This window comes from Arthrobacter sp. B0490 (assembly GCF_002929355.1).
GTDB lineage: Bacteria > Actinomycetota > Actinomycetes > Actinomycetales > Micrococcaceae > Arthrobacter_D.
In genome coordinates, this window is sequence record NZ_PJIR01000006.1 from 111550 (window position 1) to 167723 (window position 56174).

Here is a 56174-nt window from a genome sequence, read left to right on the forward strand (position 1 = left end):
TGCAGGTGACTGCGGCCGGCGGCGCCCTGGGCATCCCCGGCCTGTACGTCACGGGCGATCCGGGAGGTATCGATGAGGCCGCGAAGGTCGGCTCCCTGTCGCTCAGCCTCGGTACCGGCTGGGCGAAGTCGCTGTCCTTCACCACCGGCCAGTGCCCGGTGATGAAGTACAACCGCGGGCTGATGATGGCGATCCTGCATGATCGCGTCCACATCGCGAAGGCCGTGAACGCGAAGCCGATCGCCCTCGACGAGGCACCGCGCGGGTACGAGGAGTTCGACGCCGGAGCGGCCACGAAGTACGTGCTGGATCCCAACGGGTATCTCGCAAAGGCCGCCTGACATCAGCACCGGGGCTCCGCCCCGGAGAGGGCCCGGACGACGCCGTCCGGGCCCTCTCCGTGGGGGTCCCGGAGTGTCCGGCGCCTAGTGTGGCAGACGATTCTCAAATCGGCCACCTGTAATTCCCTGTTTTTCCTCAATGTCAAGCACGCCGCTGTACCAGTTTGGCAACGAATGAAATATGCCCTACGGTGGAGGCAGTTCCCCGTCCGGGGAAGCGAAAAGCTGCCGTTCTTCGAGCAGCGATGAATGCCCGGCACCGCTCTCCACCGCTCGTTGCTCAACAGGCGGCTGCCGAACCATGACCTCTAAACCGTCAAGGTGAGCAGCGGCGCGAAGAAGTCCGGGGACGGACCTAGTGCGGGTGGCCTCTCGGAGCATCGTAACCCCATGAATACACACACCTTCAGCATCAGCGCCCGTCGCGGACTTGCCGCAGTAGCACTCACCGGCCTCGGCCTCGGCGCAGCGGCCGGTGCGGCCAACGCAGCCCCCGCCAGCGAGTGGGATGCACTCGCACAGTGCGAGAGCGGCGGGAACTGGGGCATCAGCACCGGTAACGGCTTCTCCGGTGGCCTGCAGTTCACCCCCTCCACCTGGGCAGCCTTCGGCGGCCAGGGCGACGCGGCGAGTGCCAGCCGTGAGCAGCAGATCGCCGTCGCCGAGAACGTCCTCGCCGGCCAGGGCTGGGGCGCATGGCCCGCCTGCTCCGCCAAGCTCGGCCTGAACGGCGCGGCCAACCCCGGCGGCGTGCAGTTCCAGCAGGCTCCCGCGCCCGTCGCCGCAGCGCCCGTGTACCAGGCGCCCGTCCAGGCACCCGTGCAGTACGTCGCCCCGGTCGCCCAGGCTCCCGTCGCCGCCGCACCCGTGGCCCAGGCTCCCGTCGCCGTCGCACCCGTCGCCCAGGCCCCCGTCGCCGCGGCACCTGTCGCCGTCGCTCCTGTAGCACTGAGCGGCGAGACCTACACCATCCAGTCGGGCGACACCCTCAGCTCCATCGCCACGAAGCTCGGCGTCACCGGTGGCTGGCAGGCACTCTTCGCCGCCAACGCCGACACCGTCATCCACGCCGACCTGATCTTCACCGGTCACGTCCTGCAGCTCCCGGCCTAGTCAGCCCGCACGTACGGCGGTCCGGGGCCGGACCCCGGACCGTCGTCGAGCCGGACATCTGAACCGGATACCGGACCCCCGCCTCCTCGAGGCGGGGGTCCGGTGCTTTAAGGCGTGTCGTGCAGGTGCCGGTCAGGCGCAGGAGGTGGCGTCGACGTCGATCTTGAGGTCGTGGGCCACCGAGTAGTCCCGCTCGGGCGTGGAGAAGGCGACGAGGATGTTGTCGGCGCTCCCGTGGGTGGCGCCCTCGGCGAGTTCGACGGTGACGATGATGTTCACGTGGGCGTCGGGCAGGAAGTCGTAGCCGTCCGCCGGCACAGGCGGGCCGATGGGCTCGGGTGACGCGGTCGGCGTCGGCGTGGGCGTCGCCGTGTGCTCCCCGTGCGCACCCGTCTCGGCGCCGGGGTGGTGGTGCCCCTCACGGTTGGCCGTCTGGACCATCGACGAGAGGATGACCAGGCCCTGCGGATCGCCCAGGGCCATCTCCCCGAAGGTGAAGGTCTCCAGCGTCGGGTTGTGGAGCATCACGGTGTAGCGCAGGCGGCTGTCGTCGGGCTGCACCCCGCAGAGTTCGGCACCGTCGATGCCGACGTTCAGGGGATCGTCGCCGAGCTCGCCGAGGCCGTCCGTCAGGGAGGCCGCCTGGCTGCCGCTGTCGGGGGTGCCCGGCGCGGCAGCCTGGGCCTGCCCGTCCGCCGTGTTCACGCCGAGGGGGTTGTCCTCGACCGCGCCACATCCGCCGAGGGCGAGCGATGCCGCGAACGCGACGGCGAACAGGGTGGTGCGGCGCCCCGAGGGCGGTGCAGTCAGAGGGTTCACGATCAGCCTGTCCGTATCAGCCGGCCGCCGGACGGCGAACCTCCGGCGCTGGTAGCTGGGATTCGTCGCGTAGCGCCTCCCGGCTTGGTCCGGGGCCCGCCGATGCGTGCCCGGTCAGGCGAGGGGCTTGCCACCGGTGACGCCCAGGACCTCACCGGAGACGTATCGCGCGTCGTTCGAGGCGAGGAAGACGTACGCACCCGCCAGTTCGGCCGGCTGGCCCATCCGGCCGAGGGGCGTCCCCTCGCCGAAGGACTCCAGCTTCTCGCTGGTGGTGGTGGCGGGCTGCAGGGGCGTCCAGATGGGCCCCGGCGCGACGGCGTTCACCCGGATGCCGCGCTCCCCCAGCAGCTCGGCGAGGCTGAAGGTCAGGTTGTTGAGCGCGGCCTTCGTGGCGGCGTAGTCCATGAGGCTCGTGGACGGGTGGTAGCCCTGGATCGACGTGGTGTTGATGATCGAGGCTCCCTCGCTCAGGTGGGGCAGTGCCGCCTGCGTGAGCCAGATGGTGCCGTACACGTTCGTCTCGAACGTGCGGCGCAGCTGCCCGGCGTCGATGTCGGGCAGGCCCGCGGGCTGGGCGATATGGAAACCTGCGTTGTTCACGAGGATGTCCAGGCCGCCGAGTCCTTCCAGCACCTGCCGGACGGCCTCGGGCGCATAGGCCTCCTCCCGGAGGTCGCCCGGCACGGCGAGCGCGGCGCGACCCTCGGCCCGGATGAGCTCGAGGCAGCTGGCCCCGTCCTCCTCCTCCTCGGGCAGGTAGCCGATGGCGACGTCGGCTCCCTCGCGGGCGAACGCGAGCGCCACCGCCCGGCCGATGCCGGAGTCGCCGCCGGTGATGAAGGCCCTGCGGCCCGCCAGGCGTCCGTGCCCCGTGTAGCTGTCCTCGCCGTGGTCCGGACGCGGATCCATGCGCTCGGTGAAACCCGGGTACTCCTGCAGTTCTGTGGATACGTCGACGGCGGGACCGCGCGGATCCTCCTGGTCGAGGGTGCCTGACGGATCGGTGCCCATGGTGCTCCTGCCGGTGGTGGGGAGGGTCAACACTAAGCCTACTGTCATTGTGTTTGTCGCGTGAGTCATCTAGTAATGGACTTATGACAGTGATCCTGAGGTCCCTCGAGACAGCCGTGCCCGAGACGATCATGGTGCAGTCCGAGGTCCGCGATGTCTTCGCCGCACAGCCCGGCCTCACCCGGCTCGGCCGGCGGCTCGTCGGGGCGGCCTTCGACTCCTCAGGGATCGAGACCCGCTACACGGTGCTCGACGAACTCACGCTCGAGCGGTCCTTCGACGAGCCCGTCTTCTTCGACCGGGAGGAACTGCGGATCCTGTCGCCGAGCACCAAGACCCGCAACGAGGTGTACGCGGAAGAGGGCACCAAGCTGTTCGTCGAGGCCGCCCGGAAAGCCCTGGCCGCGGCGCCGGGCATCGAGGCCGCCGACGTCACGCACGTCGTCACGGCGTCCTGCACCGGGTTCTTCGCGCCCGGCCCGGACTACAAGGTCGTCCGCGCCCTCGACCTCGCCCCCTCGGTCCAGCGCTACCACCTGGGCTTCATGGGCTGCTACGCGGCCTTCCCGGCCCTCCGGTCGGCGAAGGCGTTCTGCGACGCCGATCCGGACGCCGTCGTCCTCGTCATCGCCGCCGAACTGTGCTCGCTCCACGTGCGCTCCTCCAACAACCCCGACACCATCGTGGGGTCCTCGCTGTTCGCCGACGGCGCCGCCGCTGCGGTCGTCTCCGGACGGGACATCCCCCTGGGCGGACCCGCGCTCAGCCTCGACCACTTCGAGACCGTGCTGACCCCGGTGGGCGAGGAGGCCATGGCCTGGAACATCGGCGACGAGGGCTTCGAGATGGTCCTCGGCACCTATGTCCCCCACATCATCGACGAGCACATCGTCGGCGCGCTCGAACCGCTGCTCGCCCGCGACCCCTCACTGCAGGGCCTCGACTACTCCGAGATCGAGCACTGGGCGATCCACCCGGGCGGCCGCAGCATCCTCGACAAGGTCGAGGCGAAGCTCGGGCTGACCACCCAGCAGCTCGTCCCGGCCCGGGAGACCCTCCGCGACTACGGGAACATGAGCAGCGCGACGGTCATGTTCGTGCTGAAGAACATCCTCGACCTGCCGGCGTCCGGGGGGAACGACCGCATCTGCTCCATGGCCTTCGGCCCCGGCCTGACGGTGGAGACCGCCCTGTTCACCCGGATCGGGGCGATGGCCGGCGATACCAGCGGCACAGGTGCCGCCGCCGCCGCCCCGCAGGTCGTCGAGGAGGTCGCCGTGCCCTCGGATCTGGAGCCCATCCTCACCGAAGCGGGCGCATGAGCCGACGGGGGTTCCTCGCCGCCCGGGATCCGGACGCCGTCGAGGAGATGGACCGGCCGGACTGCGATCCCCGGACGCTCGACCGCACGTACGCGCAGTTCGGCCTCGTCAATGCCGTGGTGTCCGGTTGGCGCCGCACGTACACCATGCTCCTCAGGCCGGCGTTCTCGCCGGACCGGACCAATACCCTGCTCGACATCGGATCGGGCGGTGGGGACGTGCCCCGGGCCCTGGCGCGGTGGGCGCAGCTCGACGGCCTGACGCTCGAGGTGACGGCGATCGATCCCGACGAGCGCGCTCATGCCTATGCGACGTCCCGCCCCGCCCTCCCCGGGCTGACCTTCCGCCGCGCCCTGAGCTCGGAGCTCGTGGCGCAGGGGGCGGTGTTCGACGCCGTCGTCTCCAACCACGTCCTGCACCACCTGGACGGCTCCGAGTTCGCAGGCCTCCTGGACGACTCCGAGCAACTGACCCGGCGGGTGGCCGTGCACAGCGACATCGCACGACACCCCGTCGGGTACGCCCTCTTCTCGGCGGGCACCCTTCCGCTGCCCGGGTCCTACATCCGCCGGGACGGACTCACCTCGATCCGCCGCAGCTACACTCCCGACGAACTGCGGGCCGCGATCGCCGGCCGGCGGAGCTGGCGTGTACGCACTGCGGCTCCGTTCATCAACCAGCTGGTGCTCGACGGCCCGGACGGGCACGGGACCGCCGGGCATGCATGACGTGATCGTCGTCGGCGGCGGACCCGTCGGGCTCTACACGGCGCTGCTCCTGCGCCAGGCCGGACTCGACGCCGTCGTCGTCGAACGCCGCACCGAGCGCAGCAGCCACTCACGTGCCATCGGTATCCATCCGCCCGCGCTGCGTGCCCTCGAGGCCGGCGGCATCGCCGACGAGCTGCGCGCCCGCGGGGTCCTCATCCGGGACGGTGTCGCACGCAGCGGCGGGCGCCATCTCGGCACCGTGTCCTTCTCCACGCTTCCCGGCGGCGAGAAGTACGTCCTCGCCGTACCGCAGGCCGTCACCGAGGAGATCCTCGAGCGCCGGCTTGCGGAGGAGTTCCCCGGCACCGTCCGGCGGGGGGTCGCCGTGCTCACCACGCGCGACGCCGGCGACCACGCGCTGGCCGTCGTCCGGACCCCCGACGGGGACGCCGCGCTCGAGGCGAGGCTCCTCGTCGCCGCCGACGGCGCCCGCAGCGCCGTCCGCGACGACGCCGGCATCCGCGCACCGGTCCGGCGGTACCCGGACTGCTACGTCATGGGCGACTTCCGGGATTCGACGGACGACGGCGACGACGCCGTCCTCTACCTCGAGACCGGCGGCATCGTCGAGTCGTTCCCCCTGCCCGGCGGCATCCGCCGGTGGGTGGTCCGCGTCGACCGCCTGCTCGAACGCCCGACGGCGGACGACCTCACGCGGCTCATCGGCGACCGTACGGGCGTCGCCGTCGACCCCCGCACCAACTCGATGCTGAGCGCGTTCGAGGTCCAGTCGCGGCTCGCCGAACGTTTCGTCGCCGGCCGCATCGTCCTCGTCGGCGACGCCGCCCACGAGGTCTCCCCGATCGGCGGGCAGGGCATGAACCTCGGCTGGCTCGACGCCGTGCGGCTCGTCCCCATCATCGGGGCGTCGCTGCGGAACGGGGACGACGTCGCCGCCCGGCTGGCGTCGTACGAGAAGGAACGCCGCGCCCAGGCGTCGCTAGCCCGCCGCAAGGCACACCTCAACATGGCGCTTGGACGCCCTCTGCCGGCGCCCCTCCTGCGATCGCGCAATGCGGTCCTGGCGGCGCTGATCAGGAACGGCACCGTGCACGGCGGTGTGGCCCGCGCGTTCACCATGCAGTAGGACTCCGACGGCTCAACGACAGAACCCCCGCGGACCGTCGCCGTCGACACCGGGGGTGTCGGTCGGTACGGACCCTGCGGGGGTCGCCTGGGGCCTGGGCCGGAAGGTCTACTTCCTGAGCAGGCCCTTCTTGACGTTCTCGGGACGCTGCATCTCGCCCTGCTTCGCACCCATCACCACGACGATGCCGCTGATGAGGGGCAGGAGCCACTGGGTGGCCTTGAGCTGCGACTGCGCCTTGGCCAGTTCGTCGCTGGCGCCGGGACGGGGCTCGGTCGCGCCGGCTCCACCCTGGTCGGCGAGCTCGCCGACCTTCTTGCCGAGGATGCCGGAGTACAGCGAAAGCGCCATGCCCAGGACCGTGACGACGGACTTCCAGACGGTGTTCGACCCGACGGAGTCCTGGGCCGCGACGCGACCCTTGTTGCCGAGGATCAGGCCGATCCCGCCGATCGCGTGCACGCCGAAGGCTGCGATCTGCACCGGGGTCCACTTGGCCCAGCCGAGCGACGAGAGGCGCGTACGCTCCTTGGGGTCCTTCGCCTTACCGGTTGCACCGTTGAGTCCGACAGCGCCCATCAGGGTACCGCCGAACCACGCTGCAGCGCCGAGATCGTGGGCTGATCGTGCCAAAAGGTTTCCTGCCATGATGTGAGCTCCTTAGACGTTGTTCCACCTACCCTCTACATTTATCAGCATGCTTAGGATTAAGCTATCGCCGGCTTCGGCTGACGACCGGATGGGATCCTGGGCCCGGAACTGCTACGAAAGGCCGACGGCACATGGCGAACGATACGAACGATCTCGACGAGGTATGGCCCCAGTGGAAGGAAGCGGTCAACATGACGCCCTCCCAGCTCGAGAAATGGCTTGACACCGAGGAATCGCAGGCGGTGGGCCAGAAGGAGTCGGGGTCCGGCGAATCCGTCGGCCACGAGTCCGGGAGGCGCATCATCGAGATCCTCGGCAAGAAGCGCGAGGACCTGGAGGACGACGACGTCAGCCACATGCACAAGGTGGTGGGCTACGTGCACCGCCACCTCGCGCAGCGGCCGTCCAAGGACATCGAGTCCTCGAAGTGGCGCTACTCGCTGATGAACTGGGGGCACGATCCGCTGAAGTAGCCGCTCCTCCCCAGGACGGCGGAGGGCGCCCCGCACGAGCGGGGCGCCCTCCGTGGACCGGGAACTACTTCTTCGACAGCGCGCTCTCCTTGTGCGCCGCCTGCTTGCCCGACTTCGCGCTCTCCACCGTGTAGTAGGGCTCGTCCTTCGACGCCTTGAACTTCTGGTCGTCGAAGGTGAACTCCTTGTCGTGCTTCTCCACGACCTTGCCGTCGGTGGTGCCCTGCGGCGTGTTCCAGGTGACCTTGTCGCCCTTGCTGAATGACATTGCGTTCCCTCCCGGGTGTACGTGGTCGAGCAGTTCCTCCGACCCTGTCATCCTGCGGGGGAAAAGGGAACCCTAGGAATCGAGGTGCGTCGGCGCGAACAGACGGACGAGCGTCTCCACCACGACGACGTTGGGGCCCTCCGCCGCGAGGCTCTCCCGCAGGGCCTGCCCGATGTCCTCGGGCGCCACCCGGCGGGCCGGGACGCCGAAGGATTCGGCGAGCGCCACGAAGTCCGGCCGGGCGAGTTCGGTCGCCGTCGCCTTGCCGAACGCGCCTTCCATGTATTCGCGGAGGATGCCGTAGCCGCCGTCGTCGACGATCAGCCAGGTGACGGGGATGTCGTGCTGGCGCGCCGTCGCGAGTTCCGCGATGGAGTACATGGCGGACCCGTCCCCGGAGACCGCGAGGACCCGTGCGGGCAGCCCCCGGGACTCGAGTCCGATCGACCCGCCGATGGCGCCGGGGAAGCCGAAGCCGAGGCCGCCGGCTCCCTGGGCCGAGTGGAACTGGCCCTTCCGGGCGTCCCAGCAGCTCCAGGCCCAGTAGGCGGAGATGGTCATGTCCCAGAACGTCTGCATCTCCGCCGGGACGGCGTCGCGGATGTCCTGCAGGAAGGCGCGCTCCTTCGCGAGGTCCTGCCCATCGAGTCGCGCGCCGACGCGTCCGAGGGTCTCCGCGACCAGCGCTGCCGCGTCGTAACCGGGCTCACGGTCCCGGGCGAGCGGTTCGAGGGCCCCGTCGAGCGCGGCGAGGGCCTGGCCCGCGTCGGCACGGATGCCGAGGGCGGGCCGGTTGGACTCGAGGACGCGGGGCTCGGCGTCGATCTGGATGATGCGCCCGCGCGGCTCCAGGGTGAAGTAGTTGGACGTGACCTCACCCAGGGACGAGCCGACCACGAGCAGCACGTCGGCGTCCTCGAGCACCTCGGTGACGTGGCGATCCTCCACCCACGACTGCAGGGACAGCTCGTGCGTCCAGGGGAAGGCACCGTTCCCGCCGGGCGAGCACACCACCGGGGCGCCGAGCTTCTCCGCGAGGGAGAGCAGCCACGTCTCGGCCCTGCCGCGCCGCGTTCCGCCGCCGGCCACGATCGCGGGGCGCTTCGAGTCCTGCAGCCAGGCCACGGCCTCGCGGACGAGCTCGATCCGGGGCGGGTTGTCGAAGGGCTCGGCGAGCGCGTCCTCGACCTCGGGCACCATCACGGGATCCAGCAGCACGTTCTGCGGCACCTCGATCCACACGGGCCCCTGCGGCGAGGACACGGCCTCGGTCCAGGCGTCCTGGATGGCGGACGGGATGCCCGAGGCGTGCTGGATCAGGCGCTGGCTCTTGGTGACGTTCGCGGCCGAGGCCTTCTGGTCGTCGAGCTGGTGCAGCATGCCCTTGCGCCGCGCGCCGAGTCCCTCGAGGGGGATCTGGCTCGCGACGACGACCATGGGGACGCCCGTCGCGTAGGCCTCCTGCAGTCCCGCGAGGGAGGTCAGCGCGCCGGGGCCGGTGGAGAGGAACAGGACGCCGACGTCGCCCGTCGCCCGGGAGAACCCGTCGGCGGCGAAGGCCGAGTTGTTCTCGACGCGCGAGGAGACGAAGCGCAGGTCGGAGCGGGACAGCGCGTCGAAGAGGCCGAGGGCGTGCTGTCCGGGGATGCCGAAGACGGTCGTCGCGCCGAGGGCGGAGAGGGTCTCCACCACGAGGTCGCCGCCGTTGCGCTGGCCGGTGAGGGGTGCGGGGGGCGCGGAGGCGGCCCCGTCGGTGATCTCCATCTACCGGGCCTCGCTCGTCGGAGCCGTCACGGATGCGGGGGTGAGGGTGTCGGCCATCAGGGTCACGAGGTCGTAGGCGACGTGGGACGCCGCGACGCCGGTGATCTCGGCGTGGTCGTAAGCGGGTGCCACCTCGACGACGTCGGCCCCGACGAGGTCGAGCCCGCGCAGTCCGCGGAGGATCTCGAGCAGTTCGCGGCTCGTGATGCCGCCGGCCTCGGGCGTGCCGGTACCCGGGGCGTGCGCGGGATCGAGGACGTCGATGTCCACCGAGACGTAGAGCGGGCGGTTCCCGATACGGGCCCTCAGCTTGTCGATCACCTCGTCGACGCCCTGGCGGTAGACGTCGGAGGAGGTCACGATGCCGAAACCGAAGCGGCGGTCGTCCTCGAGGTCGCGCACGCCGTAGAGCGGGCCGCGCGTGCCGACGTGGGAGATGGCCTCGGTGTCGAGGATCCCCTCCTCCACGGCGCGGCGGAAGGGGGTGCCGTGGGTGTACTCGGCGCCGAAGTAGGTGTCCCAGGTGTCCAGGTGGGCGTCGAAGTGCAGCATGGCGACGGGCGATCCGGCCCGCTCCGCCGCGGCCCGGAGGAGGGGCAGCGCGATGGTGTGGTCGCCGCCGAGCGTGACCAGGCGTGCGCCGTCGGCGGTGAGGTCCAGTGCGTTCTGCTGCACGGTCTCGATGGCCTCGTGGATGTTGAACGGGTTCACGGCCATGTCACCGGCGTCGGCCACCTGCATGCGCTCGAACGGCGAGACGTCGAGAGCCGGGTTGTACGGCCGGAGGAGGCGCGAGGCCTCGCGGATGTGGTTGCCGCCGAACCGCGCGCCGGGCCGGTAGGAGACGCCGGAGTCGAAGGGGACCCCGACGACGGCGACGTCGGCGCGGTCCACCTGGTCGAGCCGCGGCAGGCGGGCGAAGGTCGCAGCTCCCGCGTAGCGGGGGATGCGGGAGGAGTCGATGGGGCCCACGTGCCCGCCTCCCGTGACGCGCAGTTCTTCCACAGCTTCCATCCCGTCCGGGCCCGCGAAGTTGCCCAATATGCATCAAAGGTTTTGCCCAAGGCTATTCCGCGGGACGGGAGGGGTCAACCGTTGAACGTCAGGGTCGCGAACATGCCCTGCACGGCGGCGTACTCCTCGGACGCCATCCAGGCGCGCGCGGCCTCGGGGTCGGCGAAACGCGTGCTGTCGAAGGTCGAGGTGAAGGCCACGAGCCCGTTGGACCCGAGCGGGACGAGGCCGAGGGGCGCGCCGTAGGTGCCGTCCGCGGGAAGCGGTCCGACGTGGAGCCTCGCGAGGTAGACGGTCGCTCCGGTGACCGGATCCGGGTGATAGTCGAAGACGTAGTTCACCGGCAGGTCGACCTTCTCGAGCTGCTGGGACAGCCCGGGCAGCTCCTCCGAGTCGAGGAGCACGTGGCCGGGACTCGGGAGGGCGGCCCCGTCGCCGGGCACGCCGCCCGCGAACGCGGCCATCTCGACGCCGGCCGCCGTGCGGATGGAGTAGGCCGTGCGGCTGAGCCCGGCCCCGTAGTCGGGGGCGGTGGTGGGCTCGACGGGCGTCGCCGTCCAGTCCGCCGGCATCATGAAGGAGTAGAGGCCGTCGGTGGTGGTGAGCAGCTGCAGGGCGGGATGGGGCAGGGACGGCCCGATGTCGGGTCCGGCCGCCGGCGTCGCGCCCGGGGTCGCGGCCGGCGACGGGGCCGCCGACGTCGGAGCGGGGGTCACCGGGGCCGGGGACGCCGACGTCTGCGGTGGGGTCACCGGGGCTGGGGTCGCCGACGCGGACGCGGAGGCGGAGGCGGAGGCGGTCGCGGACCCGGTCGCGGCGGCCGAGGCGGAGCCGGCCGGGGACGCGGGGGCCGACGTCGTATCGCTCGCCCCTGCGTCGGGTCCCGCGGACGATCCGACGCAGCCGGACAGGCCGACGGCGGCGGCGAGAGCGATCGAGAGCAGACTGATGGTCCTCATGGGGTCCCCCGGTACGTGGTGAGCAGGACAGCCGCGCGGCGCCCTCCACCTCACCCTAGGTCCGGGGCGGGTCCCTGGCTGCGACCGGGGGTTTCACTTCCACAACGTTTGTGGGACGGCCCCCCGGACCAGCCCCGGAAGCCCGCCCCGCCCGTCGTGCAGACCCGCGCCGCAGGCCCGGATGCGCGGCGGGGCCGCCCCGGGTCCGGCCGCCCGGCGCGGCGGCGCATCCTCGGGGTCGCCCACCGCAGCAGGCCCATCAAGGAAGTGTTAAGACGCCCGAACGCCGCCCGGACGGGATCTACCGTGATCCGGTGAGTTCATCCGTACGTACGCCGCTGCGACCCGAGGCCCAGGGCAGGAAGCGCCTCGGGCGCTGGCTGCTCAACGAGCCCGCCCAGCCCACCCACCAGCCCGAGCCGGAGCGGACGCAGCCCTGGTGGAAGGTCATGTGCCTCACCGGCGTCGACTACTTCTCGACCCTCGGCTACCAGCCCGCGATCGCCGCTGCGGCAGCGGGCGTCCTGTCCCCCCTCGCGACGCTCATCCTCGTCGCCGTGACGCTGTTCGGCGCGCTCCCCGTGTACAAGCGGGTCGCCTCGGAGAGCCCGCGCGGTGAAGGCTCGATCGCGATGCTCGAGAAGCTGCTGCCGAAGTGGCGGGGCAAGATCTTCGTGCTGGTGCTCCTCGGCTTCGCCGCCACGAGCTTCCTCATCACCATGACCCTCTCCGCGGCGGATGCGAGCGCGCACCTCATCGAGAACCCCTTCGCGCCGTCGTGGCTGCAGGGCCAGGAGGTCCTCATCACCGTGGTGTTCCTCGGGCTGCTCTCCGGCGTCTTCCTGCGCGGTTTCCGCGAGGCCATCGGCATCGCCGTCGCGCTCGTCGCGCTGTTCCTCGTCCTGAACCTGTGCGTCATCGTCGTCTCGGTGGTGCAGATCCTCGAGCAGGGCGGCCTCGTGGGGAACTGGTGGTCGGCGCTGACCACCCAGCACGGCAACCCGCTCGTCATGCTGGGGCTGGCCGTCCTGATCTTCCCGCGCCTCGCCCTCGGCCTCTCGGGCTTCGAGACCGGCGTGGTCGTCATGCCGCAGATCGACGGCAGGCCCGGCGACACCGAGGAGAACCCGGCGGGCCGGATCGCCGGTGCGCACAAGCTGCTCACCTCCGCCGCACTGATCATGAGCGGGTTCCTGATCGCCTCCAGCTTCGTCACGACGCTGCTGATCCCCGCCGAGGCCTTCGAGGAGGGCAGGCCGGCCAACGGCCGTGCCCTGGCCTACCTCGCGCACCTGTACCTCGGCGACGGGTTCGGCACGGCGTACGACATCTCGACCATCGGCATCCTCTGGTTCGCGGGCGCGTCGGCCATGACCGGCCTGCTGAACCTCGTGCCGCGCTACCTCCCCCGCTACGGCATGGCCCCGGCGTGGGCGAAGGCCGTGCGCCCGCTCGTCCTGGTCATCACGCTCATCGCCATCCTGGTCACCTTGTTCTTCAAGGCCGACGTCGAGGCCCAGGGCGGCGCATACGCCACCGGCGTCCTCGCCCTCATCACGTCCGCCTCGGTCGCGGTCACGCTGTCGGCCCACCGCAAGCACCAGCGCGGCCTGACCATCGGCTTCGGTGTCGCGACGGTGGTGTTCGTCCTGACGACGGCCGTCAACATGATCGAGCGCCCCGACGGCCTGAAGATCGCCACCTGCTTCATCCTCGGCATCATCGTGATCTCGTTCGCCTCCCGGTCCCGGCGTGCGTTCGAGCTGCGGGCCACGAGCATCAGGATGGACGAGGCCGCGCTGTCGTTCGTGAGTTCGCAGGACGACGGCGACATCCTGCTGATCGCCCACGAGCCGAAACGCCTGAGCAGTTCGGCCTACCGGCACAAGCTGCAGCACGCCTGCGCCGTCTCGCACTTCCCGAGCACCGCCCGCCCGCTGTTCATCGAGGTGACGGTGGACGACTCGTCGGAGTTCGAGACCGAGCTGCGTGTGCGTGGCGTGGTGCGGCACGGCTACCGCATCCTCGAGGTCCACAGCTCCAACGTGCCCAACACCATCGCCGCCGTGATGCTGCATGTCCGCGACATCACCGGGCTCATGCCGCACGTCTACTTCCGCTGGACGGAGGGCGACCCGGTGGCGAACCTGTTCAAGTTCCTCTTCACGGGCGAGGGCGAGATCGCGCCCGTGACGCGCGAGGTCCTGCGCGCGGCGGAGCCCGACGTGACGAAGCGCCCGTGGGTGCACGTGGGCTGAGGCGGAGCGGCTACTTCCGCGACGCCGCCGGGACGAGTGTCCACAGCACGACGGCCTCGCGGTCGTCCGGGTTGACCCACGTGTGCGGTTCCCGGCCCGGGAAGGTGACGGTGTCCCCGGCCTCGAGCTCGTACCTGTCGTTCGAGAAGATCAGCACGAAGCGGCCCTCCACGACGTGCAGGGTCTCGACCTCGCAGTCCACGGAATAGAGCTCGTCCTCGCCCCTGCCGTGCGGCTCGACGACGGCGCGGATCATCTGGAGGCGGCGTTCGGAGCGGGCGGTCATGAGCCGCTCGTTGATACCCTGCCCGCCCAGGCTGATCCGCGGCGCCTCCGCCGCCCGCGTCAGGTGCGTCTCCGGCACCTGGAACAGGTCGCCGATCGAGATGGACAGCACCTGGCACAGCGTCACGAGCGAGGCGACGGACGGCGACGTGAGATCGCGCTCCACCCTGCTGAGGAATCCCTTCGTCAGGGCGGTGGAATCCGCGACCTGCTCGATGGTCATGCGCTGCGCCTGCCGTGCGGCACGGATCCGGGAGCCGATGGCGACCGGAGCGTTGGTGGGCTCGACGGGCAGGGCCTTCATGCGTGTCCTCTCCTACGGCGGTTCCGGGGGCCTGTCCGTCCGCCGTGAACGGAGGCCTTCGACGAGCTTGCCATGGTTGACGCGTGAGCCGCGTCACGAGTAGCTTACTAGGCAACATTAGTTGCTCATAGGGCATCGCCGCCGAAATCCCGACCGAAGGGCTCGTCCATGCAAGCACTCAATATAGCCATCGTGGTGGCCTATCTCGTCGCCATGCTGGGCTTCGGCTGGTGGGGCAAGTCCCGCACACGCAACGCCAGCGACTACCTCGTGGCGGGCCGGCGCCTCGGGCCCCTCCTCTACACGGGCACCATGGCCGCCGTGGTCCTCGGCGGGGCCTCGACGGTGGGTGGCGTGGGCCTCGGCTACCAGTACGGCATCTCCGGCATGTGGCTCGTGGTGGCCATCGGCACCGGCGTCCTGCTGCTCAGCCTCCTGTTCGCCCCCACCATCCAGAGGCTGAAGATCTACACGGTCTCGCAGATGCTCACCCTGCGCTACGGGCATCGCGCCACGCGCGTCTCGGGCATCGTGATGCTCGCCTACACGCTCATGCTCTGCGCCACGTCGACGGGCGCCTACGCCACCATCTTCGTGGTGCTCTTCGGCTGGGACCGCGCGCTGTCCATCGCCGTGGGCGGGGCGATCGTCCTCGTCTACTCGACGATCGGCGGCATGTGGTCCATCACCCTCGCGGACATGGCCCAGTTCGTCATCAAGACCATCGGCGTGTTCGCGCTCATGCTGCCCTTCTCGCTCGCGGCGGCGGGCGGGTTCTCCGGCATCGCCGAACGGGCCGGGGACGAGTTCTTCAGTATCACCGGGATCGGCGCACAGAGCATCATCACCTACTTCGTGGTCTACACGCTGGGGCTCCTCATCGGCCAGGACATCTGGCAGCGCGTCTTCACGTCCCGGACCCCGGAGATCGCGCGCTGGGGCGGGTCGGCCGCCGGCATCTACTGCATCCTCTACGGCGTCGCGGGTGCCATCATCGGCATGAGCGCCAGCGTCATCCTGCCGGCCATCGAGTCGAAGGACGACGTCTACGCGGACATCGCCCTGAACGTCCTGCCCATCGGCGTCGGCGGGCTCGTCCTCGCCGCGGCCGTCGCGGCGATGATGTCCACCGCGTCCGGTGCGCTGATCGCGGCCGCCACGGTGGCGAGGACCGACGTCGTGCCGTTCGTGGCCGGCTGGTTCGGCAAGGGCGGCACGGGTGCCACCGAACGCTCGACGTCGGAGCACGACGTCGCCTCGAGCCGGTGGTGGGTCCTCGGCCTGGGCCTCGTGACCATCGCCCTCGCGGTGATCGTGCAGGACGTCGTGGCGGCCCTGACCATCGCCTACGACATCCTGGTGGGCGGGCTCCTCGTGGCGATCCTCGGCGGCCTCGTCTGGCGCCGCGGCAACGGCGTCGGCGCCGGGGCCTCCATGGCGGCGGGCACCCTGGTCACGCTGGGAGTGATGGCGTACCTGGAGATCACCGCCGAGGTGCAGTACGACGGCATCTACTCGAACTACCCGATCTACTTCGGGCTCGGGGCGGCCCTGCTCGTGTACGTCGGCGTCTCCTTCGCCACCCGCCCCACGGATCCCGGCGTGATGGCGGCCTGGGACCGGCGGGTCGCCGGCGAGGTGCCCGACGACGTCCCTGTCGACGCGGCCCACTGACCTCGTCACCGATCCGTCGCGGGTTCGTGCTGAACACGGAAGGGCTCCCGGCCGATGCCGGGAGCCCTTCCGCGTTCTCCACCCGATCGCGGCTGCCGACCGGCAGGGCGCGAAGCCCGGCGGTCGGTGCCTGCGGTGGCTGCCTTCAGCCTCCCGCGGGGGATGCTCCGTGGCGGCCCGCACCGGGGGTGCGGGAGTCGTCGAGGGCGCGGGAGCCGTCGAAGTTTCCGGCTCCGTCGTCATCGCCGTCGCCGTCGTGCCCCTCGACCCTGCGCCCCTTCGTGCCGGGGCGCTCGTCGGCTTCGTCCACCGCGATGCCGGCCTGCGCCACCTTCGCGGCCTGCTCCTCCTTGGGCGTCGAGCTCAGGCCGTGCCCGGTCTCGTCCAGGGCCGTCAGCTTCTCGGCCTTGTCGATCTCAGCCTCCGTGATCTCGTCGTCCTTCTCCTGGTTCCAGGCCTTGATGGCGGCCCAGCCGACGGCGGCCACCGGGACGGAGAGGATCGCGCCGATGATGCCGGCCAGGATGGTACCGGCGGTCAGGGCCAGCAGGATGACGAGGGCGTGCACCTGCAGCGTGCGGCCCATGACCACGGGCTGCAGGAAGTTGCCCTCGAGCTGGTTCACCACGATGACCACGATGATGACCATGAGCGCCACGAACGGGCCGTTCGCGACGAGGGCGATCAGGGCTGCGAGCACGCCTGCCAGCGTCGCACCGACCAGCGGGATGAAGGCTCCGATGAAGACGATGGCAGCCAGGGGGAGCGCCAGGGGGACGCCGAGGAACAGCAGGGCGAGTCCGATGAAGAGGGAGTCGACGAGGGCCACGATGGCCGTGCCGCGCACATAACCGCCGAGGACCGCCATGCTGCTGTAGCCGACACGGCGGGCCTTCACGAGGCGCTTGCCCTTGAACGCGCGGAGCATGAAGGCCCAGATCTTCTCGCCGTCCTTGAGGAAGAAGAACAGGATCACCACCATGAGCAGCGCCCCCGCGATGAAGTTGCCCGCCAGGCTCAGGCCCGAGAGGGCGCCGGCGCTCGCCGTGCTGCTGGTCGCGAAGTCCACCGCCGCGTCACGCGCCTGCTGGATCTGGGCGTCGTCGATGGGGATGGGGCCGTTCTGCGCGAAGGCGTAGAGCTGGTCGAAGCCCTCCGACGCGCTGGACGCCAGTTCGCCGGCCTGCCCCACGACGGCGAACACGATGCCCGTGATCAGCCCGCCGAACAGCAGCAGGAGCAGTAGGAAGGACACGGTGGTGGCGAGGGACGGGCCCCATCCCTTCCGCCGCAGCCAGAGGACGAACGGCCCGATCGCGGCGGCGAGGATGAGTGCCAGCAGGATCGGGATCACCACGAGCCGCACCTGGATCAGCGCGTACACCCCCACCACGGCCAGCACCAGGACCAGGAGCACCTGGGCGGCGCGGATGCTGGCATGGCCCAGGCTGTCCTGCCAGGGCCCCTTCGGGGCGGATGTACCCGCCCGCACGTCTACGGGTTGAGTCATCGACTGTCACCTTTTCCTTCGGCCGGAGGGCCATCGTTGAGCATGTGCGTGCGCACCTCGCGGCGGAGGACCTTGCCGATCAGTGATCGGGGGAGGTCCTCCGCCTGCACGATGGTGCGCGGAACCTTGTAGGCCGCCAGCAGGTCGCGGCAGTGCGAGCGCAGGGACTCCTCGTCGAGGTCGGCGCCGCGCGCCAGGACGACGACGGCAGCGACGTCCTCGCCGCCGGCTGCCCGCGGGAGCCCGACGACGGCCGCGTCGGCGACGGCCGCGTGCGTCTTCAGGGCGTCCTCGACCTCGGAGGGCGCCACGTTGAAGCCACCCGTGATGATGAGTTCCTTGATGCGGTCCACGATCGTCAGGAAGCCGTCCCCGTCCATGCTGACGATGTCGCCGGTGCGGAACCAGCCGCCATCGAGCAGGGTCTCGCGGGTCTCGTCGGGGCGGCGCCAGTAGCCCTGGAACACCTGCGGTCCGCGGATCAGCAGCTCCCCCGGCTCACCGGGCGCCCGGTCACGGGTGGGGTCCTCGGGGTCGACGATCCGGACGTCGGTGCCGGGGAACGGCACACCGACGGTGCCGGGCCGCCGGGTGGGGCCGATCGGGTTGCCCGCCGAGATGGGGGACGTCTCCGTCAGCCCGTAGCCCTCGATGAGGTAGCCGCCCGTGGCGGCCTCCCAGGTCTCGACCGTGGACTGCGGGAGGTTCATCGCGCCGGAGATCGCGAAGCGGATGCTGTGCAGGTCCGCGCCGCGCTCCGCGGCTCCCGCCGCGAGCCGCTCGTAGATGGGCGGGACGGCGGGCAGGAATGTGGGCGGGCTCTTCTTCGCGGCGTCGAGCACGAGGCCGACGTCGAAGCGGGGGAAGAGGACGAGCTTCGCGCCGATGCTCATGGCGAAGGTCACGCAGAGCGTCAGGCCGTAGGCGTGGAACATGGGCAGGACGGCGTAGACCGTCTCGCGCCCCGCCTCGAGGCCGGGCACCCAGGCCCGCCCCTGGGCGGCGTTCGAGAGGAGGTTCCGGTGCGTGAGGACGGCGCCCTTCGGGACGCCCGTGGTGCCGCTCGTGTACTGGAGCACCGCGGTGTCGTCCGCCGTCGGGCGCGCGTGCCCGGCCGGCAGCGGCCGGTGGCGGAGGAGGTCGCGCCACGTCACGAGCTTCCGCACGCCGGTGAGTTTCTCCGTCGTCGTGAGCGCGTCCCTCGCCTCACGGGCACGGCGCACGGGCAGCGCGAGGGCGATGCGACGCGAGGCCGGCATGGCGCCGACGAGGTCGACCGCGACCACCGTCCGCACCGCGATGTCGGCGGGCAGCCGCTGGACGCGCGGGACCACGCGGTCCCAGACGATCGCCACCGTGGCCCCGTGGTCCTCGAACTGGTGCCGTAGCTCGCGGTCCGTGTACAGCGGGTTGTGCTCGACGACGATGGCCCCGAGCCGCAGGACCGCGTAGAAGGCGACGATGTGCTGCGGACAGTTCGGCAGCACGAGGGCGACGCGGTCGCCGGCACGGACCCCGAGGGACGCCAGGCCCGCCGCGGCGCGAGCGACGGCGTCCCCCAGGTCCTGGTAGGTCGTGCGGGCGCCGAAGAACTCGAGGGCCGTCGCCGTCCCGTACTCCCCGACCGAGGTGTCGAGCACGTCGGAGAGGGTGCCATCGGGCACGTCGAAGGAACGGGGCACGCCCGGTGCATAGTTCGCGACCCACGGTCGGGCTGCCAAATCCATAAGCCTGCTTCCTGTTATCCGTTCGAGGATATCGCGGGTCGTCGGGTCACGGTACCCGCACCCGTCCATCCTCCCCCGGGCCGGTCCGCAGCACGCGGTCCGGTAGGATGGTGGGTCGAAGGGGAGTAGCTCCGCGTCCCGAGGACGTGCGGCCTGTCGACATACTGGCACCGATGGTGCCCGGCAATCCACCGGTCCAGCCGGCGAGCGAGACCTTCGGCCGAACCGACGTTCCTGCGTCCACCGGCCGGAGCCCCGCTTCGGTCCGGGATGCGCAGGCGCACCCGACCTCCCGGAGCACTCGTGACACCCCCCGAACAATCCCCCACCCGCGACGACATCAGGCGCTGGCGCCAGTACCTGGCCGACGAACGGGTGGAAGCCGCCACCTACCGCGACCTCGCCCGGCGGCGCACCGGGGAGGAGCGGGAGATCCTCCTCGGCCTCGCCGACGCCGAGGGGCGCCACGAGGCCCACTGGCTCGCCCTCCTCGGTGACGATGTCGGGCGCCCCCAGCGCCCCTCCTTCCGCAACCGGCTCCTGGGCCTGCTCGCGCGCCGCTTCGGGTCCGTCTTCATCCTGGCCCTCGCACAGCGCGCGGAGGGCCGCTCCCCCTACGGGACGGATCCCTCCGCCACGAGCGCCATGGTGGCCGACGAGCAGATCCACGAGGAGGTGGTGCGCGGCCTCGCCACGCGCGGCCGCAACCGCCTCTCCGGCAACTTCCGGGCAGCCGTCTTCGGGGCGAACGACGGCCTCGTCAGCAACCTGGCGCTCGTCATGGGCATCGGCGCCACGGGCGTCTCCACCTCGTTCATCCTCTTCAGCGGCCTGGCCGGGCTGCTCGCGGGTGCCCTGTCGATGGGTGCCGGCGAGTACGTCTCGGTCCGCTCCCAGCGCGAACTGCTGTCGGCGACGCGCCCCACGCAGATCACCCTCACGGCCGCGAAGGAGCTGGACATCGATTCCAACGAGCTCGTGCTCGTCTACCGGGCGCGCGGCATGACGCCCGCGGCGGCCGAGCACCGGGCGGCGGAGCGTCTCGGCCTGTACAGCTGCGACTGCGACCCGAGTTTCTCCCTGCAGCCCGAGCAGGACGAGGACGTCGACGAGCACGAGGCGGTCGGGACCGGCCTCGGTGCCGCCGCCTCGAGCTTCTGCTTCTTCGCCTCCGGCGCCGTCATCCCCGTCCTGCCGTACCTGCTGGGCCTCAGCGGCGCGACGGCCGTCGTCCTCGCCTGCGTGCTCGTGGGGCTGGCCCTGCTGGCGACCGGAGCCGTCGTCGCCCTGCTCTCCGGCGCATCACCGCTGCGCCTCGCGCTGCGGCAGCTTGCGATCGGACTGGGCGCGGCGGGGGTGACCTACCTGCTCGGCCTGCTCTTCGGCACGTCGGTGGCCTGACCGGGAGTCCTCCGGACCTGCGCACGACCGGCCGGGTCCGCCCTGCGCGAACGCTCCCCCGCTGCCGCTGCGGCGGTGCTGCAATATTCCGTATGGACGAGCAGGAGGCTCTCGATGCGTACTCGGCGGCGGTCGTGCACATCGCCGAGTCCACCCTCCCGTCGGTGGCGGCGGTCTCGGTGCGTACCGCCCGCGGCGCGGGTGCGGGCAGCGCGTCGGTCATCTCGACGGAGGGGCACCTGCTGACGAGCGCGCACGTGGTCGCCGGCGCGCAGCGCACCGAGGTGGCGTTCGACGACGGGACCGTCCTGCCCGCGCGCGTCGTCGGCAGCGATCCGCTGTCGGACCTCGCCGTCCTCCGGGCTGACGGCAGGACACCGCCGCCGGTGCCGTGGGGGGATGCGACCAAACTCCGGGTCGGACAGCTCGTGGTCGCCCTCGGCAATCCGCTCGGCATGGCCGGCAGCGTCACCGCGGGGATCGTGTCGGCACTCGGCCGCTCACTGCCCACGTTGTCCGGCCGCGTCGTGGACGAGGTCATCCAGACCGACGCGCTCCTGAACCCGGGCAACAGCGGCGGCGTGCTCGCCGACAGTGCGGGACGCATGGTGGGCGTCAACACCGCCGTCGCCGGTATCGGACTCGGACTGGCCGTGCCGATCAATCCGACCACCCGCGAGATCATCGACGCACTCATGACCAGGGGCCGTGTCCGACGCGCGTGGCTGGGCGTGGTCGGAGCCGAGATCACCCTCGTCCCCGAGCTCGCGGCCCGCGTCGGATCGCGGACCGGGATGCAGGTGGCGGCCGTCGTCGCAGGCAGTCCCGCCGCCGGCGCCGGGACACGTGCCGGTGACGTCGTCCTCTCCCTCGACCGCTCGCCCGTCCGCAGCGCGACGGGGATCCAGCGGCTGATGGTCGAGGCGGCGATCGGACGCCGGATGGAGATGACGGTGTGGCGCAACGGCGCCCTGGTGGACATCGTCGTGGAGCCCGAGGAACTGCGCGTCCCCTGACGGCCCACCCGCGCGGCCGATGGCGCGCTCCCGGTCCGCCCGGACCTCCTATGCGGCGTCCCGCTCCCGCAGGACGTAGTCCTCGAGCTTGCCGAGCGTCGCCTCGATGCTCCCGGGGTGCTTGCGGGTGAAGCCCGTCAGCCGGAACACGACCCTCCAGGGCACGGCACGGCCGTCCCATTCCTCCCGGACCAGGGTCACGTCGCCGCGGGGCTCGAGGGTGTAGCGCCAGACGTGGGCCGAGAAGTGGCGCCAGGCGATGCGGCGTCCCTCCTCGAACTCCACCACGCGGTTGAGGATCCTGTAGGGCGCACCCAGCTTCATGTCCATGCCGAACCGCGCGTCCAGCGACAGGCGCGCCGGCCCGTTGGGCTGCTCCCCGCGCACCGTGCCCGACCCGTCGATCACGCTGTGGAGGGCGGGTGTGGCGAGGACCTCGAAGATGCGTGCGGCCGGCGCGTGGATGAGCCGCTCGCGGGAGATGAGGTAGGGGTCGGTGCCGGGAGTCGTCATCCCCCCATTCTGCCGGTCCGCCGGACCGGCGACGGGCCCCTCTCCGGTGGGGCCCGTCGTCCGGCGCCGATCAGGGCCTGAGCAGCACCTTGATGGCGCGGCGCTCGTCCATGGCCTTGTACGCCTCCGCGGCGTCCTCGAGGGGCATCTCGACGTCGAACACCCGTCCGGGGTCGATCGTGCCGTCGAGGACGTCCTTCAGCAGTTCGGGGATGTAGGTGTGGGCGGGTGCCATGCCGCCGCCGACGGTGATGTTCTTCGCGAACAGGACCCCGATGGGCAGTTCGGGCCCGCCCGCGGGGACGCCGACGAAGCCGAGGTGGCCGCCGGGACGCGTGCTGCGCAGGGCCTGGTCCATCGATTCCTTGGTGCCCACGCATTCGAGCACGGAGTCGGCGAGTACTCCCCCGAGCAGTTCGCGGACCTTCGCCACACCCTCGTCGCCGCGCTCGGCCACGATGTCGGTGGCCCCGAACTCGCGGGCGAGGGCCTGGCGGTCCTCGTGGCGGGACATCGCGATGATGCGCTCCGCGCCGAGGCGCTTGGCGGCCAGGACACCGCACAGGCCCACTGCGCCGTCGCCCACGACGACGACGGTGCTGCCCGGGCCCACGTTCGCCGACACGGCGGCGTGGTGGCCCGTGGACATGACGTCGGAGAGGGTCAGCAGGCTCGCCGTGAGGGCGGCGTCGGGCCCGGAGACGCCCTCGACCTTGCGCAGCGTGCCGTCCGCCTGCGGCACGCGCACGGCTTCGCCCTGGGCGCCCTGCACGAAGTCGCCGTGCTCGTCGGTGCTGCCCCAGCCCACGAGGTGGTCGCACGCGACGGTGACGCCGTCGAGGCATGGGGGGCACGCGCCGCAGCTGCCGACGAAGGGCGCGATCACGAAGTCGCCGACCGCGAGGTCCGCCACGTCGTCGCCGACCGACTCCACGACACCGACGAACTCGTGGCCGATCGCCTTGGGCTCCTTGGTGGGCCGGACGCCCCGGTAGGGCCAGAGGTCCGAGCCGCAGACGCACGAGGCCGTGACCCTCACGACCGCGTCGGTGGAGCGGAGGATGGTCGGGTAGTCGCGGTCCTCGACGCGGATATCGCCCGGTCCGTGGATGATGGTGGCGCGCATGTGATCTCCTAGAAAGGTTGCCTGACGCAATTGGTGGTCCCCTGTCGCCACCTTACAAGCAGCGCGGCCGGGGCCCTACCGCTGCGCGGTCCCGGTGGCGGACGTGAACTCGTGCTCCAGTTCCTCGAGGGTGCGTCCCCGGGTCTCCGGGATGCAGCGGCACGCGAAGGCGATGGCCCCGACACCGAGGACCACGAAGACGAAGAACGTGGTCGAGATGCCGGGCCCCCGGGACGCGGGGCCGTCGCCGCCGTCCCGGCTCTCCCGGGAAACGGGACAGCCTCCCCCGCGCGGACGCGGAGGAGGCTGTCGGAGCAGTGCTGTCAGAGCGTGGCGTAGACCTCGCGGAGCAGCGTCGCGGTCTCGGACGGCGTCTTGCCGACCTTGACGCCCGCGGCCTCGAGGGCCTCCTTCTTGGCCTGCGCGGTGCCCGCGGAGCCGGAGACGATGGCGCCGGCGTGGCCCATGGTCTTGCCCTCGGGAGCCGTGAAGCCCGCCACGTAGCCGACGACCGGCTTGGTGACGTTCGCCTTGATGAACTCGGCGGCGCGCTCTTCGGCGTCCCCGCCGATCTCACCGATCATGACGATGGCCTTGGTCTCGGGGTCCGCTTCGAAGGCCGCGAGGGCGTCGATGTGCGTGGTCCCGATGACCGGGTCGCCGCCGATGCCGATGGCCGTGGAGAAGCCGAGGTCGCGGAGTTCGAACATCATCTGGTAGGTCAGGGTGCCGGACTTCGAGACGAGGCCCACACCGCCCTTGCTCGTGATGTTCGCCGGGGTGATGCCCACGAGGGACTCGCCCGGCGTGATGATGCCGGGGCAGTTCGGGCCGATGATGCGGGTGACCTGCCGGCCGTCGGCGTCGACCTTCGACTGGGCGAGGGCCCAGAACGCGGCGGAGTCCTGCACGGGGACGCCCTCGGTGATCACGACGATGAGGCCGATGCCGGCCTCGATGGCCTCCACGACGGCGTCCTTGGTGAAGGCCGGCGGGACGAAGACGATCGACACGTCGGCGCCGGTCTCCTTGATGGCTTCCTCGACGGTGCCGTAGACGGGCAGCGTGACGTCGCCGTGGGTGACCGAGGTACCGGCCTTGCGGGCGTTGACGCCGCCGACGACCTGCGTGCCGGCCTTCAGCATGAGGGCGGTGTGCTTGGTGCCCTCACCGCCCGTGATGCCCTGGACGATGACCCTGGAGTCCTTGTTGAGGTAGATAGACATGGGGAACCCTTACTTTCCGTAGGCCAGCGCGGCGGCCTTGTCGGCGCCTTCGTCCATGGTGTCGGCGAGGGTGACCAGCGGGTGGTTCGCCTCGGCGAGGATGCGGCGGCCCTCTTCGACGTTGTTGCCGTCGAGGCGCACGACGAGGGGCTTGTTGGCCTCGTCGCCGAGGATCTCGAGGGCCTTGACGATGCCGTTGGCGACGGCGTCGCAGGCGGTGATGCCGCCGAAGACGTTCACGAAGACGCTCTTGACCTGGCTGTCGCCGAGGATGACGTCGAGACCGGCTGCCATGACCTCGGCGGACGCTCCGCCTCCGATGTCGAGGAAGTTGGCGGGCTTCACGTTGCCGTGGGCCTCGCCGGCGTAGGCGACGACGTCCAGGGTGGACATGACCAGCCCCGCGCCGTTGCCGATGATGCCGACCTCGCCGTCGAGCTTGACGTAGTTGAGGTCGTGCTCCTTGGCCTTGGCCTCGAGGGGATCGGCCGAATCCTTGTCCTCGAGCGCGGCGTGCTCGGCGTGGCGGAACTCCGCGTTCTCGTCGATGGTGACCTTGCCGTCCAGGGCGATGATGTCGCCACTGCCGGTCTTGACGAGCGGGTTGACCTCGACGAGCGTGGCGTCCTCCTTCACGAAGACGTCCCACAGTCTGAGGATGGTGGCGACGACGCCGTCACGGAGTTCGGGGGCGAAGCCCGCGGCGTCGACGATCTCCTCGGCCTTGGCCTGGTCGATCCCGGTTCCCGGGTCCACGGCGATGCGTGCCAGGGCCTCGGGGCGCTCGACGGCGAGCTGCTCGATCTCCATGCCGCCCTCCACCGAGCACATGGCCAGGTAGTTGCGGTTGGACCGGTCGAGCAGGACGGAGAAGTAGTACTCCTCGGCGATGTCGGCGCCCTGCGCGATCATCACCTTGTGGACCGTGTGTCCCTTGATGTCCATGCCGAGGATGTCCGACGCGTAGGAGTAGGCCTCGTCGGGGGTCTTGGCCACCTTGACGCCGCCGGCCTTGCCGCGGCCGCCGACCTTGACCTGGGCCTTGACCACGACGACGCCACCGATCTTCTCGGCTGCTGCCTTAGCTTCTTCCGGGGTGTGCGCCACGATGCCGGCAAGCACGGGAACCCCGTGCGCCTCGAAAAGATCGCGCGCCTGATATTCAAACAGGTCCACTTAGCTAAAGTCCTTCTACGTCGAAGTAGGTTTACAAGAGGGAACTTTAGCCCCTCGGGCCTGAGGCCTTCCCCAGACTACCGCTTTAGTGAGTAAGGCCACAGTTCTATCCTGTGTAGAAATATCGGCCCTGTTCGTTGGGGGTTTTCACCCGGATTCCGCGACCGCCTCGCGGGATCAGGCCACCTTGGTGAGCGGCGCGTAGCGCAGCAGCAGCCGCTTCTCCCCGATGTCGAACCGGACCTTGGCGACGGTCTTGTCGCCGGCACCCTCGACGGACAGGACCGTGCCGTTGCCGAAGCTCGCATGGTTGACCTTGTCCCCTGCCGCGACGGAGACCACCTCCTTCTGGGGCTGCACGCGCCCCACGGCCTTCGACGGCGCCGTGCCGCTGCCGTTGAAGCCCCCGCCGCTGGCGCCCCAGTAGGACCCGCTGAACCGCGGACCGCTGATGCTGCCGCCCGTGGTCCACGCGGGTTTCGCCGCACCCTCGCGCTTCCAGAGGATGAGGTCCTCGGGGATCTCGCTGACGAACTGGCTCGCCGGGTTGTACTGGCTCTGGCCCCACATGCTGCGCACCTCGGAGCGGGTGACGTAGAGGCGCTGCCGGGCACGCGTCAGGCCGACGTACGCCAGCCGCCGCTCCTCGGCGAGTTCCTTGGGATCGGTGGCGGACCGCTGGTGCGGGAAGATCCCCTGTTCCATGCCGGTCAGGAACACCACGGGGAATTCGAGGCCCTTGGCGGTGTGCAGGGTCATGAGCGTCACGACGCCCTGGCGGCGCGCCTCCTCGACCGCCCGCTGGACGTCCGCGGCCGAGCCGTCGGGGGCGTCGGGGATCTGGTCGGCGTCCGCCACGAGGGACACCTGTTCCAGGAAGTCGCCCAGCGTGCCCTCGGGATTGTCCCGCTCGAACTCACGCACGACGGCGACGAGCTCCGCGAGGTTCTCGACGCGGGACTCGTCCTGCGGGTCGTTGCTCGTCCGCAGCTGCTCGAGGTACCCGGTCTGCTCCAGCACGGCCTCGAGGGCGGCGGACGCTCCGGAGCCGCTCGCGACCTCCGCGAGGTCGTCGATGAGCTTGACGAACCCGGCCACCGCGTTGACGGAGCGCGTCGCCATACCGGGCGCCTGGTCGGCGCGACGGAGGGCCTCCATGAAGCTGACGCGCTCGCGCTCGCTGAGCGCGGCGATCGCGTACTCGGCGCGGTCGCCGATGCCGCGCTTGGGTTCGTTGAGGACCCGGCGCAGGTTGACGACGTCGTCGGAGTTCACGAGGACCCGCAGGTACGCCAGGGCGTCCTTGATCTCCTTGCGCTCGTAGAACCGGGTGCCGCCGACCACCTTGTAGGGCAGGCCCACCCGCAGCAGGATCTCCTCGATGGACCGCGACTGGGCGTTCGTGCGGTAGAAGATCGCGACGTCGCCGGGACGGAGGCCGTCCTCGTCCTGCAGGCGGTCGATCTCCTCGGCGATGAAGCGGGCTTCCTCGTGCTCGTTCTCGCCGACGTAGCCCACGATCTTCTCGCCGCTGCCCTCGGCGGTCCACAGGCGCTTCTCCGGGCGGTTCGGGTTGCGGGAGATCACGGCGTTGGCCGCACTGAGGATGTTCTGGGTGGAGCGGTAGTTCTGCTCGAGCAGGATGGTGCGGGCGCTCGGATAGTCGTTCTCGAACTCGACGATGTTGCGCACGTCCGCGCCGCGGAACGCGTAGATGGACTGGTCCGAGTCGCCCACGACGGTCAGTTCCGCCGGGTCCTCGGAGGACTCCCCCGGCACCCCGACGATCTCCCGGACGAGCGCGTACTGCGCATGGTTGGTGTCCTGGTACTCGTCGACGAGCACGTGCCGGAAGCGCCGCCGGTAGTAGTCAGCCACACCGGGGAAGGCCCGGAACATGAAGACCGTCTGCGCGATCAGGTCGTCGAAGTCCATGGCGTTGGCCTGGCGCATGCGCTGGGCGTAGCCCGTGTAGACCTCGGCGACGGCCATCTCGAAGGGGTCGGACGGATCGGCGGCGGAGGCGAAGGACTCCTCGTCGATCAGCTCGTTCTTGAGCGCCGAGATCTTGTGCTGGATGGCCTTGGGGGCGAACTTCTTCGGGTCGAGGTCCAGGCCCTTGGCGACGAGCGTGACGAGGCGCAGCGTGTCCGCGGAGTCGTAGATCGAGAAGTTCGAGTTGAGGCCCACCGAGGCGGCCTCGCGCCGGAGGATCCTCACGCACGAGGAGTGGAACGTGGAGATCCACATGCGCTTCGCGACGTCGCCGATGAGGGCCTCGATACGCTCGCGCATCTCGGCGGCTGCCTTGTTGGTGAACGTGATGGCGAGGATCTGGCCCGGGTGGGAACGGCCGGTGGCGAGCAGGTACGCGATCCGGTGGCTCAGCACGCGGGTCTTGCCGGACCCGGCCCCGGCGACGATCAGCAGCGGCGACCCGCCGTGCTTCACGGCTTCCTCCTGCTGCGGGTTCAGTCCCACCAGGAGTTCCTGCGCACGGTGCGCGTCGACGCCCACGCGCGACGGCACGTGCTCGGTGGCGGGGTCCGCGGACCCGTCGGCCGTCGCCATCGCCGCCTCGCGTGCACGCTTCTTCTCGGCGGGCGTGGGCGGGGAGACGTAGGGATCGAAGAGCATGTCCATGGTGCATCAAGTCTAGGCCGTGCCCCCGACACTCCCCTCCGCCGGGCGGGGCCCGCCCCTCGGCCTCGGCCATACTGGAGGAGTGGCAAAGACAAGGGCCCAGATCGCACGCAAGCACGCGACGCCCGCACCGCAGTCCCCTCCCGCGCAGGGCAGGCAGGGCAACGGGTCGCTCGTGGTCATCGCCGCGGCCGTCGCGGCCCTGTTCCTCTTCTGGTACTTCCACCTGCTCACGCTCGGCCAGATGACGCAGCTGTCCGGCGGCCTCACCATGCCCGACATGATGGTCGGCGGGTACGACGTCGACTACGTCCGGCGCCTGTACGAGGAGATGGACGACGACGCCCGCGGCCAGCTGAGCTACCTGCACCGCACGGCGGGCACGCTCTTCCCCCTCATCTTCGCGTTCGCGTGGCTCCTGCTGATCCAGCTCAATGCGGGACGTCGCCGGCTGCGCTGGGCCCTGTGGTCCCCGGTCCTCCTGTTCGTCGTGGTCGACCTGTGGGAGAACATCGCGATCGACTCCGTGCTGGCCCAGGCGACCGCCGACCCGGGGGCCGTGGCCCTCGCCGCGACGCTGACCGTCCTGCGCTGGGTACTGCTCGCCCTGAGCCTCGGAGCCGGTGCGCTGGCCGTCTTCCTGCCCCCGCGCCTCCGGGCGTCGGCCGGGCAGGAAACCGCGGCGGTGAGCAGGTAAGCTGGGACCGCCGGATCGGTGGACCACCCGATCCCGGCCTCTGTAGCTCAGTAGGATAGAGCGTCCCTCTCCTAAAGGGAAGGTCGTCGGTTCGATTCCGGCCAGGGGCACACGGCAGCATCACGAAGGGAGGGAGGACGGGCATCCGTCCTCCCTCCCTTCCGCCTGCGGGGTCGCTCGGACACCAGGGCGACGATCCGATGGATCCGCGGACCGTCCGGGTGTCGCGCGACGGGAGGGACCGCATGGCCGACGTCCCGACGATCACCGTCACGGCCCTGTGCCTGGTCGACGACCGCGGGCGCCTCCTGCTCGTCCGGAAGCGCGGGACGAGCCTGTTCATGCAGCCCGGCGGCAAGCCGGAACCGGGCGAGACCCCCGCGGAGACCGGGACGCGGGAGCTGTCCGAGGAACTGGGCCTGGCCGTGCGGCCCGCGGACCTCACGCTCCTCGGCACATGGCGCGGACCGGCGGCCAACGAGGCGGACACGCTCCTCGTCGCCACCGTCTTCCTCTGCCCCCTGACGGCGGAACCGCTGCCGGCCGCGGAGATCGAGGAGCTCGCGTGGCTCGACCTCGGCGGCGCCGCGGGACGCCGGGACCTCGCCCCGCTGCTGACCGACTACGTGGTCCCCCTCCTGCTCGGGTCGAGGAACGCCTAGACGCCGCTGAGGGCTTCGGGCTCCTCGTCCACCGCTACGTTCTTCTGCACCGCGAACTGCGTGCGGTGCAGTTCCTCGTACCGGCCGCCGAGGGCCAGCAGCTGGTCGTGCGAGCCGCGCTCAACGATCGAGCCGTCCTCGACCACGAGGATCATGTCGGCGCTGCGGATGGTCGACAGCCGGTGCGCGATCACCATCGCCGTCCGGCCCGCGAGCGCTTCGCTCAGTGCCGCCTGCACTGCCGCCTCCGACGTCGAGTCCAGTGCGGCCGTCGCCTCGTCGAGGATGACGACGCGCGGGTGGGCGAGCAGGAGCCGGGCGATGGTCATGCGCTGGCGCTCACCGCCGGAGAGCCGGTAGCCGCGCTCACCGACCATGGTGTCGAGCTGGTCGGGCAGCGACCGGACGAGCGGCTCGAGCCGCGCGCGCCGGACGGCGTCCCACACCTCGTCCTCGGTGGCCTCCGGCCGGGCGAGCCGGAGGTTGGCGAGGATCGTCTCGTGGAACAGGTGGCCGTCCTGGGTCACCATGCCGAGCGTCTCGCGCATCGACGCGAAGGTCACGTCCCGCACGTCGGCTCCCGCCAGGCGGACCGCCCCGCTGTCGACGTCGTACAGGCGGGCGAGGAGCTGGGCGATGGTCGACTTCCCGGCGCCCGAGGTGCCCACGAGGGCGACGGTCTGCCCGGCCTCGATCCTGAAGGACACACCGTGGAGCACCTCCTCGCCGCCCCGCGTGTCCAGCGTGGAGACCTCCTCGAGGGAGGCGAGCGAGACCTTGTCGGCGGACGGGTACGCGAACCGGACGTCGTCGAACTCCACCGAGACGGGGCCCGCGGGCACGCGTCCGGCGTCCGGCTTCTCCTGGATGAGGGGCTGCAGGTCGAGCACCTCGAAGACGCGCTCGAAGCTGACGATCGCGCTCATGATCTCCACGCGCGCGTTCGCGAGGCTCGTGAGCGGTGCGTAGAGCCGCGTGAGCAGGAGGGCGAGTGTCACGACCTCGCCGGTGTCGAGCTGTCCCCGGAGCGCCAGGAAGCCGCCGAGTCCGTAGACGAGGGCCAGCGCCAGCGCGGAGACGAGCATGAGGGCCGTGAAGAACACGAACTGCAGCATCGCCGTCCGCACCCCGATGTCCCGCACGCGTGCCGCGCGGACCCGGAACTCCTCGGACTCCTCGTCGGGCCTGCCGAAGAGCTTCACCAGGGTGGCGCCGGGAGCGGAGAAGCGCTCGGTCATCTGCGTGCTCATGGCCGAGTTGTGGTCCGCGGCCTCGCGGCGGAGCGCGGCGAGGCGGCTGCCCATGCGGCGGGCGGGCACGAGGAAGACGGGCAGCATGACGACGGCGAGCACCGTGACGAGCCACGACGTGCTCAGCATGACCGCGAGCGTGAGGATCAGCGCCACGAGGTTGGTGACCACGCCGGAGAGCGTGCCGCTGAAGGCCTGCTGCGCGCCGATGACGTCGTTGTTCAGCCGGCTCACCAGGGCGCCCGTGCGGGTGCGGGTGAAGAAGGCGATCGGCATCTTCTGGACGTGGTTGAAGACGGCCGTGCGGAGGTCCAGGATCACGCCCTCGCCGATGCGTGCCGAGTACCAGCGCGTCACGAGGGACACTGCCGCGTCGGCGACGGCCACGAGCGCGATGACGACGGCGAGCCGGACGACGGTGCCCGTTTCGCCGTCGGCGACGATCACGTCCACCACCTGGCCGGCGAGGACCGGCGTCGCGACGGCGAGAAACGCGCCGACCACGGACAGGAGGATGAACAGCACGAGCTTCGACCGGTAGGGGACGGCGAACGTGAGGATCCGGCGCAGCGACTCCCGGGAGAACCCGTGCTTCGTGTCCTTCGCCGTCGAGATCCTGTACAGCGAGCTCCAGGCCGCGCCTTCCATGCTCATTGCGATTCCTTCCATGGATGCCAGTGCCGGCTGGGGACGGCCGGTGTCTGGACCCCCGGCGCAACACTTCGGAACAATAAGTGCATGCTCCGGTGTTCACCTCAGTAGTGTTCGACTCCGGTCCCGACCGGGACGGAGATACGTAGGGTTCAAGCCGTTCCCGGCGCCTTCTATTTCCCCACCGGCCGTGTCCGCCCCCACGAAACCGAAGGAAGCCCCCATGAAGTATCGCCTGTCCGTCCTCGGAACCGCTGCAGCCCTCACGCTCGCGCTCGCCGGCTGCTCGTCGTCGACCCCGGCCGGCGAGGGTGGGTCGTCGGAGTCCGCGGCGGCGACATCGCTGCAGGAGATCCAGGATGCGGGCGTCCTGACCGTGGGTACCGAGGGCACGTACAAGCCCTTCAGCTACCACGAGGACGGCAGTGGCGAGCTCACCGGGTACGACGTCGAGGTCATCACCGCCGTCGCGGAGAAGATGGGCGTCGAGGCCGAGTTCGAGGAGACCCAGTGGGACGCGATCTTCGCGGGCCTCGAGGCGGGCCGCTTCGACGTGATCGCCAACCAGGTCTCCATCACGGACGAACGCAAGGCCACCTACGACTTCTCCGAGCCGTACACCGTCAGCTCCGGCGTGATCGTCACCACGGCGGACAACGACGACATCACCTCGTTCGAGGACCTCTCGGGAAAGACGACGGCGCAGTCGCTGACCAGCAACTGGTACGACCTCGCCACCGAGAGCGGCGCGAACGTGGAGCCCGTCGAGGGGTGGGCGCAGTCCGTCACGCTCCTGGAGCAGGGCCGCGTGGACGCGACGATCAACGACGAGCTGACGTACCTGGACTACCAGAACACGAACAACAACGAGGGCATCAAGATCGCGGCCACCACCGAGGAGTCGTCCCAGAGCGCCGTCGCGGTGCGCAAGGGCAGCACCGAACTCGTGGACGCCATCAACACGGCCCTCGGGGAGCTGCGTGCGGACGGCACGCTCACGGAGATCTCCGAGAAGTACTTCGGCTCCGACGTCAGCGAGTGATGCCGGCGCGAGGGGCCGGGGGATCTGACTGATGGACTGGGACCTGCTGCGCACCTCCTTCTGGCCCATGCTCTCCGGCGGCCTGACGGGCACCATCCCGCTCTCCCTCGCCTCCTTCGCGATCGGCCTGGCGCTGGCGCTCGTCGTCGCGCTCATGCGGATCAGCGGCAAGGCGGTGCTCTCCGGGATCGCCCGCTTCTACGTGTCGGTGATCCGCGGCACCCCCCTGCTGGTGCAGCTGTTCGTCATCTTCTACGGCCTGCCGTCCATCGGCCTGACCATCGATCCGTGGCCGAGCGCGATCATCGCCTTCTCGCTCAACGTGGCGGGCTACGCGGCGGAGATCCTGCGGGCCGCCATCCTCTCCGTGCCGAAGGGCCAGTGGGAGGCCGGCCACACCATCGGCATGTCCCGTGCGCTCACCCTGCGCCGCGTCATCCTGCCGCAGGCCGCCCGCGTCTCCGTGCCGCCGCTCTCCAACACGTTCATCAGCCTCGTCAAGGACACGTCCCTGGCGTCGCTGATCCTCGTGACCGAGCTGTTCCGCGAGGCCCAGCAGATCGCCGCGTTCTCGCAGCAGTTCATGATGCTCTACCTCGAGGCTGCAGCCATCTACTGGGTGTTCTGCCTCGTCCTGTCCAGCGGCCAGTCCGCACTCGAGAAGAGGTTGGACCGCTATGTCGCCCACTGAGCCCCTCCTGTCCGCTACCGGCCTGCAGAAGTCGTTCGGGGACACCCGGGTGCTGAAGTCCATCGACCTGCGGATCAACAGCGGTCAGGTGGTCGCGCTCGTCGGCCCGTCCGGCTCCGGCAAGACCACCGTGCTCCGCTGCCTCAACGGTCTCGAGACGCCCGACGGCGGGACCGTCGCCTTCAGCGGTGGACCGGCCGTGGAGTTCGGCGGGAAGGTGACGAAGAAGGAGTCGCTGTCGCTCCGGGACCGCAGCGCCATGGTGTTCCAGAACTACAACCTGTTCCCGCACATGACGGTGCTCGAGAACATCATCGAGGGCCCGGTCCGGGTGCGGAAGCGGCAGCGGAAGGACGCCGTCGCCGACGCCGAGCGGCTCCTCGGGCGCGTGGGGCTCGCCGAGAAGCGGGACGACTACCCCTTCAACCTGTCCGGCGGCCAGCAGCAGCGCGTCGGGATCGTCCGCGCACTGGCCCTGCAGCCCGATCTGCTGCTGTTCGACGAGCCGACCTCGGCCCTCGACCCCGAACTCGTCGGCGAAGTGCTCACCGTCATCAAGGAGCTCGCCGAGGAGAAGTGGACCATGGTGATCGTGACCCACGAGCTGGCCTTCGCCCGCGAGGTCGCCGACGAGGTGGTCTTCATGGACGGGGGCGTCGTCGTCGAGCACGGCCACCCCGACCAGGTGCTGCGCAATCCGCGCGAGGAGCGGACACGCCGGTTCGTCCAGCGCCTGCTCAACCCCTTCTAGGCTCGCCGTTCCGGGCCGCGATGATCGGGCCGCAGTGGTCAGGCCGCGATGCGGTCCGGATGCGAGTAGCAGTTCAGGGTCGTCCCGCGGCTGAAGCCCACGAGCGTGAGTCCGGCGTCGTCGGCGAGGTCCGCGGCGAGGGACGACGGCGCGCTGACGGCGGCGAGCACGGGGATGCCTGCGAGTTGCGCCTTCTGCACGAGCTCGAAGGATGCCCGGCCCGAGACCTGCAGGATGGTACCGCGTAGAGGCAGCAGCCCTTCGCGCAGTGCCCAGCCCACCACCTTGTCGACGGCGTTGTGGCGCCCCACGTCCTCACGGAGGCAGAGGAGCTCACCCTCGGCGGTGAAGAGACCGGCGGCGTGGACGCCTCCCGTGCGGTCGAACAGCTTCTGGCTCTCCCTGAGGCGGTCGGGCAGCGAGGCCAGGATCCCGAGGTCCACCGGCGCCGGGTCGTCGTGCAGGTCGAACCGCGAGGACTTCCGCACCGCGTCGATCGACGCGGTGCCGCAGATGCCGCAGGAGCTCGAGGTGTACACGTGGCGTTCCATCGCGGTGTCGGGGAGTTCGACGCCCGGCCTGAGCTGCGCCTCCACGACGTTGAAGGTCTGCTGGCCGTTGTCGTCGACGCCGGCGCAGTACCGCAGGCTGGGCAGCTGGCCCGGCTCCCATACGATGCCCTCCGAGACGAGGAACCCGGCCACCAGGTCGAAGTCGTCCCCCGGGGTGCGCATGGTCACGGTGAAGGCGCTGCCGCCGAGGCGGATCTCCAGCGGCTCCTCCCCTGCGAGCACGTCCTCGCGGCGTCCCGTCTGTGCTCCGACGCGGAACTTGGTGATGCGGCGTCGCTGGGTGACCCGGTTCATGCTGCGCTCCTTGCCTCGGTCCTAGAACGAGGTTAGTCGACCCCGGGGGGTCCTCCGGGCCGCCGGTGCCACCACGAAGGGATGGACAGCACCGGTCAGCTCGCGGGCACCACCCAGGGCAGGGTCAGGGCAGGCACGGCGTCGCCCGCTGCGCAGCCTTCGGGCGGGATCACGAGCACGCCGTCCGCGGCGGCGAGCCCGCGCAGCATCCCGGACCGCTGGTGGGTGCTGGGGACGGCACGGCCTGCCTCGACGCGGTAGGGCACGAGCCGGCTCCTGCGGGGCAGCGGCTCGAAGGCGTCCGCGCTCGTCACGGTGCGGGGCGTCTCCAGCGGTGATCCGCGGAGCCCTGCGAGCAGCGGGGCGGCCACGGTGAGCATGGCCATCATCGCCGCCAGCGGGTTGCCCGGGAGCCCCACGAGGAAGCGGCCGTCCGGCAGCCGGGCCAGCAGCGTCGGGTGGCCCGGACGCATCGCGATGCCGTCGATGATCAACTCGGCGCCCAGTTCGGTGAGCGCCCGCCGGATGTGGTCCGCGGAGGAACTGCCCGTCCCCCCGGTGGTGATCAGCACGTCGCCGGAGGCGCGCGCGAGGGAGAACTCGTCGGTCGGTTCCGCGCTGATGGCCGCCACGACGTCGTCGAGGTCGTCCTTGGCGCGTCCGGCGACGTCGACGTGCCCGCCCAGCAGAGCCACGAATCCGGGCAACTGGGGCCCGAAGGTGTCGCGCACCTGGCCGGGGTACGGCAGTCCGTGGTCGATCACCTCGTCACCCGTCATGAGCAGGGACACCCGCGGGGCCCGGAGGACGGCGAGGGTGTCGTGCCCGCACACCGCCGCGAGGGCGATCTGCGCGGGGTTCAGGACGACGCCGGCGGGGATCGCCTCGGAGCCCTCCTCGGCCTCCTCCCCCGCCGGTCGCACGTGCTCGTGGAGCGACGGCTCGTCCGGCCGTGCGGACCCGTTGCGTTCGAGCGTGTCCCCGCGGACCGATCCGTGCTCCGTCCGGAGGATGCCGACGGCGTTCTGGGGCACCACCCCTCCCGTGAGGATGAATGTCGCCTCGCCGGGTGCGAGCAACACCTCCCCGGAGTCGGAGTGGGGCGAGGGCCTGCCCCGCAGGTGTTCCTCCTGCACGTGGCTCACGAGCGTCCAGGGCGGCTCGCCGTTGACCGCCCAGCCGTCCATCGCCGACGACGCGTAGTGCGGTATGGACTGCAGCGCGTGCACCGGTTCGGCGAGCGTCTGGCCGAGGGCATCATTCAGCGTGACGGTCTGGAACGGCAGGGGCCGCCCGGCGGTGTACGCGAGCGTGCGGGCGGTGGCCCAGTCGACGTCGCGTGCTGCTGTGGCCTCGCTCATTCCGTGACTCCTTCCGCCGCGGCCTCCGCGCAGAGCGCGTCGGCCACCGCCGTCGCGGATCGCATCGCGACCTGCTCCTCGGCCTGTCCGCTGCCGACGGCGAGCCCAGCGGCGTATCCGACGACGAAGGTGGTCAGGGGTGCGGCCGGTCGGACGACGCCGTGGGCGGCCCGGCCCGCGAGTCCGAGGACCGCGTCGATGTCCACGTCGGTCCCGTCGATCTCGAAGGCGGCGAGCAACTTCTCGGTCCAGTCGTGCAGCAGCTTCTGGCGATCGTCCATGGGCCCTCCGGGTGGTGTCAGGGGACGTCGACGCCCAGCGCTCGTGCGTCATGCCAGGTGTCGACGTCGTGCGTCGTGCCCGGTGGAACCGGGACAGGTCTGCTCCTCACAGTAGCAAGGAGGCTGTGCATCGACAGGTTGTCCGCGGATCCGCGGCTCAGCACGGCATCGACGGCGGCGGCGAGGTCCTCGGTCCGGTAGAGCGCCGCCAGCGGCTGGTGGCGGCCGCCGTCCACCGCCACGAGGGACGCGTCGGCGCCGCCCGCGGCCTCGGCCAGCAGGATCTCGAGGAGCTCGCCGACGCGTGGCATGTCGCAGGCGACGACGGCGTACCACGGCGACCGGGGTTGCGGCGAGGCCCGGAACCCGGCGACGACGGCGGCGGCAGGTCCGGCGAACGCGGGTTCCTCCCGGACGAACGACGGAGCGCCCGGGAGCGGGTGGTGCGCACCGTCGTCGGGTGCGGGTCCCACAACGGTCAGGCGCCGTGCCCGGGCGAGCGCGGCGCAGGTGCGCTCGAGCAGGGTCTCGCCGTCGAGGATCAGTCCGGCCTTCGGGACGCCTCCGAGCCGGGAGGACCGCCCCCCGGACAGGATGATCGCGTCGAAGGGCGGGATGCCCCCGCTCATGCCGCGTTCTCGGCGAGGAACTCGCTCCACTGCGGTGCGGGCTTCTCGAGCTCGCGGATCTGCCATTGGGGGCCGCGCGGCGGGAGCGGGACGATCCGCAGCTTCCAGCCCAGGCTGCTGAGCGTCTTGTCCCCCTTGGCGTTGTTGCATTTGAGGCAGCACGCCACGAGGTTCTCCCACGTGTCGGCGCCGCCCCGCGAGCGCGGCTGGACGTGGTCGATGGTCGAGGCGGTCTTCCCGCAGTAGGCACACAGGTGGTTGTCGCGGCGAAGTACCCCGCGCCGGGTGGCCGTGACGTCATACCGGTACGGGATCTTCACATACCGGTGGAGGAGGATCACCGACGGTCGGCCCAGGACTTCCGTCGGGCCGACGACGGGCTCGTCGTCCTCCGCGACGACGCTGGCCTTCCCCGTGAGGACGAGCACCAGCGCCCGGCGGAAGGTGACCACCGCCAGTGGTTCATACCCTGCGTTCAGAACAAGAGTGCGCATGAACAAAGCCTCGATGCTGACCTGTTCCCGCAACCGGTTGCCATCCCGGGGTTCGGGAGACGTGCTTCGGATTGACACTGCAAGGGTAAGCAAAACACATGCGGGCGACCAATCGGCAGAATCGGGCGTCACGTGTGGTGCGGTGCTCGATCTGCTACCCGTGAGAAGACGGAAGGACCGGCACAGCGTGCCGGTCCTTCCGTCATTCGGGCTGTCCTCGGATCAGCCGCCCACGCGGATGTACACGCCGCCGGAGCCGAGCTCCGCGGGTGCGATCACCGTGGTGTTGCCGTTGAATCCACCGTGGACGGCCTGGCCGCCACCGATGTACACGGCGATGTGGGCGGCGCCCATGCCGCCGTCGGCGTAGTAGATCAGGTCGCCCGGGATGGCCTCGCCCGCGCTGACGGTGCGGCCCAGGGAGAGATAGCCCGCCGGCCAGCCGTGGAAGTTGACGCCTGCGGCGGCGAGCGAGTTGCTGGCGAGGCGGGTGCAGTCCTGCATGACGCCGAGCTGGCCCTTGGCCGCTGCGGCGATCTTGGCGGCGAGGCCCGACGACGCGGCGGGGGCTGCCGGGGCTGCCGGGGCTGCCGGGGCTACAGGAGCGACCGGTGCCACGGCTGCTGCGGGAGCGGCCACGGGTGCGGCCGCCCTCGCTGCCACGGGAGCAGCAGCCTGGGCGATCGGCGCCTGGACCGCTGCGGCGGGTGCCGGGGCCACTGCCACGGGTGCCGGGGCTGCGGGTTCGACGACGGGCGCCGCCACGACGGGTGTCTCGGCGACGGGTGCCTCGACAGGGGCCTTGGGGGCGACGACAGGCGCCTTGGGGGCGACGACGACCTTCGCCTGGACCTTGACGGGCGTCCGGTTGAAGGAGACGACGGAGTCGACGGGTGCGACGACGGCGGGCCGCGCCGACGACACGGAGACGTTGGACGCGGCGACGTCGCGCTGCGGCTGCAGGTCGGCGGCGTTGGCGGCGACACCGCTGGTCAGGACGAGACCCGAGGCCGCGACGATGACGGCGGCCTGGCGGCCCATGCCGGTGGCGTTCGTGGTGACGGCTTTGGCGAGGTTCGAGAAGCTTGCGGTGGTCCGCACTTCTTCTCGATGGCGTGCGGAAATGGCGCGTGAAGACATGGGGGAATACTCCGGTGGTGGTGTTTAGCGGACGCGGACGAAGCTGGCGCCGGGAAGGTCGGACAGGCTGTGGAGGCCGGTGTTCATGCCGTTCAGGCCACCGCTGATGACCTGGCCGTTGCCGACGTAGATCGCGACGTGGCCGCCGGTGATGACGAGGTCGCCTGCTGCAGGGCTGCCGACGACGTCGCCGAACTGGAAGAACTGGCCGGGGGCGAGATCGCCGACGGACTTGCCGACCGAGCGCAGTGCGGTCTCGACCATGGCTGTGCAGTCCTGGGCCACGCCGATCTGGGCGTACGCAGAACCGACCAGGCCGGCCGCGACGCCGGAGGACGGGGCGGCGGGAGCGGGCTGCGGTGCGGGGGCCGGTGCGGGAGCGGCGGGCGCTGCTGCCGGCGCCACTGCGGCGGGGGCTGCTGTCGGTGCGGGGGCCGCGACCGGTGCTGCGACCGGGGCGGGGGCCGCGACGGGGGCAGGGGCTGCGATGGCAGCGGCCGGTGCTACGACGGGCACGGGGGCCGGTGCCTCGACGGGCGCTGGGGCCGGTACCTCGACGACGGGCGCGGGGGCCGGTGCCTCGACGACGGGCTCAGGGACCGGTGCCTCGACGACGGGCTCAGGGGCGGCAGTGACCTCGACGGCCACGCGGTCGAAGGGGACCGTGGCGGTGGCGGGCACGGTGACCTCGGCCGAGACGACCCGGCTGACGGTCAGCGCTGCAGAGGACTGGACTTCGCGCTCAGCGGGGGTGGCGCCGTGGGCCGGCAGGCCCGCGGTCAGGACCAGGCCCGAGGCGGCGACGATGACGGCTGCCTGGCGGCCGACGGATCCGGCGTTGGAGGTGACTGCAGTGGACAGGTTCGTCAGCGCACTGACGTTCCGGGCCGCACGGTGGCGGCCCAGTGAAGAGCTATTGGACACGTTGGATTGCCTCTCCCAACGCCTGCGAGGTGAGCTGTCGGATTCGGATGGGAGTCACCCGGCCGCTGCTGTGAGACAGCGACTTAACCCCAAGGATTTCGAGAACGAAACCCAGAAATTGGTTCCCCCGCCTCTGCCATGCGATGGTGCGGACGGACCTCGAGCAATGGCAGAGCTAGGCGATTTGCAGGAGGGTGCCGGATCTAGAGCGAATTTGGCACGAGATGAAAGCTACAACAAAAATGCTCGTTTGTCACATTACGGTCACGGAACGGTGTGTTCTTGATGACGACGGCGATTCGGAGGATGATCCTCGCGCTGCGCGCCGAGCGGGCGGGCCGGTGGCCCCGGTACTGCCTTCCGGTCGGACATGCGGGGGCCGCGGTCGCCGGGAAGGGGCTGTCGGGCTGGGACGCTGTCGGGCTGGGACGTCGCCCCAACGGGCCCTCGCCGGGCTGGAACGCTGCCCGACCACGCCGTCGTCAGGTCGCGCCTTGATCAGGCTGCGGTGTCGTCAGGGCGCGCCCTGATCAGGCTGCGGTGTCGTCAGGGCGCGCCCTGATGAGGTCACGTCATCGCGGAGTTGCGCCCGGTGGGGCTGTGGAGTCGGGAGATCGCGCCTGGTCAGGCGTCGTCGGGTCGGGCCCTGGTCAGGCCGCGACGGAGACGAACACGTGCGAGGCGACTTCGGGTGGCAGCTCGAGGGCTCCCTCGACCCCGGGGACGCGGACGGACACGTAGCCCCCGACGGACTCCAGGGCGAGCTGTGCACCGGGACGGAGGCCTCCCTCGTCGAGCTGCGTGAGGAGTTCGGGATCCACCTGGATGGGCTCGGCGAGGCGCACCAGCGTGACCTGCTCGCCGGGCGAGTAGGTGCCCATGGCGGACAGCAGGGTCACGACGCCGTCGGTGAACCGCTCCGACTCGACCCCACCGATGGCGGCGAGGCCGGGGATCGGGTTGCCGTACGGCGATTCGGAGGGCCTGCCGAGGAGTTCGTAGAGCCGCCGCTCGACGCGCTCACTCATCACGTGCTCCCAGCGACAGGCTTCGTCGTGGACGTAGGCCCAGTCGAGGCCGATGACGTCGCTGAGCAGGCGTTCCGCGAGACGGTGCTTCCGCATGACCCCGGTTGCCCTGCGGCGGCCGAGCTCCGTGAGTTCGAGGTGCCGGTCCCCGGAGACGACGACGAGCCCGTCGCGCTCCATGCGGCCGATGGTCTGGGAGACGGTCGGCCCCGAGTGGCGGAGGCGCTCGGCGATGCGTGCGCGGAGGGCGACGATGTTCTCTTCCTCGAGTTCAAGGATGGTCCGCAGGTACATCTCGGTGGTGTCGATGAGGTCCGTCATGCGGTTCTGCTCCTTGGTGCGGTGCGGGTGCGCGGCTGGAGTGCCTCACGCCGGTGAGGCAAGCCACAGCCGCCACGGCAGGCTCCGCCCCACGCTCCCCAAGGTTAACCCATGGCGCAACAGGCTCGGCAATCGGACAGGACGGCCCGGGACGGCCGCCGGAGGTATCGCCCCGGAGGTTCACAACCCGGACGTTAACAAATGGAGGCGCCCGGACCGCTGGGGCAGAATGAGGGCCGTACCCGCCGCCTACAGCTGGAGCACCCCATGAGCGACACGCCCCGCATCCCCGAACACCTCCTGCCGTCGGACGGCCGCTTCGGCGCCGGCCCGTCGAGGGTACGGGAGGGGCAGATCGACGCACTCGTGGCCGCGGGCCGGTCGCTGCTCGGCACCTCACACCGCCAGGCGCCGGTCCGGGACCTGGTGGGCCGCGTACGGACGGGACTCAGCACGTTCTTCGGTGCTCCCGACGGGTACGAGGTCGTCCTCGGCGTCGGCGGTTCCACCGCGTTCTGGGACGTGGCGACCTTCGGCCTCGTCGAGCACAAGGCCCAGCACCTCTCCTTCGGCGAGTTCGGTTCGAAGTTCGCCTCCGCGACCAGCAAGGCGCCGTTCCTCGAGACGTCCACCGTCATCACCTCCGCACCCGGGACGCGCCCCGAACCTGTCGCGGAAGCCGGTGTGGACACCTACGCCTGGCCCCAGAACGAGACCTCTACCGGTGTCGCCGCTCCGGTCCGGAGAATCAACGGCATGGACGACGGTTCGCTCGTGATCGTCGACGCCACGTCCGCGGCGGGAGGCCTCGACGTCGACGTGGCACAGGCCGACGTGTACTACTTCGCGCCGCAGAAGAACTTCGCGTCCGACGGCGGCCTGTGGCTCGGGCTCTTCTCCCCCGCCGCGCTGGAACGTGCCGCGCGCATCGACGCCGGCGACCGCTGGATCCCGGATTTCCTGAACCTGCAGACCGCCATCGACAACTCCCGCCTGAACCAGACCTACAACACGCCGGCCCTGGCCACGCTCGTCACGCTCGACGCGCAGGTGGCCTGGCTCAACGAGCAGGGCGGTTTGCCCTTCGCTGCTGCCCGCACCGCGGACTCCGCAGGGCGCCTGTACCGCTGGGCCGAGGCGTCCGACGTCGCCGGCCCGTACGTCGTGCGCCCCGAGGACCGCTCGAACGTGATCGTGACCGTGGACTTCGACGACTCGGTCGATGCGGCGCGCATCGCAGCGATCCTCCGAGCCAACGGGGTCGTCGACGTCGAGCCCTACCGCAAGCTCGGCCGCAACCAGCTCCGGATCGCCACGTTCGTGGCGATCGAGCCCGACGACGTCTCGGCGCTGATCGCCTGCATCGACCACATCGTCGAGAACCTCCTCTAGGCCCATCGCGTCGCCCTGCTCGAACGGTCGGCGGGCTGGCGGGCGGACTGCCGCACGGAGGGACGGGCCGGGCCAGCGAGCCGGCGGGCGGACTGCCGCACGGAAGGACGGGCCGGCCCAGCGAGCTGGTGGAGCGTCCGCTGTGAGTCGCCCGGACGTGGCCGTCCGGCCGGTCGTCCACACGCTCTGCTATGTGGACAACCACTCCCCCACTGGCCCTCCACATGCACGCCTCTCCCTTCGGAATAGAACATGTCTTCGATAAAATAAGGGTATGGCCATTGCACCGACCGAGCGGTCCACCGAGAGTTCGCTGGAGTCGGCGCGCACGGCCCTGATGGACTGTGCGCATGCCGTGAGCCTGGAGCACCACGCCTTGTCCAGGACCGAGGCCCTCCACCTCGTGGTCGACGTAGAACAGGTGTCCAGGATCGTCGATCACCTGCAGGTCCTCGCTGCCCGCATCGCGGAGGAACATCATCTAGCAGCCGACGAGCGCCCCGATACCGCCCTGGTGCCCGACCCAGCGCCCCGGGCGCCGACGCTCGGGGCGCTGGGTCGGGCACCTGTGCGGGCAGACAGCGCCGGCGACGGATTCAGGGACTGTGCGGAATTCCTGCGAGCCACTCTGGGCATCGGCCGGGCAGAAGCGAGGCGCCGCCTCACTCTGGCCGAGGTCGTGCTGCCCGGCCTGTCACCCACGGGTGCAACCGTTCCTGCACGCCTGGAGACACTGGGCGAAGCGGTGGGTTCCTGTGTCATCAGCGGGCGCGCGGCCACCGTCATCGCGCAGGCGTTACGGCGGGCGCACCCCTTCGCGACACCGGACCAGCGCACGTCGATGGAACAGCACCTCACACGGCAGGCGACCGAGTCCGACGAGGACGTCCTCCGTGTGCTGGCCCGCCGGTGGGAATCGGTGCTCGACCAGGACGGTCAGGAACCCACCGACAAGATCCTGCGTGCCCGACAGGGTGTCTTTCTCAAGGGTCGTCGTTCCGGGCTTCACCTCCTCGAAATCGCGGCGACCGACGAGCAGTTCGAACACCTCGCCACCGTGATGAACTCCACCACCAACCCCCGCGGAACGACGCAGCGTCCCGACGTCGCCACGGGGTCGACGGGGTCGACCGGCGGAACCGACGACACTGCCGGTCCGGCGGGCGGTCCGGCGGGCGGTCCGGGAATCGACGACGCCGAGCGTCTCGCGAGCCGCACGGCAGCTGATGCAGGCGGTCCCGCGAGAGCTGCCATGCGCGCCGATGGTCCCACGAGGGCTCAGAACCTGCTGGAGGGTCTGGTCGCGGCCTGCAGGATCGCGCTGTCCGGCAACGGCCTTCCCGCGACCGGTGGACATCGCCCGCAGGTCCTGGTGACCATCGACCACAAGGACCTCACAGGCGCGACCGACCAGGCCGGTTCGGCCGTCTTCGCCGAACAGGTCAGCGCCCGGACCATCAGGAGAGTCGCATGCGACGCCGACCTCATCCCGGTGGTCCTGGGCGGAAGCGGTCAGGTCCTGGACGTCGGACGGGCTCAGCGGCTCTTTCCGCCGCACCTCCGGCGAGCGCTGGTGGCTCGGGACAAGGGATGCGCCTTCCCCGACTGCTCGATCCCCGCGAGCTGGTGCGAAGCGCACCACCTGACTCCGTGGTCCCGCGGCGGATCGACCAGCATCGACAACGGTGTCCTGCTCTGCTCCCATCACCACCACACGATTCATCAGGGGAGCTGGACCGTCCACTCGCAGGCCGGCATCCCCTGGTTCACTCCCCCCACCCACCGAAGACGCTTCAGCGGCCCTCGCCGGAACCTCTTCTGGCAGGCAGGACCGGCTGTCGATGCGGAACTCGGGCACCGGTGGGTCGTGTCCGGTCGGCCGGATCCCGGGTGACCTGGGCGAGCGGGTCCCGGCGGTCGCCCGCAGGTTGAACCACGGTGGGGCCGCCCGGGCGCGGAACGCGTCGGACGCACCGGGGCTGGGTTCCCAGCAGCTCGCGAAAGCTCGGTGTCCGGGCTCGTCGGAGGGCCTATACCCAGCAGCCTGGAAGGGATCCGGTGCCAACCAGCTCGTCGGAGGCACTACGGCGCGCTGTCGTCCGCCCCCGCCTCGTGATCGAGACGCAGGCGGCGGGGCGCCGATCGGTCGTAGCGCAGCCGCACCTCGTGGTAGCGCCACGCCCAGAAGATGCCGACCGCGGCCGCGATGAGCCCGGACGCCGCAGCAACTCCGAGGCTCCACCGCGGACCGAAGGCATCGGAGACCCAGCCCACCACCGGCGCCCCCAACGGCGTCCCGCCCAGGAAGATGGCGAAGTACAGGGCCATGACGCGGCCACGCATCGCGGGATCGGTCGTCGTCTGGACATAGGCGTTGGCACTCGTCATCAATGTCAGGGCGAAGAGGCCCACCGGGACGAGGGACAGCCCGAACAGCCACAGGTTCGGAGCGAGAGCCGCGAGGATGCATGCAAGACCGAACGCCGCCGACGCCCCGAAGACGAAACGCAGGCGCGGACGGTCCCGCCGGGCGGACAGCAGCGCCCCGGCAACCGATCCGACGGCCATGACGGACGACAGGACACCGAAGACACCGGCGTCCTGCCCGAACTCGGTACGGGCCATGGCGGCGATGAACACGGCGAAGTTCAGGCCGAAGGTGCCGACGATGAAGATCGCGAGCATCACCACCATGAGGTCCGGCCGGAGGCGGACGTAGCGGAATCCGGCGCGGATGCGGCCCTTGCCCGGCCCCTGCCGGGGTTGCTTGTTCAACTCGGAACTGCGCATCACGAGCAGCACGTAGACCATCGCACCGAACGTCAGGGCGTTGATCATGAAGACCCAGCCCGGGCCGACCCCTGCCGTCAGGAGGCCGGCGGCGGCGGGGCCGATCAGGCGTGCACCGTTGAAGGACGCGCTGTTCAGGGCCACGGCATTGGGCAGGTAGTCGTCGCGCACGAGCTCGGACACGAAGGCCTGCCGTGCAGGGGCGTCGAAGGCCGAGACGATGCCGAGCGCCAGGGCGAACGCATAGACGTGCCACAGGACGGCGACGTCGAGGAGGACCATCAGACCGAGGCCGACACCGAGGAGCGCCATGGCCACCTGGGTGACGGCGAGCAGGCGACGCCGGTCGACCGTATCCGCGATCAGCCCCGCCCACGGTGCGATGACGAGTTGTGGCCCGAGCTGGAGGGCCATGACGACGCCGAGGGCCGATGCGCTCTGCGGCGTGAGGATGTCGTAGACCAGCCAGTCCTGGGCGGTCCGCTGCATCCAGGTACCGATATTGGAGATCAGGGCGCCGATGAACCAGAGCCTGTAGTTGTGGATGCCGAGCGATCGGAAGGTGCTCATGCCTGTCCCGTCCCGCTACGGCGCCCCGGTGCGATCACCCGGCGTCGGTGGCTTCCGCGGTGTCGTCGGTGGCTTCCTGCCCGCCGGAGTCAGCAGCAGCTGCCGCCCGGCCGTCGCGTGCGTCCACCGTAGGGGCGGAGGTCGCCGGCTCGTCCGCCGGGGAAGCCGCAGGTACTGCCTGGTCATCGGGTGCGTCCGCCGGGGAAGCCGCGGTCGCCGGCTCGTCCGCCGGGGAAGCCGCAGGTACTGCCTGGTCATCGGGTGCGTCCGCCGGGGAAGCCGCAGGTACTGCCTGGTCATCGGGTGCGTCCGCCGGGGAGGCCGCGGTCGCCGGCTCGTCCGCCGGGGAGTCCTCGGGGCGCACCCGCTCGGACCACGGCAGCCACTCGGGTGCGAGGAGCGACGTCGATGAGGGCAGCAGTCCGACCTCGCAGACCGTCACGTCCTTGCTGCGCGCCACGCGGGCGACGCTGGCGTACCAGTGCCATCCCCCGTACCCGGGCACGAACGCCTCGAACCGGTGCGTGACGAGGCGTTCGCCCTCGACGACGGCGGAGACGTGGCTGCCCACCTGAGCCTCCGGGGCGACTTCGAGAATCCCGAGCCGGGCGCGGTCCACCGCTGCTTCGAGCACGACGTCGGATTTGGGGATGCGGCGCGACGCCCGCGGCTTCCGCGCGGTCCCGGCCGGCGCGGCATCGGCCCCTGCGGACGTGGTTGCTGCATCGATGGGAGCAGCGGCGTCGGCGGTCTCCAGGTTGCTCGAGGTCATGGTCGAAGCCTACGCGTCGAGGTCGTCGGCCACGGCCCGCAGGACGGCGGCGACCTTGGAGGCATGCGCCTTCTCGGGGTAGCGGCCCTTGCGGAGGCCGTTGGACACCCCGTCGAGGAGCTTGATGAGGTCCTCGGTGATGACCGCCATGTCATCGGCGCTCTTGCGCGTGGCCTTGACCACCGAGGGTGCCTGCTCGAGGATGCGGGCGGACAGCGCCTGGGGTCCGCGCCGCCCGTCGGCCACGCCGAACTCCAGTCTGGTGCCGACCTTCACCTCGCTCACGCCGGCGGGGAGCGCCGAGGCGTGCAGGAACACCTCCTTGCCCTCGTCGGTGGACAGGAAGCCGAAACCCTTGTCCGCGTCGAACCACTTCACTTTGCCGATGGGCACGTCGTCTACCTCTTCTTTGCTGTACCGGGCGGCGAGCGCCTGCGGTCCTGGCCCCGATCCGTGGGCACCGCCCGGTGGCCGGGCTCACCGCCGCTCCATACGACCGGGGAAGTCTGTACCCCCTAGGATATAGCGTCCGCCGCGGCCATCGGTGTCTTGGTTCTTGTAGTCTGGGACGGCTATGACCCCCGACGAACCGGCACCGGTACCCTCCCCCGACCACCTCCAGCGGGAGACCGCCGCCGCCGACGCACCGGACGGCACGTCCCGCAGGCGGTCGGTGGTCCTGGTCCTCGCGGTCGTCTTCGCCGCACTCGGGCTGCTGTCGCTCACAGCGATCCTCGCCACCGCGTTCCTCCAGGGGACCGTGTGGCCCGGCTTCGTGCTGGCCACCTACTTCTGCCTGCCGATCGCCTTCCTCCTGATGGTGGTCCTCGTCGTCTGGTCCGCCGTCTCGCGCCGGAGATCCTGACTCCGCACCGCCCGTCGAGGAGGATGTCGGTCGCCCGGGCTCCCCCTCCCGTGTCGGCGGTGGCGGGTACCCTTGGAGGAATGTCCGCCATCCGAGCACTGGCCGAACACCTGGCCCGCAGGAGCGACGACGACCTGCGCGGCCTGCTCTCCGTCCGGCCCGACCTCATCCTGCCCCCGGTGCCCGACTTCGCCGCGCTCGCGGCCCGGGCCTCCACGCGCGTCAGCCTGCAGCGTGCCCTCGAGAACGTCCCCCGCCCCCACCTGCAGGTGCTCGAGGCGCTCGTCGTCCTCACCGACGACGGCGGCGGTCCTGTCCCGCTCTCGCGTCTCACTGCGGCGTTCACGCACCCGGACGCCGAGGCCCTCGACGCCGTCCTCACCGATCTCGCGGCACGCGCGCTGATCGTGGGGTCCGCGCCGGAGGGTTTCCTGCCGGTCGGCGCCCTGTCCGACGCCGTCGGCCCCTACCCCGCGGGCCTCGGCAGGCCCTTCCGCGCCCTCGCCCGGTCCATCCCGCGTTTCGGGCCCGCGCTGATCCAGGCGGTCCCGCTCCTCGATCCCGCGGCCGGCGACGACCCGATGACGAGCACGTCCGCCGCCCAGTACCTCTCCGATCTGACGGCGGATCCGGCGGAATGGGACCGCGTCCTGACCGGTGCCCCCGAGGCCGCGGTGGCACTCCTGTCCCGGCTACGGGACACCCCGGTCGGCTCGACGGCGGCGGGAGGCGACGGCGCCACCCCGCCTGCCGTGCGCTGGCTGCAGGACCGGTGCCTGCTCGCTCCGCTGGACGCCCTGCACGTGGAACTTCCCCGCGGCGTCGGGACCGCGCTCCGCGGGCATGCCGTCTTCACGGCCCTCGAGGTGACGCCGCCCACCGCGCCGGGGAGGACGACCCGAACCAGCCTGCGGGACAACGCGGCATTCGGCGCCATCGCGGAGACCCTCCGGCTCATGACCGCCCTCCTCGGCTCCGTCGCGGCCACGCCCGTCACGACGCTCCGGTCCGGCGGTGTGGGGGTGCGCGAGCTCAGGCGGGTCCGCGAGGCACTGCGCAGCGACGACGGCGCGACCGCGTGGCTGCTGGAACTCGCGGCCGCCGTCGGACTCATCACCCTCGATCCGGACGATTCGCGCTGGAAGACCTCACGCCTCGACGCCTGGGACGCCCTCGACCGGGACGCCCAGTGGCTCCTCCTCGTCGAGGGGTGGCTGGCCGTGGACCGGGCACCGGCACTGGTCGGGTCCCGGCTGCCGGACGGGACCGCGATCAACGCCCTCGCCGCCGAGGCATCCCGACCCGATGCCCCGATGGTGCGCCAACGCCTCCTGGCCGTCGCCGTGGAGCTCTCCGATGCCGCTGCAGACCCGGCCGGGACAGCCTCCGGGACGACGGCATCACCCGTCCTCGCCGAGGAGTCCGTCGTCGGTCTCGCGTCCTGGCACCAGCCTCGCCTCCAGCGCCGTTTCGCCCGCCTGCTGCCCGGTATGCTCACCGAGGCAGCGTCCCTCGGACTGACCGGCGGCGGGGCACTGACCGGGGCCGGACGACTGGTCGCCGAGGGCCGCTTCGAGGACGCCGCAGACGCGATCCGCGAGGCCCTGCCGGACGCGGTCTCCCAGGTGGTGCTGCAGGCGGACCTCACCGCCGTCGCACCCGGGTACCTCCAGCCGGAGGTCGCCCGCGGGCTGCTGCGCATGGCCACGCCCGAGGGACAGGGCCCGGCCACCACCTACCGTTTCTCCGCGGACTCGATCCGCACCGCGCTCGACGCCGGCGAGGACGCCCCGTCCATCCTCGCCTTCCTGCGCTCCTCCTCCGTCACCGAGATCCCGCAGGCCCTCGCCTATCTGGTGGAGGACACCGCATCCCGCTACGGCACCCTCCGCGTGGGCCGCGCCGGGAGCTACCTCCGCACGGAGGACGACGCCGTCACCGCCGCGGTCCTGGCCGACCCCCGGGCCGCTGTGCTCGGCGTCGTCCAGATCGCGCCGACGGTCCTGGTCTCGCCGGCCTCAGCGCCGGAGCTCACCGCGCTGCTGCGGGACCTCGGGTTCTCGCCGGCGTCGGACGCCGTCGCCGCTGTCGCCCCCTCCCCTGCCGGCGGGGAGCCCGCCGCGCCCGCCCGTGTGCCCCCCGACCAGCTCCGGTCCCGGCTCAACCCGTGGTCGGTGGCCGAGGAGGAGATCGCCGCGCAACTCGTCGCACTGCGCTCGGCGAAGCCGGTCCCGCCCGACCCTGCCGGCGGTTCCGACAGCGATACGCTCCTCGGGCTGGAGACACTGCGCACGGCCATCCGGTCCCGTAGCCGCATCCGTCTCGGCACCGCGGACAGCGAGGGGAATCACGTGCGTCAGGTCCTTGTTCCTCTCTCGGTGTCGGGCGGCCGCCTGCGTGTGGTCGATCCCGAGACGCAGGTGGAGAAAGTAGTGTCCGTGCATCGCGTGATGGACGTCGAGATCCTCGAAGGGAGCACCGCAGATGGCTGACGGGCCGCTGATCGTCCAGAGCGACAAGACCATCCTGCTCGAGGTGGATCATCCCCAGGCCACCGAGGCACGGCACGCGATCGCCGCCTTCGCCGAACTCGAACGCGCCCCCGAGCACGTGCACAGCTACCGGCTCACCCCGCTGGGACTCTGGAACGCGCGTGCGGCAGGGCTCGACGCCGAACGCGTCCTCGACACGCTCCTGACCTACTCGCGCTTCCCGGTGCCGCATGCCCTGCTCATCGACATCGAGGACACCATGTCCCGCTACGGTCGCCTCCGCCTGGAGAAGGACCCGCAGCACGGTCTGGTCCTGCGCACCACGGACTACCCCGTCCTCGAGGAGGTCCTGCACGCCAAGAAGATCCAGCCGCTGCTCGGGCCGAGGATCGACGGCGAGACCGTCGTCGTCCACTCCTCCCAGCGTGGCCAGCTCAAGCAGCTGCTGCTCAAGCTCGGGTGGCCCGCCGAGGACCTCGCGGGCTATGTGGACGGCACGCCGCACCCGATCGTGCTCGACGAGGACGGCTGGACGCTCCGGCCGTACCAGCAGCTCGCCGTCGAGAACTTCTGGGCGGGCGGCTCGGGCGTCGTCGTCCTGCCCTGTGGCGCGGGGAAGACCCTCGTGGGAGCCGCCGCGATGGCCACGAGCCAGACCACCACCCTGATCCTCGTCACCAACACCGTGTCGGCCCGGCAGTGGAAGGACGAACTGCTCAAGCGCACCTCGCTCACCGAGGAGGAGATCGGGGAGTACTCCGGCGCCGTGAAACAGGTACGGCCCGTGACGATCGCGACGTACCAGGTCCTCACCACGAAGCGCGGCGGACTGTATCCGCACCTCGAGCTGCTCGACGCGAACGACTGGGGCCTCATCGTGTACGACGAGGTCCATCTCCTCCCGGCCCCCATCTTCAAGATGACCGCGGACCTCCAGGCACGCCGCCGGCTGGGCCTGACGGCGACCCTCGTCCGTGAGGACGGCCGCGAGGGCGAGGTGTTCTCGCTGATCGGCCCCAAGCGGTACGACGCCCCGTGGAAGGACATCGAGGCGCAGGGCTACATCGCCCCGGCCGACTGCGTCGAGGTGCGCGTCGACCTGCCGCGCGACGAGCGGGTGGCCTATGCCATGGCCGAGGACGCCGACAAGTACCGACTCTGCTCGACGTCGGACACGAAGTCGGACGTCGTGGAGAAGCTGGTCGCGGTGCACAGGGACGAACAGCTCCTCGTGATCGGCCAGTACATCGACCAGCTGGACGATCTCGCGGCACGGCTCGACGCTCCGGTGATCAAGGGCGAGACGACCGTGAAGGAACGGCAGCGGCTCTTCGACGCCTTCCGAGCGGGCGAGGTCCACGTCCTCGTGGTCTCCAAGGTCGCGAACTTCTCCATCGACCTGCCCGAGGCGTCGGTGGCCATCCAGGTCTCGGGCTCGTTCGGGTCACGGCAGGAGGAAGCACAGCGGCTCGGCCGACTGCTGCGGCCCAAGGCCGACGGACGTGCCGCCCGCTTCTACTCCGTCGTCGCCCGGGACACGCTCGACCAGGACTTCGCGGCGAAGCGGCAGCGTTTCCTGGCAGAGCAGGGCTACGCGTACCGCATCCTCGACGCCGCATCGATCGGCGGCGAACCGCTCGGGAGCGCATCGACAGGAGATGCGCCGACCGGAGGCCCGACGGCCGATGACGCGCCGGCGGAGGACACGTAGCCCAGAGACCAGACAGCAAGTCCACAGGGACGGTCCAGCCAACTCACAGACAACGTGCGGATACTGGTGCGGTGAAGAAAACAGCCCCCGAAGCGAAACTCCTGGTCGTCGACGACGAACCGAACATCCGCGAGCTCCTCTCGACCTCGCTCAGGTTCGCCGGCTTCGACGTCGTCGCCGCCGCCAACGGACGCGACGCGCTCGCAGCCGCCGAGACGCACAATCCCGATCTCGCCGTGCTCGACGTCATGCTGCCCGACATGGACGGATTCACCGTCACCCGCCGGCTGAGAGCTGCTGGCCGGCACTTCCCCGTCGTCTTCCTGACCGCCCGGGACGACACCGACGACAAGGTCACAGGGCTCACGGTCGGCGGTGACGACTACGTCACCAAGCCCTTCAGCCTCGACGAGGTCGTAGCCCGCATCCGCGCCGTCCTCCGCCGTACGCACCCCCTCGAGGACGACGACGCCGTGATCCGCGTCGACGACCTGGAACTCGACGACGACGCGCACGAGGTGCGGCGCGGCGGGGAGGTCATCGACCTCTCCCCCACCGAGTTCAAGCTCCTGCGCTACCTCATGATGAACCCCAACCGCGTGCTCTCGAAAGCGCAGATCCTGGATCACGTCTGGGAGTACGACTTCAACGGTGACGCCTCGATCGTGGAGTCCTACATCTCCTACCTGCGCCGGAAGATCGACAGGAACCCCGACGCCGTAGCCCTGATCCAGACCAAGCGTGGAGTGGGATACCTGCTCCGCACAGCCGACAAGCGGTAGCGCAGCACCTTGATCAAGCGCTGGAACGCGGCGTCCCTCCGCTCGCAGCTCGTCGCGATCATCATGCTCCTCATGATCGTCACGGTGGGCATCACGGGACTCGCGACGGTCTCCCTCCTGCGGGACGGCCTGATCGACCGGGTGGACGCCGACCTCCAGAACAACGCACGGGTCGTCGCTGCGGAGATCTACTCCGCCGAGCCGCAGGCCGACGGCGCCGTCCTGCGCTACTACGCGGCCGTGCTCGACCGGGACGGTACCAAGCTCGTGGCGAACCAGTCCGAGGACGCGGAGGACATCCCCGACCTCGACGGCATCACGCAGCAACGCATCATGGACCTCGACGGCGACGGTTTCGATGTGGCCAGCACCGACGCGGACAGCCAGGGATGGCGCGTGCGGATCTTCCGTTTCGCCAACACGGAGGGCTACCTCGCCATCGGCTCCCGGCTCAACACCGTCAACGAGTCGCTGCAGGAAGCCGGCGAGACCATCTTCACCTCCGGCCTGATCACCACGGCGCTCGCCTCGCTCATCGCGTTCGTCGCGGTGACCCGTCAGTTCGCACCCCTCGCCCGGGTGGAACGTACGGCGGCTGCCATCGCCGCGGGCGACCTCTCCCGCCGTGTCGCCGTCGAACGGCCCTCCACGGAGATCGGGCGACTGTCGCGGTCCCTCAACGCGATGCTCGCGCACATCGAACGCGCGTTCGCCGCTCGCACGACATCGGAGACGAAGATGCGGCGCTTCGTGGCGGACGCCTCGCACGAGCTGAGGACACCGCTCGTGACGATCCGCGGCTACTCCGAGCTCTACCGGCACGGCGCCCTGCAGAAGGAGGAGGATGTCGCCGCAGCCATGGGCAGGATCGAGAGCGAAGCGGTACGCATGGGTCAACTGGTCGAGGACCTCCTGACCCTCGCACGGATCGACGAGCAGCGTCCCCTCGAGGTCAGGCCCGTGGACCTCATGGTGCTCGGCCATGACGCCGCCTTCGACGCGCGGGCCACGGCACCGGACAGGCCCATCACCGTCATCGGGCTCGACGGCGGCCACCCGCGCTCGGCACCCACCAGGGGCGACGAAGCACGCCTGCGCCAGGTCGTCGCCAACCTCCTGACCAACGCCCTCCGCTACACGCCCGAGGGGACGCCGATCGAGATCGCGATCGGCGTCGCGCCCGTCCTGCACGGTCACAGCGACGCCGTCCTCGAAGTACGGGACCACGGCCCGGGGATCTCGGAGGACGACGCCGCCAAGGTCTTCGAACGCTTCTACCGGGCCGACACGTCCCGGCACCGGGAGACGGGCGGCACGGGACTCGGTCTCGCCATCGTGGCGGCACTGGTCGCCCAGCACGACGGCTCCGTGCGGCTCGAGGAGACCCCGGGCGGCGGGGCGACGCTGTCCATCCGGCTGCCGTACGTGCCGGGCGAGGACCAGGCCGACGACGGCCGTTCCGCCGACGAGGCGATCGACCAGGAGCACGCCTACTCGAACGGCATCACTCCTCCCCAGGCACCCTCGACGAAGCCCGTTGTCCACAAAGACCGCGACACCCGCTGACAGCTCTTTCCCGTGCCCTAGCGTCGGACGCGTCAGGGAAACGCGAGCACACGGGAGTACAGCAATGGCATTCTTCAACGTCGACACCGACAGCCTGGCGGCCAAAAGCAGCGAGGTCCGGGGCACCATCATGAGGCTGCGGGCGGAGGTCGATTCCATGCAGGCCGGCCTGCGCGAGCTCGAGGGCCTCTGGACGGGTCAGGCCGCCACCAATTTCCAGCAGCTGATCCTGCAGTGGCGGGCCACCCAGCAGCAGGTCGAGGAGTCCCTCACCGGCATCAACGAAGCCCTCGATGTCGCCACCCAGCAGTACGCCGACGCCGAACTGAGCAACGCCCGCATGTTCCTGGGCTGATGTTCGAAGGCCGACAGGCCGACAGGTCGACGGGCGACCGGCAGGCGGCGCCGAGCCGGAGAGGGATCCTGCGGCACCGAGCCGCAGAAGGATCCTGCGTCACCGGCCCGGCCGCAGAAGAATCCTGCGTCGCCATGCCGGCCGCAGAGGACGCCTGTGGTCCCCGTCCCGGCCCCGGACGCCGAAAGGGCGGCACCCCCGTCGGGAGTGCCGCCCTTCTCGTACCGGATCGGCGGGTGGTGCCGGTGGGGCTAGAAGCCGCCCATACCGCCCATGCCGCCCATGTCGTCGCCGCCGCCGGCAGGAGCTGCCTTCTCCGGCTTGTCGGCCACGACGGCCTCGGTGGTGAGGAACAGGCCCGCGATCGACGCCGCGTTCTGCAGCGCCGAACGGGTGACCTTCACGGGATCGTTGATGCCGGCGGCGAGGAGGTCCTCGTACACACCGGTGGCCGCGTTGAGGCCGTGGCCCGAGGGCAGGCCGCGGACCTTGTCGACGACGACGCCGGGCTCGAGGCCGGCGTTGAAGGCGATCTGCTTCAGCGGTGCGTCGATGGCGACGCGGACGATGTTCGCGCCCGTGGCCTCGTCACCCGTGAGCTCGAGGTTGGCGAACGCCTTGGCGCCGGCCTGGATCAACGCTACGCCGCCTCCGGCGACGATGCCTTCCTCGACAGCCGCCTTCGCGTTGCGGACGGCGTCCTCGATACGGTGCTTGCGCTCCTTGAGTTCGACCTCCGTGGCCGCGCCGGCCTTGATGACTGCGACACCGCCGGCCAGCTTGGCCAGGCGCTCCTGCAGCTTCTCGCGGTCGTAGTCGGAATCGGAGTTCTCGATCTCGGCGCGGATCTGGGCCACGCGACCGGCGATGGCGTCGGCGTCGCCGGCTCCTTCGACGATCGTGGTCTCGTCCTTGGTCACGACGACCTTGCGGGCGGTGCCGAGCAGGTCGAGGGTGGCGGTCTCGAGCTTGAGGCCCACTTCCTCGGCGATGACCTGGCCACCGGTGAGGATGGCGATGTCGGCGAGCTGCGCCTTGCGGCGGTCACCGAAGCCCGGAGCCTTCACGGCGACGGACTTGAAGGTGCCGCGGATCTTGTTGACCACGAGGGTCGCGAGGGCTTCGCCTTCGACGTCCTCGGCGATGATCAGCAGCGGCTTGCCGGACTGCATGACCTTCTCGAGGACGGCGACGAGATCCTTGACGTTGCTGATCTTCGAGTTGACGATCAGGATGTAGGGATCCTCGAGCACCGTCTCCTGGCGCTCGGCGTCGGTGACGAAGTACCCCGAGATGTAGCCCTTGTCGAAGCGCATGCCCTCGGTGAGTTCCAGCTCGAGGCCGAAGGTGTTCGACTCCTCGACGGTGATGACGCCTTCCTTGCCCACCTTGTCGAGGGCTTCGGCGATCAGCTCACCGATCTGCGTGTCACCGGCGGAGATGGACGCGGTAGCAGCGATCTGCTCCTTCGTCTCGATCTCCTTGGCGGAGGCGATCAGCTCATCGGTGACGGCCTTGACGGCCTTCTCGATGCCGCGCTTCAGGCTCAGCGGGTCGGCTCCGGCCGCGACGTTGCGCAGGCCTTCCTTGACGAGGGCCTGGGCGAGCACGGTGGCGGTGGTGGTGCCGTCGCCTGC

At 70.6% G+C, this 56174-nt stretch carries 51 protein-coding genes, 1 tRNA gene and 1 riboswitch (2 of these 53 only partly in view); of the genes, 24 read left to right on the forward strand and 28 right to left on the reverse strand.

From position 1 onward, the window contains the following. Together fdhA and CXQ97_RS11325 are read left to right on the forward strand one after the other, a co-directional pair. Window positions 1-341, forward strand: partial view of a formaldehyde dehydrogenase, glutathione-independent gene (fdhA, locus tag CXQ97_RS11320; RefSeq protein ID WP_104180969.1) — the end only. The gene continues 883 nt to the left of window position 1, outside the view; only the last 341 of its 1224 coding nucleotides appear in the window; its start codon lies off the left edge, out of view; its stop codon occupies window positions 339-341. 390 nt (window positions 342-731) lie between these two features. Further along, window positions 732-1454 carry a transglycosylase family protein gene (locus CXQ97_RS11325; RefSeq protein ID WP_104180970.1) on the forward strand — a complete coding sequence of 241 codons (723 nt, stop codon included), beginning with the start codon at window positions 732-734 and terminating at the stop codon, window positions 1452-1454. Between the two features lie 132 nt (window positions 1455-1586). On the opposite strand, the gene CXQ97_RS11330 is transcribed toward CXQ97_RS11325, so the two are convergent. Together CXQ97_RS11330 and CXQ97_RS11335 are read right to left on the reverse strand one after the other, a co-directional pair. Further along, window positions 1587-2273 (reverse strand): hypothetical protein, encoded by a 687-nt coding sequence (locus tag CXQ97_RS11330; protein WP_104180971.1) that lies wholly within the window; start codon window positions 2271-2273, stop codon window positions 1587-1589. A 114-nt stretch (window positions 2274-2387) separates the two neighbouring features. After that, window positions 2388-3185, reverse strand: a complete 798-nt coding sequence (locus tag CXQ97_RS11335; protein ID WP_258062515.1) for an SDR family oxidoreductase — start codon at window positions 3183-3185, stop codon at window positions 2388-2390. 155 nt (window positions 3186-3340) lie between these two features. Here CXQ97_RS11335 and CXQ97_RS11340 point away from each other — a divergent pair, with 155 nt between their 5' ends. From CXQ97_RS11340 to CXQ97_RS11350, 3 genes are read left to right on the forward strand one after another with little or no spacing between them, the layout of a single operon-like run. Beyond that, window positions 3341-4609, forward strand: coding sequence for a type III polyketide synthase (locus tag CXQ97_RS11340; RefSeq protein WP_258062504.1), 1269 nt, complete (start codon window positions 3341-3343; stop codon window positions 4607-4609). Continuing rightward, window positions 4606-5337: a class I SAM-dependent methyltransferase gene (locus tag CXQ97_RS11345; RefSeq protein WP_104180974.1), complete on the forward strand. Its 732-nt coding sequence runs from the start codon at window positions 4606-4608 to the stop codon at window positions 5335-5337. Before CXQ97_RS11340 ends, CXQ97_RS11345 begins: the two co-directional genes overlap by 4 nt. Further along, window positions 5330-6466 carry an NAD(P)/FAD-dependent oxidoreductase gene (locus CXQ97_RS11350; protein WP_104180975.1) on the forward strand — a complete coding sequence of 379 codons (1137 nt, stop codon included), beginning with the start codon at window positions 5330-5332 and terminating at the stop codon, window positions 6464-6466. Before CXQ97_RS11345 ends, CXQ97_RS11350 begins: the two co-directional genes overlap by 8 nt. Before the next feature lie 108 nt (window positions 6467-6574). Here CXQ97_RS11350 and CXQ97_RS11355 read toward each other — a convergent pair whose 3' ends face one another. Continuing rightward, the gene (locus CXQ97_RS11355) at window positions 6575-7114 is read right to left on the reverse strand and encodes a hypothetical protein (protein ID WP_104180976.1); all 540 of its coding nucleotides are present in this window, start codon (window positions 7112-7114) and stop codon (window positions 6575-6577) included. Window positions 7115-7248: 134 nt separating this feature from the next. Between CXQ97_RS11355 and CXQ97_RS11360 the strand changes: the two genes are divergently transcribed. Next, a complete protein-coding gene (locus CXQ97_RS11360) occupies window positions 7249-7590 on the forward strand; it encodes a DUF3140 domain-containing protein (protein ID WP_104180977.1) in 342 nt (113 codons plus the stop codon). Between the two features lie 64 nt (window positions 7591-7654). Here CXQ97_RS11360 and CXQ97_RS11365 read toward each other — a convergent pair whose 3' ends face one another. The 4 genes from CXQ97_RS11365 to CXQ97_RS11380 form a co-directional block, all read right to left on the reverse strand. After that, on the reverse strand, window positions 7655-7858 hold the full coding sequence (locus tag CXQ97_RS11365; RefSeq protein WP_104180978.1) for a DUF2945 domain-containing protein: 204 nt from the start codon (window positions 7856-7858) through the stop codon (window positions 7655-7657). A gap of 72 nt (window positions 7859-7930) precedes the next feature. Then, window positions 7931-9622 carry a thiamine pyrophosphate-binding protein gene (locus CXQ97_RS11370; RefSeq protein ID WP_104180979.1) on the reverse strand — a complete coding sequence of 564 codons (1692 nt, stop codon included), beginning with the start codon at window positions 9620-9622 and terminating at the stop codon, window positions 7931-7933. Further along, window positions 9623-10627: an agmatinase gene (gene speB / locus CXQ97_RS11375; protein WP_104180980.1), complete on the reverse strand. Its 1005-nt coding sequence runs from the start codon at window positions 10625-10627 to the stop codon at window positions 9623-9625. Window positions 10628-10710: 83 nt separating this feature from the next. Next, the gene (locus CXQ97_RS11380) at window positions 10711-11595 is read right to left on the reverse strand and encodes a hypothetical protein (protein ID WP_146069635.1); all 885 of its coding nucleotides are present in this window, start codon (window positions 11593-11595) and stop codon (window positions 10711-10713) included. 449 nt (window positions 11596-12044) lie between these two features. On the opposite strand from CXQ97_RS11380, the gene CXQ97_RS11390 reads away from it, so the two are divergent. Further along, on the forward strand, window positions 12045-13853 hold the full coding sequence (locus tag CXQ97_RS11390; protein ID WP_104181056.1) for an amino acid transporter: 1809 nt from the start codon (window positions 12045-12047) through the stop codon (window positions 13851-13853). Between the two features lie 10 nt (window positions 13854-13863). Here CXQ97_RS11390 and CXQ97_RS11395 read toward each other — a convergent pair whose 3' ends face one another. Then, window positions 13864-14442: a cupin domain-containing protein gene (locus tag CXQ97_RS11395; protein WP_104180983.1), complete on the reverse strand. Its 579-nt coding sequence runs from the start codon at window positions 14440-14442 to the stop codon at window positions 13864-13866. 168 nt (window positions 14443-14610) lie between these two features. Here CXQ97_RS11395 and CXQ97_RS11400 point away from each other — a divergent pair, with 168 nt between their 5' ends. Next, a complete protein-coding gene (locus CXQ97_RS11400; RefSeq protein ID WP_104180984.1) occupies window positions 14611-16116 on the forward strand; it encodes a sodium:solute symporter in 1506 nt (501 codons plus the stop codon). 145 nt (window positions 16117-16261) lie between these two features. Here the strand turns inward: CXQ97_RS11400 and CXQ97_RS11405 are convergent, their stop codons facing one another. Both CXQ97_RS11405 and CXQ97_RS11410 read right to left on the reverse strand, forming a co-directional pair. Then, window positions 16262-17626 (reverse strand): AI-2E family transporter, encoded by a 1365-nt coding sequence (locus CXQ97_RS11405; RefSeq protein ID WP_104180985.1) that lies wholly within the window; start codon window positions 17624-17626, stop codon window positions 16262-16264. Next, window positions 17623-19353 (reverse strand): long-chain-fatty-acid--CoA ligase, encoded by a 1731-nt coding sequence (locus tag CXQ97_RS11410; RefSeq protein ID WP_104180986.1) that lies wholly within the window; start codon window positions 19351-19353, stop codon window positions 17623-17625. Before CXQ97_RS11410 ends, CXQ97_RS11405 begins: the two co-directional genes overlap by 4 nt. A 303-nt stretch (window positions 19354-19656) precedes the next feature. On the opposite strand from CXQ97_RS11410, the gene CXQ97_RS11415 reads away from it, so the two are divergent. Both CXQ97_RS11415 and CXQ97_RS11420 read left to right on the forward strand, forming a co-directional pair. Next, window positions 19657-20754 carry a VIT1/CCC1 family protein gene (locus CXQ97_RS11415; protein WP_258062506.1) on the forward strand — a complete coding sequence of 366 codons (1098 nt, stop codon included), beginning with the start codon at window positions 19657-19659 and terminating at the stop codon, window positions 20752-20754. A gap of 92 nt (window positions 20755-20846) precedes the next feature. Next, window positions 20847-21770: a S1C family serine protease gene (locus CXQ97_RS11420; RefSeq protein WP_181035052.1), complete on the forward strand. Its 924-nt coding sequence runs from the start codon at window positions 20847-20849 to the stop codon at window positions 21768-21770. A gap of 48 nt (window positions 21771-21818) precedes the next feature. Here the strand turns inward: CXQ97_RS11420 and CXQ97_RS11425 are convergent, their stop codons facing one another. The 5 genes from CXQ97_RS11425 to pcrA all read right to left on the reverse strand — a co-directional run bounded on the left by CXQ97_RS11425 (window position 21819) and on the right by pcrA (window position 28454). Further along, window positions 21819-22283: an SRPBCC family protein gene (locus tag CXQ97_RS11425; RefSeq protein WP_104180989.1), complete on the reverse strand. Its 465-nt coding sequence runs from the start codon at window positions 22281-22283 to the stop codon at window positions 21819-21821. Between the two features lie 70 nt (window positions 22284-22353). Then, window positions 22354-23409, reverse strand: a complete 1056-nt coding sequence (locus CXQ97_RS11430) for a zinc-dependent alcohol dehydrogenase family protein (protein WP_104180990.1) — start codon at window positions 23407-23409, stop codon at window positions 22354-22356. Between the two features lie 323 nt (window positions 23410-23732). Next, window positions 23733-24635 carry a succinate--CoA ligase subunit alpha gene (sucD, locus tag CXQ97_RS11435; protein WP_104180991.1) on the reverse strand — a complete coding sequence of 301 codons (903 nt, stop codon included), beginning with the start codon at window positions 24633-24635 and terminating at the stop codon, window positions 23733-23735. Window positions 24636-24644: 9 nt separating this feature from the next. After that, window positions 24645-25811, reverse strand: a complete 1167-nt coding sequence (sucC, locus tag CXQ97_RS11440; protein ID WP_104180992.1) for an ADP-forming succinate--CoA ligase subunit beta — start codon at window positions 25809-25811, stop codon at window positions 24645-24647. A gap of 177 nt (window positions 25812-25988) precedes the next feature. Further along, window positions 25989-28454 (reverse strand): DNA helicase PcrA, encoded by a 2466-nt coding sequence (pcrA, locus tag CXQ97_RS11445; protein WP_104180993.1) that lies wholly within the window; start codon window positions 28452-28454, stop codon window positions 25989-25991. An 82-nt stretch (window positions 28455-28536) separates the two neighbouring features. Between pcrA and CXQ97_RS11450 the strand changes: the two genes are divergently transcribed. The 3 genes from CXQ97_RS11450 to CXQ97_RS11460 all read left to right on the forward strand — a co-directional run bounded on the left by CXQ97_RS11450 (window position 28537) and on the right by CXQ97_RS11460 (window position 29813). Next, window positions 28537-29151: a hypothetical protein gene (locus tag CXQ97_RS11450; protein WP_104180994.1), complete on the forward strand. Its 615-nt coding sequence runs from the start codon at window positions 28537-28539 to the stop codon at window positions 29149-29151. 36 nt (window positions 29152-29187) lie between these two features. Next, window positions 29188-29261, forward strand: a tRNA-Arg gene (locus CXQ97_RS11455). Between the two features lie 90 nt (window positions 29262-29351). Next, window positions 29352-29813, forward strand: coding sequence for an NUDIX domain-containing protein (locus CXQ97_RS11460; protein ID WP_258062507.1), 462 nt, complete (start codon window positions 29352-29354; stop codon window positions 29811-29813). On the opposite strand, the gene CXQ97_RS11465 is transcribed toward CXQ97_RS11460, so the two are convergent. Next, window positions 29810-31717, reverse strand: a complete 1908-nt coding sequence (locus CXQ97_RS11465; RefSeq protein WP_104180995.1) for an ABC transporter ATP-binding protein — start codon at window positions 31715-31717, stop codon at window positions 29810-29812. The two genes, CXQ97_RS11460 and CXQ97_RS11465, sit on opposite strands and share 4 nt — an antisense overlap. Window positions 31718-31937: 220 nt before the next feature. Between CXQ97_RS11465 and CXQ97_RS11470 the strand changes: the two genes are divergently transcribed. From CXQ97_RS11470 to CXQ97_RS11480, 3 genes are read left to right on the forward strand one after another with little or no spacing between them, the layout of a single operon-like run. Further along, complete coding sequence (locus CXQ97_RS11470) at window positions 31938-32756, forward strand: amino acid ABC transporter substrate-binding protein (RefSeq protein WP_104180996.1); 819 nt, start codon at window positions 31938-31940, stop codon at window positions 32754-32756. A 31-nt stretch (window positions 32757-32787) separates the two neighbouring features. Beyond that, entirely contained in the window at window positions 32788-33447 is a 660-nt protein-coding gene (locus CXQ97_RS11475; RefSeq protein ID WP_104180997.1) for an amino acid ABC transporter permease, read from the forward strand. Then, the gene (locus tag CXQ97_RS11480) at window positions 33434-34198 is read left to right on the forward strand and encodes an amino acid ABC transporter ATP-binding protein (protein ID WP_104180998.1); all 765 of its coding nucleotides are present in this window, start codon (window positions 33434-33436) and stop codon (window positions 34196-34198) included. The genes CXQ97_RS11475 and CXQ97_RS11480 overlap by 14 nt, the downstream gene beginning before the upstream one ends. 38 nt (window positions 34199-34236) lie before the next feature. Here the strand turns inward: CXQ97_RS11480 and fdhD are convergent, their stop codons facing one another. From fdhD to CXQ97_RS11520, 8 genes are all read right to left on the reverse strand, one after another. Then, complete coding sequence (gene fdhD, locus CXQ97_RS11485; protein ID WP_104180999.1) at window positions 34237-35064, reverse strand: formate dehydrogenase accessory sulfurtransferase FdhD; 828 nt, start codon at window positions 35062-35064, stop codon at window positions 34237-34239. A gap of 95 nt (window positions 35065-35159) precedes the next feature. Then, window positions 35160-36425 (reverse strand): molybdopterin molybdotransferase MoeA, encoded by a 1266-nt coding sequence (locus CXQ97_RS11490; RefSeq protein ID WP_104181000.1) that lies wholly within the window; start codon window positions 36423-36425, stop codon window positions 35160-35162. Continuing rightward, window positions 36422-36706 (reverse strand): DUF6457 domain-containing protein, encoded by a 285-nt coding sequence (locus CXQ97_RS11495; protein ID WP_104181001.1) that lies wholly within the window; start codon window positions 36704-36706, stop codon window positions 36422-36424. Before CXQ97_RS11495 ends, CXQ97_RS11490 begins: the two co-directional genes overlap by 4 nt. A gap of 17 nt (window positions 36707-36723) precedes the next feature. Next, a complete protein-coding gene (locus tag CXQ97_RS11500) occupies window positions 36724-37335 on the reverse strand; it encodes a molybdenum cofactor guanylyltransferase (RefSeq protein ID WP_104181002.1) in 612 nt (203 codons plus the stop codon). Next, window positions 37332-37829, reverse strand: coding sequence for an HNH endonuclease (locus tag CXQ97_RS11505; protein ID WP_104181058.1), 498 nt, complete (start codon window positions 37827-37829; stop codon window positions 37332-37334). The genes CXQ97_RS11500 and CXQ97_RS11505 overlap by 4 nt, the downstream gene beginning before the upstream one ends. 222 nt (window positions 37830-38051) lie before the next feature. Then, window positions 38052-38969, reverse strand: coding sequence for an NlpC/P60 family protein (locus CXQ97_RS11510; RefSeq protein ID WP_104181003.1), 918 nt, complete (start codon window positions 38967-38969; stop codon window positions 38052-38054). A gap of 24 nt (window positions 38970-38993) precedes the next feature. Then, window positions 38994-39893 carry an NlpC/P60 family protein gene (locus tag CXQ97_RS11515; protein ID WP_104181004.1) on the reverse strand — a complete coding sequence of 300 codons (900 nt, stop codon included), beginning with the start codon at window positions 39891-39893 and terminating at the stop codon, window positions 38994-38996. Between the two features lie 5 nt (window positions 39894-39898). Continuing rightward, window positions 39899-40085: riboswitch (cyclic di-AMP (ydaO/yuaA leader) on the reverse strand. Between the two features lie 458 nt (window positions 40086-40543). Then, complete coding sequence (locus CXQ97_RS11520; RefSeq protein WP_104181005.1) at window positions 40544-41242, reverse strand: metal-dependent transcriptional regulator; 699 nt, start codon at window positions 41240-41242, stop codon at window positions 40544-40546. Between the two features lie 267 nt (window positions 41243-41509). Here CXQ97_RS11520 and serC point away from each other — a divergent pair, with 267 nt between their 5' ends. Together serC and CXQ97_RS11530 are read left to right on the forward strand one after the other, a co-directional pair. Then, the gene (gene serC / locus CXQ97_RS11525; protein WP_104181006.1) at window positions 41510-42634 is read left to right on the forward strand and encodes a phosphoserine transaminase; all 1125 of its coding nucleotides are present in this window, start codon (window positions 41510-41512) and stop codon (window positions 42632-42634) included. A gap of 274 nt (window positions 42635-42908) precedes the next feature. Then, entirely contained in the window at window positions 42909-44528 is a 1620-nt protein-coding gene (locus CXQ97_RS11530; RefSeq protein WP_258062508.1) for an HNH endonuclease signature motif containing protein, read from the forward strand. 188 nt (window positions 44529-44716) lie between these two features. Here the strand turns inward: CXQ97_RS11530 and CXQ97_RS11535 are convergent, their stop codons facing one another. Genes CXQ97_RS11535 through CXQ97_RS11545 form a run of 3 tightly spaced genes read right to left on the reverse strand, consistent with a single transcriptional unit; the run spans window position 44717 to window position 47159 of the window. Next, window positions 44717-45994, reverse strand: a complete 1278-nt coding sequence (locus CXQ97_RS11535) for an MFS transporter (protein WP_104181007.1) — start codon at window positions 45992-45994, stop codon at window positions 44717-44719. A 34-nt stretch (window positions 45995-46028) separates the two neighbouring features. Then, window positions 46029-46766, reverse strand: coding sequence for a DUF3027 domain-containing protein (locus CXQ97_RS11540; protein ID WP_104181008.1), 738 nt, complete (start codon window positions 46764-46766; stop codon window positions 46029-46031). A 9-nt stretch (window positions 46767-46775) separates the two neighbouring features. After that, on the reverse strand, window positions 46776-47159 hold the full coding sequence (locus CXQ97_RS11545; protein WP_104181009.1) for a cold-shock protein: 384 nt from the start codon (window positions 47157-47159) through the stop codon (window positions 46776-46778). A gap of 181 nt (window positions 47160-47340) precedes the next feature. Here CXQ97_RS11545 and CXQ97_RS11550 point away from each other — a divergent pair, with 181 nt between their 5' ends. From CXQ97_RS11550 to CXQ97_RS11575, 6 genes are all read left to right on the forward strand, one after another. After that, window positions 47341-47631, forward strand: a complete 291-nt coding sequence (locus tag CXQ97_RS11550; RefSeq protein WP_104181010.1) for a hypothetical protein — start codon at window positions 47341-47343, stop codon at window positions 47629-47631. An 80-nt stretch (window positions 47632-47711) separates the two neighbouring features. Next, the gene (locus CXQ97_RS11555) at window positions 47712-50123 is read left to right on the forward strand and encodes a helicase-associated domain-containing protein (protein WP_104181011.1); all 2412 of its coding nucleotides are present in this window, start codon (window positions 47712-47714) and stop codon (window positions 50121-50123) included. Next, window positions 50116-51834, forward strand: coding sequence for a DNA repair helicase XPB (locus tag CXQ97_RS11560; RefSeq protein ID WP_258062510.1), 1719 nt, complete (start codon window positions 50116-50118; stop codon window positions 51832-51834). Before CXQ97_RS11555 ends, CXQ97_RS11560 begins: the two co-directional genes overlap by 8 nt. A gap of 71 nt (window positions 51835-51905) precedes the next feature. Then, complete coding sequence (locus CXQ97_RS11565) at window positions 51906-52616, forward strand: response regulator transcription factor (RefSeq protein ID WP_104181012.1); 711 nt, start codon at window positions 51906-51908, stop codon at window positions 52614-52616. Window positions 52617-52625: 9 nt separating this feature from the next. Next, complete coding sequence (locus CXQ97_RS11570) at window positions 52626-54182, forward strand: cell wall metabolism sensor histidine kinase WalK (protein WP_258062511.1); 1557 nt, start codon at window positions 52626-52628, stop codon at window positions 54180-54182. Window positions 54183-54246: 64 nt separating this feature from the next. Then, window positions 54247-54537, forward strand: a complete 291-nt coding sequence (locus tag CXQ97_RS11575; RefSeq protein WP_104181013.1) for a WXG100 family type VII secretion target — start codon at window positions 54247-54249, stop codon at window positions 54535-54537. A 251-nt stretch (window positions 54538-54788) separates the two neighbouring features. Here the strand turns inward: CXQ97_RS11575 and groL are convergent, their stop codons facing one another. After that, window positions 54789-56174 carry the 3' portion of a chaperonin GroEL gene (gene groL / locus CXQ97_RS11580; protein WP_104181014.1) on the reverse strand. It continues 249 nt past the right edge of the window, so the window shows 1386 of its 1635 coding nt (coding positions 250-1635); its start codon lies off the right edge, out of view — the gene reads right to left on this strand; the stop codon is at window positions 54789-54791.

What these genes read in the sequence shown, in the direction of transcription:
- CXQ97_RS11355 (WP_104180976.1), bottom strand. Translation starts at nt 7,114, where the DNA reads ATGGCAGGAAACCTTTTGGCACGATCAGCCCACGATCTCGGCGCTGCA.
- fdhD (WP_104180999.1), bottom strand. Translation starts at nt 35,064, where the DNA reads ATGAACCGGGTCACCCAGCGACGCCGCATCACCAAGTTCCGCGTCGGA.
- CXQ97_RS11560 (WP_258062510.1), top strand. Translation starts at nt 50,116, where the DNA reads ATGGCTGACGGGCCGCTGATCGTCCAGAGCGACAAGACCATCCTGCTC.
- CXQ97_RS11405 (WP_104180985.1), bottom strand. Translation starts at nt 17,626, where the DNA reads ATGACTCAACCCGTAGACGTGCGGGCGGGTACATCCGCCCCGAAGGGG.
- CXQ97_RS11420 (WP_181035052.1), top strand. Translation starts at nt 20,847, where the DNA reads ATGGACGAGCAGGAGGCTCTCGATGCGTACTCGGCGGCGGTCGTGCAC.
- CXQ97_RS11370 (WP_104180979.1), bottom strand. Translation starts at nt 9,622, where the DNA reads ATGGAGATCACCGACGGGGCCGCCTCCGCGCCCCCCGCACCCCTCACC.
- sucD (WP_104180991.1), bottom strand. Translation starts at nt 24,635, where the DNA reads ATGTCTATCTACCTCAACAAGGACTCCAGGGTCATCGTCCAGGGCATC.
- CXQ97_RS11395 (WP_104180983.1), bottom strand. Translation starts at nt 14,442, where the DNA reads ATGAAGGCCCTGCCCGTCGAGCCCACCAACGCTCCGGTCGCCATCGGC.
- CXQ97_RS11465 (WP_104180995.1), bottom strand. Translation starts at nt 31,717, where the DNA reads ATGAGCATGGAAGGCGCGGCCTGGAGCTCGCTGTACAGGATCTCGACG.
- CXQ97_RS11360 (WP_104180977.1), top strand. Translation starts at nt 7,249, where the DNA reads ATGGCGAACGATACGAACGATCTCGACGAGGTATGGCCCCAGTGGAAG.
- CXQ97_RS11480 (WP_104180998.1), top strand. Translation starts at nt 33,434, where the DNA reads ATGTCGCCCACTGAGCCCCTCCTGTCCGCTACCGGCCTGCAGAAGTCG.
- CXQ97_RS11520 (WP_104181005.1), bottom strand. Translation starts at nt 41,242, where the DNA reads ATGACGGACCTCATCGACACCACCGAGATGTACCTGCGGACCATCCTT.
- CXQ97_RS11390 (WP_104181056.1), top strand. Translation starts at nt 12,045, where the DNA reads ATGTGCCTCACCGGCGTCGACTACTTCTCGACCCTCGGCTACCAGCCC.
- CXQ97_RS11350 (WP_104180975.1), top strand. Translation starts at nt 5,330, where the DNA reads ATGCATGACGTGATCGTCGTCGGCGGCGGACCCGTCGGGCTCTACACG.
- CXQ97_RS11505 (WP_104181058.1), bottom strand. Translation starts at nt 37,829, where the DNA reads ATGCGCACTCTTGTTCTGAACGCAGGGTATGAACCACTGGCGGTGGTC.
- CXQ97_RS11490 (WP_104181000.1), bottom strand. Translation starts at nt 36,425, where the DNA reads ATGAGCGAGGCCACAGCAGCACGCGACGTCGACTGGGCCACCGCCCGC.
- CXQ97_RS11470 (WP_104180996.1), top strand. Translation starts at nt 31,938, where the DNA reads ATGAAGTATCGCCTGTCCGTCCTCGGAACCGCTGCAGCCCTCACGCTC.
- CXQ97_RS11325 (WP_104180970.1), top strand. Translation starts at nt 732, where the DNA reads ATGAATACACACACCTTCAGCATCAGCGCCCGTCGCGGACTTGCCGCA.
- CXQ97_RS11345 (WP_104180974.1), top strand. Translation starts at nt 4,606, where the DNA reads ATGAGCCGACGGGGGTTCCTCGCCGCCCGGGATCCGGACGCCGTCGAG.
- CXQ97_RS11460 (WP_258062507.1), top strand. Translation starts at nt 29,352, where the DNA reads ATGGATCCGCGGACCGTCCGGGTGTCGCGCGACGGGAGGGACCGCATG.
- CXQ97_RS11510 (WP_104181003.1), bottom strand. Translation starts at nt 38,969, where the DNA reads ATGTCTTCACGCGCCATTTCCGCACGCCATCGAGAAGAAGTGCGGACC.
- CXQ97_RS11550 (WP_104181010.1), top strand. Translation starts at nt 47,341, where the DNA reads ATGACCCCCGACGAACCGGCACCGGTACCCTCCCCCGACCACCTCCAG.
- CXQ97_RS11400 (WP_104180984.1), top strand. Translation starts at nt 14,611, where the DNA reads ATGCAAGCACTCAATATAGCCATCGTGGTGGCCTATCTCGTCGCCATG.
- CXQ97_RS11335 (WP_258062515.1), bottom strand. Translation starts at nt 3,185, where the DNA reads ATGGATCCGCGTCCGGACCACGGCGAGGACAGCTACACGGGGCACGGA.
- CXQ97_RS11500 (WP_104181002.1), bottom strand. Translation starts at nt 37,335, where the DNA reads ATGAGCGGGGGCATCCCGCCCTTCGACGCGATCATCCTGTCCGGGGGG.
- CXQ97_RS11430 (WP_104180990.1), bottom strand. Translation starts at nt 23,409, where the DNA reads ATGCGCGCCACCATCATCCACGGACCGGGCGATATCCGCGTCGAGGAC.
- CXQ97_RS11555 (WP_104181011.1), top strand. Translation starts at nt 47,712, where the DNA reads ATGTCCGCCATCCGAGCACTGGCCGAACACCTGGCCCGCAGGAGCGAC.
- CXQ97_RS11535 (WP_104181007.1), bottom strand. Translation starts at nt 45,994, where the DNA reads ATGAGCACCTTCCGATCGCTCGGCATCCACAACTACAGGCTCTGGTTC.
- CXQ97_RS11575 (WP_104181013.1), top strand. Translation starts at nt 54,247, where the DNA reads ATGGCATTCTTCAACGTCGACACCGACAGCCTGGCGGCCAAAAGCAGC.
- CXQ97_RS11530 (WP_258062508.1), top strand. Translation starts at nt 42,909, where the DNA reads ATGGCCATTGCACCGACCGAGCGGTCCACCGAGAGTTCGCTGGAGTCG.
- CXQ97_RS11495 (WP_104181001.1), bottom strand. Translation starts at nt 36,706, where the DNA reads ATGGACGATCGCCAGAAGCTGCTGCACGACTGGACCGAGAAGTTGCTC.
- CXQ97_RS11410 (WP_104180986.1), bottom strand. Translation starts at nt 19,353, where the DNA reads ATGGATTTGGCAGCCCGACCGTGGGTCGCGAACTATGCACCGGGCGTG.
- CXQ97_RS11540 (WP_104181008.1), bottom strand. Translation starts at nt 46,766, where the DNA reads ATGACCTCGAGCAACCTGGAGACCGCCGACGCCGCTGCTCCCATCGAT.
- serC (WP_104181006.1), top strand. Translation starts at nt 41,510, where the DNA reads ATGAGCGACACGCCCCGCATCCCCGAACACCTCCTGCCGTCGGACGGC.
- pcrA (WP_104180993.1), bottom strand. Translation starts at nt 28,454, where the DNA reads ATGGACATGCTCTTCGATCCCTACGTCTCCCCGCCCACGCCCGCCGAG.
- CXQ97_RS11475 (WP_104180997.1), top strand. Translation starts at nt 32,788, where the DNA reads ATGGACTGGGACCTGCTGCGCACCTCCTTCTGGCCCATGCTCTCCGGC.
- CXQ97_RS11425 (WP_104180989.1), bottom strand. Translation starts at nt 22,283, where the DNA reads ATGACGACTCCCGGCACCGACCCCTACCTCATCTCCCGCGAGCGGCTC.
- CXQ97_RS11365 (WP_104180978.1), bottom strand. Translation starts at nt 7,858, where the DNA reads ATGTCATTCAGCAAGGGCGACAAGGTCACCTGGAACACGCCGCAGGGC.
- CXQ97_RS11380 (WP_146069635.1), bottom strand. Translation starts at nt 11,595, where the DNA reads ATGAGGACCATCAGTCTGCTCTCGATCGCTCTCGCCGCCGCCGTCGGC.